The sequence below is a fragment of the Streptomyces roseus genome, assembly GCF_001044425.1.
GTDB classification, from domain to species: Bacteria; Actinomycetota; Actinomycetes; order Streptomycetales; family Streptomycetaceae; genus Streptomyces; species Streptomyces roseus.
Window position 1 is genome coordinate 73989 of sequence record NZ_LFML01000029.1, and the last position, 54629, is coordinate 128617.

57 protein-coding genes, 1 pseudogene and 1 riboswitch (1 of these 59 only partly in view) are annotated in these 54629 nt (G+C 73.6%); of the genes and pseudogenes, 25 read left to right on the forward strand and 33 right to left on the reverse strand.

Annotated features, from left to right (window positions below; translation table 11 throughout):
* The first annotated feature begins 40 nt into the window (after positions 1-40).
* Both ACS04_RS07545 and ACS04_RS07550 read left to right on the forward strand, forming a co-directional pair.
* Positions 41-934, forward strand: coding sequence for an aminoglycoside phosphotransferase family protein (locus ACS04_RS07545; RefSeq protein ID WP_048475749.1), 894 nt, complete (start codon positions 41-43; stop codon positions 932-934).
* A gap of 30 nt (positions 935-964) precedes the next feature.
* Entirely contained in the window at positions 965-1444 is a 480-nt protein-coding gene (locus ACS04_RS07550; RefSeq protein ID WP_048475750.1) for a GNAT family N-acetyltransferase, read from the forward strand.
* 125 nt (positions 1445-1569) lie between these two features.
* On the opposite strand, the gene ACS04_RS07555 is transcribed toward ACS04_RS07550, so the two are convergent.
* Together ACS04_RS07555 and ACS04_RS36110 are read right to left on the reverse strand one after the other, a co-directional pair.
* Positions 1570-2076: an FBP domain-containing protein gene (locus ACS04_RS07555; protein WP_048475751.1), complete on the reverse strand. Its 507-nt coding sequence runs from the start codon at positions 2074-2076 to the stop codon at positions 1570-1572.
* 160 nt (positions 2077-2236) lie between these two features.
* A pseudogene (locus ACS04_RS36110) lies at positions 2237-2708 on the reverse strand (alcohol dehydrogenase catalytic domain-containing protein); the annotation flags it as partial.
* 182 nt (positions 2709-2890) lie between these two features.
* On the opposite strand from ACS04_RS36110, the gene ACS04_RS07565 reads away from it, so the two are divergent.
* On the forward strand, positions 2891-3574 hold the full coding sequence (locus ACS04_RS07565) for a pentapeptide repeat-containing protein (protein ID WP_078864524.1): 684 nt from the start codon (positions 2891-2893) through the stop codon (positions 3572-3574).
* Between the two features lie 21 nt (positions 3575-3595).
* Here ACS04_RS07565 and ACS04_RS07570 read toward each other — a convergent pair whose 3' ends face one another.
* The 3 genes from ACS04_RS07570 to ACS04_RS07580 all read right to left on the reverse strand — a co-directional run bounded on the left by ACS04_RS07570 (position 3596) and on the right by ACS04_RS07580 (position 6030).
* Positions 3596-4099, reverse strand: a complete 504-nt coding sequence (locus ACS04_RS07570; RefSeq protein ID WP_048475814.1) for a hypothetical protein — start codon at positions 4097-4099, stop codon at positions 3596-3598.
* Between the two features lie 165 nt (positions 4100-4264).
* Positions 4265-4906, reverse strand: coding sequence for a response regulator (locus tag ACS04_RS07575; RefSeq protein WP_048475753.1), 642 nt, complete (start codon positions 4904-4906; stop codon positions 4265-4267).
* Positions 4903-6030, reverse strand: a complete 1128-nt coding sequence (locus ACS04_RS07580) for a sensor histidine kinase (protein WP_245236313.1) — start codon at positions 6028-6030, stop codon at positions 4903-4905. Before ACS04_RS07580 ends, ACS04_RS07575 begins: the two co-directional genes overlap by 4 nt.
* Positions 6031-6395: 365 nt before the next feature.
* On the opposite strand from ACS04_RS07580, the gene ACS04_RS07585 reads away from it, so the two are divergent.
* Together ACS04_RS07585 and ACS04_RS07590 are read left to right on the forward strand one after the other, a co-directional pair.
* Positions 6396-6962: a GlcG/HbpS family heme-binding protein gene (locus tag ACS04_RS07585; protein WP_048475755.1), complete on the forward strand. Its 567-nt coding sequence runs from the start codon at positions 6396-6398 to the stop codon at positions 6960-6962.
* Between the two features lie 42 nt (positions 6963-7004).
* A complete protein-coding gene (locus ACS04_RS07590) occupies positions 7005-8429 on the forward strand; it encodes a M1 family metallopeptidase (RefSeq protein ID WP_048475756.1) in 1425 nt (474 codons plus the stop codon).
* Positions 8430-8445: 16 nt separating this feature from the next.
* Here the strand turns inward: ACS04_RS07590 and ACS04_RS07595 are convergent, their stop codons facing one another.
* Both ACS04_RS07595 and ACS04_RS07600 read right to left on the reverse strand, forming a co-directional pair.
* Positions 8446-8967 carry a GNAT family N-acetyltransferase gene (locus tag ACS04_RS07595; protein WP_048475757.1) on the reverse strand — a complete coding sequence of 174 codons (522 nt, stop codon included), beginning with the start codon at positions 8965-8967 and terminating at the stop codon, positions 8446-8448.
* 75 nt (positions 8968-9042) lie between these two features.
* The gene (locus ACS04_RS07600) at positions 9043-9618 is read right to left on the reverse strand and encodes a TerD family protein (RefSeq protein ID WP_048475758.1); all 576 of its coding nucleotides are present in this window, start codon (positions 9616-9618) and stop codon (positions 9043-9045) included.
* Between the two features lie 190 nt (positions 9619-9808).
* Between ACS04_RS07600 and arfB the strand changes: the two genes are divergently transcribed.
* Positions 9809-10234 (forward strand): alternative ribosome rescue aminoacyl-tRNA hydrolase ArfB, encoded by a 426-nt coding sequence (gene arfB, locus ACS04_RS07605; RefSeq protein WP_048475759.1) that lies wholly within the window; start codon positions 9809-9811, stop codon positions 10232-10234.
* Positions 10235-10288: 54 nt separating this feature from the next.
* Here arfB and ACS04_RS07610 read toward each other — a convergent pair whose 3' ends face one another.
* Positions 10289-10858 carry a flavin reductase family protein gene (locus tag ACS04_RS07610; protein WP_078864527.1) on the reverse strand — a complete coding sequence of 190 codons (570 nt, stop codon included), beginning with the start codon at positions 10856-10858 and terminating at the stop codon, positions 10289-10291.
* A 303-nt stretch (positions 10859-11161) separates the two neighbouring features.
* Here ACS04_RS07610 and cdgB point away from each other — a divergent pair, with 303 nt between their 5' ends.
* Both cdgB and ACS04_RS07620 read left to right on the forward strand, forming a co-directional pair.
* Positions 11162-12931 (forward strand): diguanylate cyclase CdgB, encoded by a 1770-nt coding sequence (cdgB, locus tag ACS04_RS07615; RefSeq protein ID WP_048475761.1) that lies wholly within the window; start codon positions 11162-11164, stop codon positions 12929-12931.
* 68 nt (positions 12932-12999) lie between these two features.
* Complete coding sequence (locus tag ACS04_RS07620; protein WP_048475762.1) at positions 13000-14025, forward strand: CBM35 domain-containing protein; 1026 nt, start codon at positions 13000-13002, stop codon at positions 14023-14025.
* 24 nt (positions 14026-14049) lie between these two features.
* Here the strand turns inward: ACS04_RS07620 and ACS04_RS07625 are convergent, their stop codons facing one another.
* The 3 genes from ACS04_RS07625 to ACS04_RS07635 all read right to left on the reverse strand — a co-directional run bounded on the left by ACS04_RS07625 (position 14050) and on the right by ACS04_RS07635 (position 17168).
* Positions 14050-14967, reverse strand: coding sequence for a 1-phosphofructokinase family hexose kinase (locus tag ACS04_RS07625; RefSeq protein WP_048475763.1), 918 nt, complete (start codon positions 14965-14967; stop codon positions 14050-14052).
* A 117-nt stretch (positions 14968-15084) separates the two neighbouring features.
* On the reverse strand, positions 15085-16236 hold the full coding sequence (gene nagA, locus ACS04_RS07630; RefSeq protein ID WP_048475764.1) for an N-acetylglucosamine-6-phosphate deacetylase: 1152 nt from the start codon (positions 16234-16236) through the stop codon (positions 15085-15087).
* A complete protein-coding gene (locus tag ACS04_RS07635) occupies positions 16236-17168 on the reverse strand; it encodes an ROK family protein (protein ID WP_048475815.1) in 933 nt (310 codons plus the stop codon). Before ACS04_RS07635 ends, nagA begins: the two co-directional genes overlap by 1 nt.
* Before the next feature lie 211 nt (positions 17169-17379).
* Between ACS04_RS07635 and ACS04_RS07640 the strand changes: the two genes are divergently transcribed.
* The 3 genes from ACS04_RS07640 to otsB all read left to right on the forward strand — a co-directional run bounded on the left by ACS04_RS07640 (position 17380) and on the right by otsB (position 19977).
* The gene (locus ACS04_RS07640) at positions 17380-18681 is read left to right on the forward strand and encodes an extracellular solute-binding protein (protein ID WP_245236314.1); all 1302 of its coding nucleotides are present in this window, start codon (positions 17380-17382) and stop codon (positions 18679-18681) included.
* Positions 18682-18793: 112 nt separating this feature from the next.
* A complete protein-coding gene (locus ACS04_RS07645) occupies positions 18794-19030 on the forward strand; it encodes a DUF3263 domain-containing protein (RefSeq protein WP_048475765.1) in 237 nt (78 codons plus the stop codon).
* A gap of 98 nt (positions 19031-19128) precedes the next feature.
* A complete protein-coding gene (otsB, locus tag ACS04_RS07650; RefSeq protein ID WP_048475766.1) occupies positions 19129-19977 on the forward strand; it encodes a trehalose-phosphatase in 849 nt (282 codons plus the stop codon).
* Between the two features lie 100 nt (positions 19978-20077).
* Here the strand turns inward: otsB and ACS04_RS07655 are convergent, their stop codons facing one another.
* Positions 20078-21538: an alpha,alpha-trehalose-phosphate synthase (UDP-forming) gene (locus tag ACS04_RS07655; RefSeq protein ID WP_048475767.1), complete on the reverse strand. Its 1461-nt coding sequence runs from the start codon at positions 21536-21538 to the stop codon at positions 20078-20080.
* 45 nt (positions 21539-21583) lie between these two features.
* Positions 21584-22561 (reverse strand): glucosyl-3-phosphoglycerate synthase, encoded by a 978-nt coding sequence (locus ACS04_RS07660; RefSeq protein ID WP_048475817.1) that lies wholly within the window; start codon positions 22559-22561, stop codon positions 21584-21586.
* A 206-nt stretch (positions 22562-22767) separates the two neighbouring features.
* Positions 22768-22917: riboswitch (SAM riboswitch) on the forward strand.
* A gap of 17 nt (positions 22918-22934) precedes the next feature.
* Between ACS04_RS07660 and thrC the strand changes: the two genes are divergently transcribed.
* From thrC to ACS04_RS07690, 6 genes are all read left to right on the forward strand, one after another.
* Positions 22935-24209, forward strand: coding sequence for a threonine synthase (thrC, locus tag ACS04_RS07665; RefSeq protein WP_048475768.1), 1275 nt, complete (start codon positions 22935-22937; stop codon positions 24207-24209).
* 35 nt (positions 24210-24244) lie between these two features.
* A complete protein-coding gene (locus ACS04_RS07670) occupies positions 24245-24523 on the forward strand; it encodes a MoaD/ThiS family protein (protein WP_048475769.1) in 279 nt (92 codons plus the stop codon).
* 382 nt (positions 24524-24905) lie between these two features.
* Positions 24906-25109: a cold-shock protein gene (locus tag ACS04_RS07675; RefSeq protein WP_005315736.1), complete on the forward strand. Its 204-nt coding sequence runs from the start codon at positions 24906-24908 to the stop codon at positions 25107-25109.
* A gap of 395 nt (positions 25110-25504) precedes the next feature.
* On the forward strand, positions 25505-27127 hold the full coding sequence (groL, locus tag ACS04_RS07680; RefSeq protein ID WP_048475770.1) for a chaperonin GroEL: 1623 nt from the start codon (positions 25505-25507) through the stop codon (positions 27125-27127).
* 175 nt (positions 27128-27302) lie between these two features.
* Complete coding sequence (locus tag ACS04_RS07685; RefSeq protein ID WP_048475771.1) at positions 27303-27902, forward strand: phosphoribosylanthranilate isomerase; 600 nt, start codon at positions 27303-27305, stop codon at positions 27900-27902.
* Between the two features lie 73 nt (positions 27903-27975).
* Positions 27976-29379, forward strand: coding sequence for an outer membrane protein assembly factor BamB family protein (locus ACS04_RS07690; RefSeq protein ID WP_048475772.1), 1404 nt, complete (start codon positions 27976-27978; stop codon positions 29377-29379).
* A 38-nt stretch (positions 29380-29417) separates the two neighbouring features.
* Here the strand turns inward: ACS04_RS07690 and ACS04_RS07695 are convergent, their stop codons facing one another.
* The 6 genes from ACS04_RS07695 to ACS04_RS07720 all read right to left on the reverse strand — a co-directional run bounded on the left by ACS04_RS07695 (position 29418) and on the right by ACS04_RS07720 (position 34401).
* Complete coding sequence (locus ACS04_RS07695) at positions 29418-29831, reverse strand: PIN domain-containing protein (RefSeq protein ID WP_048475773.1); 414 nt, start codon at positions 29829-29831, stop codon at positions 29418-29420.
* Entirely contained in the window at positions 29828-30100 is a 273-nt protein-coding gene (locus ACS04_RS07700) for a hypothetical protein (RefSeq protein ID WP_048475774.1), read from the reverse strand. The genes ACS04_RS07695 and ACS04_RS07700 overlap by 4 nt, the downstream gene beginning before the upstream one ends.
* A 142-nt stretch (positions 30101-30242) precedes the next feature.
* Positions 30243-30878 (reverse strand): GNAT family N-acetyltransferase, encoded by a 636-nt coding sequence (locus ACS04_RS07705; RefSeq protein ID WP_048475775.1) that lies wholly within the window; start codon positions 30876-30878, stop codon positions 30243-30245.
* 22 nt (positions 30879-30900) lie between these two features.
* Positions 30901-32388, reverse strand: a complete 1488-nt coding sequence (locus ACS04_RS07710) for a PTS transporter subunit EIIC (protein ID WP_048475776.1) — start codon at positions 32386-32388, stop codon at positions 30901-30903.
* A 58-nt stretch (positions 32389-32446) separates the two neighbouring features.
* The gene (murQ, locus tag ACS04_RS07715) at positions 32447-33409 is read right to left on the reverse strand and encodes an N-acetylmuramic acid 6-phosphate etherase (protein WP_048475777.1); all 963 of its coding nucleotides are present in this window, start codon (positions 33407-33409) and stop codon (positions 32447-32449) included.
* Positions 33406-34401, reverse strand: a complete 996-nt coding sequence (locus tag ACS04_RS07720) for a MurR/RpiR family transcriptional regulator (RefSeq protein ID WP_048475778.1) — start codon at positions 34399-34401, stop codon at positions 33406-33408. The genes murQ and ACS04_RS07720 overlap by 4 nt, the downstream gene beginning before the upstream one ends.
* Positions 34402-34504: 103 nt before the next feature.
* Here ACS04_RS07720 and ACS04_RS07725 point away from each other — a divergent pair, with 103 nt between their 5' ends.
* Positions 34505-34882 (forward strand): hypothetical protein, encoded by a 378-nt coding sequence (locus ACS04_RS07725; RefSeq protein ID WP_048475779.1) that lies wholly within the window; start codon positions 34505-34507, stop codon positions 34880-34882.
* A gap of 7 nt (positions 34883-34889) precedes the next feature.
* Positions 34890-35159, forward strand: a complete 270-nt coding sequence (locus ACS04_RS07730; RefSeq protein WP_048475780.1) for a DUF4031 domain-containing protein — start codon at positions 34890-34892, stop codon at positions 35157-35159.
* A 16-nt stretch (positions 35160-35175) separates the two neighbouring features.
* On the opposite strand, the gene ACS04_RS07735 is transcribed toward ACS04_RS07730, so the two are convergent.
* Positions 35176-36399, reverse strand: coding sequence for a Cmx/CmrA family chloramphenicol efflux MFS transporter (locus ACS04_RS07735; RefSeq protein WP_048475818.1), 1224 nt, complete (start codon positions 36397-36399; stop codon positions 35176-35178).
* A gap of 68 nt (positions 36400-36467) precedes the next feature.
* Positions 36468-37184 carry an HD domain-containing protein gene (locus ACS04_RS07740; RefSeq protein WP_342449396.1) on the reverse strand — a complete coding sequence of 239 codons (717 nt, stop codon included), beginning with the start codon at positions 37182-37184 and terminating at the stop codon, positions 36468-36470.
* A 212-nt stretch (positions 37185-37396) separates the two neighbouring features.
* Between ACS04_RS07740 and ACS04_RS07745 the strand changes: the two genes are divergently transcribed.
* Positions 37397-38101, forward strand: coding sequence for a copper homeostasis protein CutC (locus ACS04_RS07745; RefSeq protein ID WP_048475782.1), 705 nt, complete (start codon positions 37397-37399; stop codon positions 38099-38101).
* An 88-nt stretch (positions 38102-38189) separates the two neighbouring features.
* On the opposite strand, the gene ACS04_RS07750 is transcribed toward ACS04_RS07745, so the two are convergent.
* On the reverse strand, positions 38190-40274 hold the full coding sequence (locus ACS04_RS07750) for a HelD family protein (protein WP_048475819.1): 2085 nt from the start codon (positions 40272-40274) through the stop codon (positions 38190-38192).
* A 337-nt stretch (positions 40275-40611) separates the two neighbouring features.
* Between ACS04_RS07750 and ACS04_RS07755 the strand changes: the two genes are divergently transcribed.
* Together ACS04_RS07755 and ACS04_RS07760 are read left to right on the forward strand one after the other, a co-directional pair.
* Positions 40612-40797: a hypothetical protein gene (locus ACS04_RS07755; RefSeq protein ID WP_030858490.1), complete on the forward strand. Its 186-nt coding sequence runs from the start codon at positions 40612-40614 to the stop codon at positions 40795-40797.
* 71 nt (positions 40798-40868) lie between these two features.
* Positions 40869-41795 (forward strand): glycosyltransferase family 87 protein, encoded by a 927-nt coding sequence (locus tag ACS04_RS07760; protein WP_053080721.1) that lies wholly within the window; start codon positions 40869-40871, stop codon positions 41793-41795.
* On the opposite strand, the gene ACS04_RS07765 is transcribed toward ACS04_RS07760, so the two are convergent.
* The 6 genes from ACS04_RS07765 to ACS04_RS07785 form a co-directional block, all read right to left on the reverse strand.
* Positions 41749-43404, reverse strand: coding sequence for a DNA repair helicase XPB (locus ACS04_RS07765; protein WP_048475783.1), 1656 nt, complete (start codon positions 43402-43404; stop codon positions 41749-41751). The two genes, ACS04_RS07760 and ACS04_RS07765, sit on opposite strands and share 47 nt — an antisense overlap.
* Before the next feature lie 92 nt (positions 43405-43496).
* Positions 43497-43973: an NUDIX hydrolase gene (locus tag ACS04_RS07770; protein ID WP_048475821.1), complete on the reverse strand. Its 477-nt coding sequence runs from the start codon at positions 43971-43973 to the stop codon at positions 43497-43499.
* A 423-nt stretch (positions 43974-44396) separates the two neighbouring features.
* A complete protein-coding gene (locus ACS04_RS07775) occupies positions 44397-45671 on the reverse strand; it encodes an LPXTG cell wall anchor domain-containing protein (protein ID WP_048475784.1) in 1275 nt (424 codons plus the stop codon).
* A gap of 310 nt (positions 45672-45981) precedes the next feature.
* Complete coding sequence (locus ACS04_RS07780) at positions 45982-46521, reverse strand: DUF4291 domain-containing protein (RefSeq protein ID WP_245236315.1); 540 nt, start codon at positions 46519-46521, stop codon at positions 45982-45984.
* Positions 46518-46640 carry a hypothetical protein gene (locus ACS04_RS39995; protein ID WP_280920978.1) on the reverse strand — a complete coding sequence of 41 codons (123 nt, stop codon included), beginning with the start codon at positions 46638-46640 and terminating at the stop codon, positions 46518-46520. The genes ACS04_RS07780 and ACS04_RS39995 overlap by 4 nt, the downstream gene beginning before the upstream one ends.
* A gap of 58 nt (positions 46641-46698) precedes the next feature.
* Positions 46699-49170: a helicase C-terminal domain-containing protein gene (locus ACS04_RS07785; protein ID WP_048475785.1), complete on the reverse strand. Its 2472-nt coding sequence runs from the start codon at positions 49168-49170 to the stop codon at positions 46699-46701.
* 107 nt (positions 49171-49277) lie between these two features.
* Between ACS04_RS07785 and ACS04_RS07790 the strand changes: the two genes are divergently transcribed.
* Positions 49278-50288, forward strand: coding sequence for a hypothetical protein (locus ACS04_RS07790; protein WP_048475786.1), 1011 nt, complete (start codon positions 49278-49280; stop codon positions 50286-50288).
* A gap of 96 nt (positions 50289-50384) precedes the next feature.
* Positions 50385-51047 carry an HAD family hydrolase gene (locus tag ACS04_RS07795; protein WP_048475787.1) on the forward strand — a complete coding sequence of 221 codons (663 nt, stop codon included), beginning with the start codon at positions 50385-50387 and terminating at the stop codon, positions 51045-51047.
* A gap of 60 nt (positions 51048-51107) precedes the next feature.
* On the opposite strand, the gene ACS04_RS07800 is transcribed toward ACS04_RS07795, so the two are convergent.
* Entirely contained in the window at positions 51108-51359 is a 252-nt protein-coding gene (locus tag ACS04_RS07800) for a hypothetical protein (protein ID WP_048475788.1), read from the reverse strand.
* A 200-nt stretch (positions 51360-51559) separates the two neighbouring features.
* Between ACS04_RS07800 and ACS04_RS40000 the strand changes: the two genes are divergently transcribed.
* Positions 51560-51943, forward strand: a complete 384-nt coding sequence (locus ACS04_RS40000) for a cold-shock protein (RefSeq protein ID WP_030012939.1) — start codon at positions 51560-51562, stop codon at positions 51941-51943.
* Positions 51944-52036: 93 nt separating this feature from the next.
* Here ACS04_RS40000 and ACS04_RS07810 read toward each other — a convergent pair whose 3' ends face one another.
* The 4 genes from ACS04_RS07810 to ACS04_RS07825 form a co-directional block, all read right to left on the reverse strand.
* Positions 52037-52948 carry a 1,4-dihydroxy-6-naphtoate synthase gene (locus ACS04_RS07810; protein WP_398022359.1) on the reverse strand — a complete coding sequence of 304 codons (912 nt, stop codon included), beginning with the start codon at positions 52946-52948 and terminating at the stop codon, positions 52037-52039.
* Positions 52935-53645: a futalosine hydrolase gene (locus ACS04_RS07815; RefSeq protein WP_398022360.1), complete on the reverse strand. Its 711-nt coding sequence runs from the start codon at positions 53643-53645 to the stop codon at positions 52935-52937. Before ACS04_RS07815 ends, ACS04_RS07810 begins: the two co-directional genes overlap by 14 nt.
* Before the next feature lie 37 nt (positions 53646-53682).
* Positions 53683-54168 carry a hypothetical protein gene (locus ACS04_RS07820; RefSeq protein ID WP_048475790.1) on the reverse strand — a complete coding sequence of 162 codons (486 nt, stop codon included), beginning with the start codon at positions 54166-54168 and terminating at the stop codon, positions 53683-53685.
* 112 nt (positions 54169-54280) lie between these two features.
* A protein-coding gene (locus ACS04_RS07825) for an MFS transporter (protein WP_209441658.1) crosses the window boundary here: on the reverse strand, positions 54281-54629 show its end. 1025 nt of this gene lie beyond the right edge of the window; 349 of the gene's 1374 nt are visible here — the last part of the coding sequence; its start codon lies off the right edge, out of view; the stop codon is at positions 54281-54283.

The window sequence follows — 54629 nt, forward strand, 5'->3', positions numbered from 1 at the left end:
TGGGAGGGCGTCGGCATCGGCGGTGCGGCAGCCTGGGGGCATGGTCGAGATTCCGGACGGGCTGGTACGGGCGCAGATCGGGTACGAGGGGCACGCGGGGCGGGAGTTCATCGCCGGGCTGCCCGCGCGGGTGGCGGAGTTCCTGGAGCGGTGGGACCTGCGGCGCACCGGGCCCGGGATGCACGGGGTGACGGCCCTGGTGCTGCCGGTGGAGCGGGCGGACGGGTCGGCGGCGGTGCTGAAGCTCGGGCTGGTGGACGAGGAGAGCGCGGGGGAGCCGCTCGCGCTGCGCGCGTGGGACGGGCGGGGCTGCGTACGGCTGCTGGCGCATGACGCGGCGACCGGCGCGTTGTTGCTGGAGCGGCTGGACGAGCGGCGGCCCCTCTCGGAGCTGGCGGAGCGTGATGCGCGGCGGGCGGTGCGGGTGGTGGGGGAGCTGCTGGCGCGGCTCACGCAGGTGCGGGCGCCGGCCGGGGTGCGGGGGCTCGGGGATGTGGCGGCGGGGATGCTGGAATCCGTGCCGGCGGCGCTGGAGCGGGTGGCGCCCGGGCGGGCGCGGGGGCTGGTGGCCGACTGCGCGGTGGCGCTGGCGGAGGTGGCGGGCGAGCCCGGGGACCGTCTGCTGCACTGGGACCTGCACTACGGCAACGTCCTGGCGGGCGGGCGGGAACCGTGGCTGGCGATCGATCCGAAGCCGTTGGCGGGGGATTCGGGTTTCGAGCTGTTGCCGGCGATCCGCAACGCGTTCGCGGCGGACGAGGTGCGGTGGCGGTTCGACGCGCTGACGGCGGCGCTGGGCCTGGACCGGGATCGGGCGCGGGCGTGGACGCTGGGGCGGGTGCTGCAGAACTGCTTGTGGGACGTGGAGGAGGGGGAGCGGGAGCTCGACGAGGAGCAGCTGGTGGTGGCGGAGGTGCTGCTGGGCCGGCGGTGACGGTCTTCGGGGGGTGTCTAGGCTGCCGGCATGATCCGTAGCGCTGTTGTCGAAGACGTTCCCGTCATCCACGCCATGATCCGCGAGCTCGCGGAGTACGAGAAGGTGCCGCACGAGGCGCGGGCCACGCCGGAGCAGTTGCGGGAGGCGCTGTTCGGGGAGCGGCCGGCGGCGTTCGCGCACATCGCGGAGACGCAGGACGGTGAGGCCGTCGGGTTCTCGGTGTGGTTCCTGAACTTCTCGACGTGGCGCGGGGTGCACGGGATCTATCTGGAGGACCTGTACGTGCGGCCGGGCGTGCGCGGCGGCGGGTACGGGAAGGCGCTGCTGGCGGAGCTGGCGCGGATCTGCGTGGAGCGCGGGTACGAGCGCCTGGAGTGGGCGGTGTTGAAGTGGAACGCGCCGACGATCGCTTTCTACGAGTCCCTGGGGGCGCGGCCGCAGGACGAGTGGTCCGTGTACCGGCTGACGGATGAGCCGTTGGAGCGGCTGGGTGCGGCGCGGGGCTGAGCGCGGGACCGGGTGCGAGGGCCGGCGCGGCCCCTGCGTGACCCCGTGCGAGCCGGCGCGGCCCGGCGCGGGGCCGTGGGCGCCGCGCCGGGCCGGTAGGGGCTCGGTGGTGGTTCGGTGGCCGGTCAGGCCGCCGTGATCTTCGCCGTGAAGGAGTCGAGGTTCGCGAGGGTGCGCTCGACCTTCTCGGGGAGGGTCAGGGTCTCCTCGTACCGGCCGGCGCGCAGCTTCGGCTGTCGCTTGCCCCTGACGTAGAGGGAGCAGGCGAGGTCGGCGCAGACGTAGATGCCGACGGTGTTGCCCTCGCGGCCGCGGGCTCCGGCGAGGGGCGCGACCAGGAGGGAGACACCGGAGGCGGCGTGGCCGGTGAGGCAGATCTGGCAGACGCTGGACTTGAGGGCGCTGGTGCGGCTCGTACCGGGGACGCGCAAGGTGATGCCGACGGGGGTGCCGTCCGCGTCCCGGCGTACGAGGTGGGCGCGCAGGGGGGCGCCGGGGTCCACCCAGCCGAGGAAGTCGAGGTCCTCCCAGGGGGTTTCGCCGAAGTCCAGTGGGAGTCTGAGGCGTGCGGCCTCGCCCTTCGTGCAGTTCACGAAGGAGGAACGGATCTGTTTTTCGGTGAGCGGGTCCACGTGGGTGGACGGTACGTGGGGGTACGGACCGCTGTCATCCGATATTGCAGGCGGGGGTCCGGGTGATTCGGGGGCTCAGGGTTCCAGGGGATGGCGCGGGCGGTGTGGCGGGCGCGGTCGGCGTCGGAGAGGGGGATGGGCCCGGCGGACCGGCCGAAGACGAGAGGGTGATGACGGTGGCGCCGGCGGTCGGGGCGTACTGGACGAGGAGGGTGCCGATGCCGCCGGGCGGTGCGGCCGGTGCCGATCATGGCGACGGCCTGGGCGGGGTCGAGGCCGGGCGGTACGGGGTGCAGGCGGTCGGCGTCGGCGACGGCGTACTCGGCGTAGCCCCCGGGCGCGAGGCCGAGGTGGACGACGACGTGGCGGCCGAGCCAGGCGGGGTCGGTGCCGGGGCCGAGGGCGTCCACGGTGCCGGCGACTTCGCGGCCGGGGATGGTGGGGAGCTCGGGGAGGGGATGGACGGGGCTGTGCACGCCCTGGCGCAGGGCGGTGTCGAGGAGGTGGACTCCGGCGGCGACGGCGATGCGGACCTGGCCGGGGCCGGGGCCGGGGCCGGGTACGGGGGTTTCGGTGCGCTCGTGGACGAGGTTCTGGGCGGGGCCGAAGGCGTGGAGGCGGATGGCGCGCATGGTCTGCGGGGTCTGCCGGGACTGCGGGGTCTGCCGGGTCTGCGGGGCCTGTGTGGTGTTCATGGCGGCAGGCTGTGGCCTCAAGCGTGGTTGAGGTCAAGGGGCGCGTGCCGTGTGCCGGTGGGAGTCGTGGGCGGGCGTCGTCGGCGGGCGTTGTCAGTGGGGCGGGGGACGATGGGGGGATGGCGCACAGGGATCAGCAGGGGCAGCGGGAGACGGTGAAGGCGGCGCGGCGGCCGGAGGTCCGGCTGCCGGAGCTGACCGCGTGGGAAGGCGGTGTGCTGGAGCCGGACGGGGACTACGACGGGGTGGAGTTCGCCGACCTGGATTTCGCGGGGCAGGAGGGCATCGGGGCCCGGTTCATGGACTGCGCGCTGCGGCGGTGCGCGCTGGACGGGGCGGGGCTGGCGAAGGCGCGGATCCTGGATTCGGTGCTGGAGGGGGTCCGGGGGGTGGGGACGGACCTGTCCGGGGCTTCACTGCGGGACGTGGAGCTGGTGGAGGCGCGGCTCGGCGGCGTGCAGTTGCACGGGGCCGTGCTGGAGCGGGTGGTCTTCCGCGGGGGCAAGATCGACTATCTGAACCTGCGGAAGGCACGGCTCAAGGACGTGGTCTTCGACGGGTGCGTGCTGGTGGAGGCGGACTTCGCGGGTGCGGCGCTGGAGCGGGTCGAGTTCCGCGGGTGTGCGCTGCGGGGGGCCGATCTCACGGGGGCGCGGATGGCGGACGTGGATCTGCGGGGGGCCGTGGAGCTGGACATCGCGCGCGGGGTGGGGGCGCTGGCCGGTGCGGTGATCAGCCCGTCCCAGCTGTTCGACCTGGCCCCGTCCCTGGCGGCCCAGCTGGGCTTGCGCGTCCTGTCCTGACCTCCGCGGCCGGGCCGGGGGCTACGCCGGGACGCGGGGGAAGCGGGACTGGAGGGTCCAGATGGTGGGGTTGTCGGCCAGGCTGTCGTGCATGTCGGTCAGGTCCGCGATCAGGTCGTGCAGGAAGTCGCGGGCCTCGCGGCGCAGCAGGCGGTGGCTGAAGGTCAGCGGTTCCTCCTCCGCCGGCATCCAGTCGGCCTCGATGTCCACCCAGCCGAAGCGCCGCTCGAAGAGCATGCGGTCGGTGGACTCGGTGAAGTCGAGTTCGGCGTACTGGCGGTTGGCGGAGCGGCTGCCGCGCGGGTCCTGGTCGAGCTGCTCGACGATGTCGCACAGCGCCCAGGCGAAGTCCAGTACGGGCACCCATCCCCAGGCTGTGGACACTTCCCGGTCCTTGACGGTGTCCGCGAGGTAGACGTCCCCGCAGAACAGGTCGTGGCGCAGGGAGTGGACGTCCGCCGAGCGGTAGTCGGTCTGCGGGGGGTCCGGGAAGCGCCGGGAGAGGGAGTAGCCGATGTCGAGCACGTACCCGATGGTGTCACGGGTACGGGCCCGTGGTGTCACGGGTGCGGCCCGGTGGTGTGACCGGTGTGCGGCCCTTCCCGTCCCGGCGGTGGCGTCGGCGGGCCGCGGCCGTGACGGGGGCCGTCACCGCCGTGGCCGTCGGGGCGGGGACGGCCACGGCGGGGGTCAGGGGAGCAGGCGCTGTTCCTTGGCCACCGCGACCGCCCCCGCCCGGGTGTCCACGCCGAGTTTGTCGTAGATGCGGCCCAGGTGGGTCTTGACCGTGGCCTCGCTGATGAACAGGGCCCGGGCGATGTCGCGGTTGCCCAGACCGCGCGCCAGCTGGCCCAGGATGTCCAGTTCGCGGTCGGTCAGCGTCGGGCGCGAGCCCCGCATGTGGGCCATCACCCGGCTCGCCACCGGCGGGGAGAGCGTGGTGCGGCCCGCCGCCGCCGAGTGGATCGCCGCGAACAGCTCCTCCGGGCGCTCCGCCTTCAGCAGGTACCCCGTGGCGCCCGCCGCGATGGCCCGGGTGACGTCCGCGTCGGTGTCGTACGTCGTCAGGACCAGGACGTGCGGCGGCTCGGGCACCGCGGTGATGCGGCGCGTCGCCTCGACCCCGTCGATGCCCTCGCCCAGCTGGAGGTCCATCAGCACCACGTCCGGGCGCAGCTTCGCCGCCAGCGCCACGGCCTCTTCCCCGCTGCCCGCCTCGCCGAGCACCTCGATGTCCGGCGCGCTGCCCAGCAGCGCCAGCAGGCCCGCGCGGACCACCGCGTGGTCGTCGCAGAGCAGGATCGTGGTCATCGGGCCGGTTCGGGTCGTCATGCGGGGGGCTCCAGGGGGATGGCCGCGGAGAGGACGGTGCCCTCGCCGGGGGTGGATTCGAGGGCGAGGGTGCCGCCGAGCTGGCGGACGCGGGCGCGCATCGCCGGGAGCCCGTGCCCGCGGTCCCCGGCCGCGGCGCGCGTGCCCGGCCGCGGCTCGGTGAAGCCGGCGCCGTCGTCGGCCACGTCCAGGACCACCTGGTCGCCCAGGAAGCTCAGGGTCAGGGCCGCGGTACGGGCGTGCGCGTGCTCCCGTACGTTGGCCAGCGCGCCCTGCGCGATCCGCAGCAGGGCCGACTGGACGCGGTCCGGCAGCGGGGCCGCGGCGCCCTCCAGGTGGAAGCGGACCTCGATGTCGGGGCCCGCGTCGAGCGCGCGCAGTGCGTCGGCGAGCCCGCCGCCCCCTTCGAGCTCGGGCGGGGCGAGGTCGTGGACGAGGCGGCGCGCCTCCGCCAGTCCGCGCGCCGCGATGCCGGTGGCGGTGCGCACGTGCGCGCGGGCGGTGGCCGGGTCGCTGTCCCAGGTGCGGTCCGCGGCCTGGAGCAGCATCTGCTGGCTGGACAGGTGCTGGGCGAGCGTGTCGTGGATCTCCATCGACAGCCGCTGCCGCTCGGCGAGGGTGCCCTCGCGCCGCTCGGTCGCGGCGAGCTCGCGCCGGGTGCGGATGAGGTCGTCGATCAGGGCGCGCTGGGAGGCGGCCTGGCGCTCCATGTGGACGAAGACGGCGGTGGCCAGGGCGGCGATGGCGGGCGGGGCCAGCAGCAGGTTGGGGTCGAACTCGCGCGAGAGCTTGAGCTGGGCCGCCACCACGAACACCGTCAGCAGGGCCACCAGTACGACGGCCGCGCGCGGCGGCAGCGTGCGCAGGGCGGTGAAGAAGAGGGGGACGGCGCACCAGGCGAAGCTGGGCGCGAGGACCACGAGCACCACCCAGACCGCCACCACCAGCCCGAGCCAGAGCAGCCGGCGCACGGTGGGCGCGGCCCCGAGCGCGGGACCGAGTACGTACAGCAGGGCCAGCGCGATGCTGAGGACGATGATCCACGGGGTGCTGGGGGAGCCCGGGTGGCGCAGCAGGAAGCGGGCCACCGAGGCGCCGAGGAGCAGGAAGAACGCCGTGTGCATGACGGCTCCCAGGGCCCGGGTGCCGGCCTTCCCGGAAACACCTGCCGCACCCGGCGCACCCGCCGCACCCCCCGTACCCGGAGCTTCCGGGGCCTGTGGCGGTACGCGGCTCACGTGACTCACTGCGGCTCCCGGGTCGGTGTCTGGCTCCTCCATCGTGCCTGGTCGTACGCGATGGCGCCGACCAGCCAATCCGCACCCGTACCCGCTCCGCATCCACCGATCGGTCGACCCCCGGGTCAGCCGGTGCGGCAGCCGCCGCGAGCCGGTACGGGGACGGCCGGGGCCGGGTGCGGCCCCAGGCTGGGAGCAGCGGAACGAGCCGATGTACTCGGTCCCAGCCGACGCACCCAGGAGCAGCAGACATGAACATCCGCACCCGCGTTCTCACCGGTACCGCCCTCGCCGTCGCGCTCGGCGCCGGGACCTTCGGCGCGGTCAGCGCCAGCGCCGCGCAGGCCGAGAGCGCCCCGGCCGCCGCTGCCGCCGCCACCGCGAAGAAGGACGGCGGGGCGGAGGAGAAGAACTTCACCACCACGACCCACCTCACCATCGACGCCGCCACCCGCGCCGCGCAGGCCGCGCTGGACGCCGCGGAGCAGGAGAACCAGAAGGTGACGGTCGCGGTCGTGGACCGTAACGGCAACACCCTCGTCACCCTGCGCGGCGACGGCGCGGGCCCGCAGTCCTACGAGTCGGCGCAGCGCAAGGCCTTCACGGCCGTGTCCTGGAACGCCCCGACCTCGGTGCTCGCGGGCCGTCTCGCCCAGACCCCGAACCTGAAGGACATCCCCGGCACCCTGTTCCTCGGCGGCGGCACCCCGGTGCAGGCCAAGGGCGCCCCGGTCGCAGGCATCGGCGTGGCCGGCGCCCCGAGCGGGGACCTGGACGAGAAGTTCGCGAAGGCCGGCGCCGACTCCCTGGCGAAGTAGGACCCCCGGGGCAAGCCGTCGGGCCCGCATAGGATCGGGCGCGTGGACCACCGCCGCGCGCTCTCCCGCCTCACCGCCGCCGCCCCCGCAGCCGCCGCTGCCGCCCTGCTCGCCCTCACCACGGCGTGTACGGCGGGCACGGTGCAGGGGCGGCCGGGTGCGTCGGGGCTGCGCGACCCTTACTTCCCCAAGGCGGGCAACGGCGGCTACCAGATCGAGCACTACGACCTGGACCTCGACTACGACCCCGCCGACAGGGAGTTGAACGCCACCGCCGTCATCACGGCGCGCGCCGGACAGGCCCTCAGCTCCTTCAACCTCGACCTCGCGGGCCTGAAGGTCGAGAGCGTCACGGTGCAGGGCGAGGAGGCCCGGTTCAACCGGACCGGCCGGGAGCTGACGGTGCGTCCCGCGAAGGACCTCAAGAAGGGCGAGGTCTTCCGCGCGGAGATCGACTACCGCGGTGAGCCCCGGCCCATCGTGGACGCGGACGGTTCCAAGGAGGGCTGGATCACCACCGCCGACGGGGCGGTCGGGGTCGGCGAGCCGATCGGTTCGATGGCCTGGTTCCCCGGGAACCACCACCCCAGCGACAAGGCCGCGTACGACATCACCCTGACCGTGCCCAAGGGGTACGAGGCGGTCTCGAACGGCGAGTTGGCCTCCCGGACCGACACCGGCGGCGGGCGCACGCAGTTCGTGTGGCACGACCGGGCGCCGATGGCGAGCTACCTGGCGGTCGCGGCGATCGGGAAGTTCAAGGTGACCACCGGCCGGACCCCCTCGGGGGTCGCCCTGTACGAGGCCGTCGCGCCCGCCGAGGCGGCGGCCAGTGCCCCGGCGCTCGCGAAGCTGCCGGAGATCGTGGAGTGGGGCAGCCGCCGGTTCGGCCCGTACCCCTTCGGGACGGCCGGGGCGATCGTGCTGCCGGCCGAGTCCCTCACGTACGCGCTGGAGACGCAGACCAAACCCGTCTTCTCCGGTGCGCCCGACGAGGACCTCCTGTTGCACGAGACGGCCCACCAGTGGTTCGGCGACTCCGTGTCGCCGAAGTCCTGGAAGGACATGTGGCTCAACGAGGGCTTCGCGACCTACGCCGAATGGCTGTGGTCCGAGGACCACGGCGGGACCACCGCCCAGCAGCACTTCGACGCCTACCTCAAGGGCGACACGAGCGTGGACGACGACGCGGGCGGGGACTGGGCCGCCTTCCCGCCCGCCGCCCCGCCCGGCGCCGAGGACATCTCCGGGATGCCGGTGTACGTGCGGGGCGCGATGGTCCTCCAGCGGATCCGGCAGGAGGTCGGCGACGAGAAGTTCTTCGCCCTGCTGCGCGGCTGGGCCACCGACCACGAGTACGGGAACGCGAGCACGGCCGACTTCACCGCGTACGCGGAGCGCTCGACCGGCCGCGACCTGAAGAAGGTCTGGGACGTGTGGCTGTACGGGGAAGGCCGGCCGAAGTAGCGCCGGGCGCCTCCGCTCAGGTCCGCAGGTCCTTGCGCATCACGGTGCAGTCGCGGCCGCGCTCCCGCTCCCGGGAGCGGCGCAGGGCGGTGTAGCCCTGCGCCCGCCAGAACGCCATGCCGGCCTGGTTGTCGTCCAGTACGGCGAGCCGCAGGCCGGTGCGGCCGGCGGCGCGGAAGCGCTCCTCGACGAGGCCGGCGACGGCGCTGCCGTACCCCTCGCGGTGCGCGGTGGCGTCGATGAGCAGCAGGCCGATCCAGGGGTCCGGATCGCCGGAGGACGGGTCCGGATGGTGCGCGAGGGTGGCGGCCAGGCCGACCAGCCGGCCGGCGGAGCGGGCCAGGAGCACCTCGGCGCCGTCGTGGGCGAGTTCGTCGGCGAGGGCCGCCGCAACCTGTTCGACGGTGATGCGGCCCGGGTCGGGGAAGTCTCCGCTGAGCTCGAAGAAGGCGCGGTTGGTCGCGTAGAGCACCGAGATCTCGGTGAGGACCGGGCCCGGCAGGGCGCCGTCCACGGCAGTGAGCGGTTGCAGGATCACCTGCCGAACCGTAGCGAAGCCCGCTGCCCGGACGGCCGGGGAGGGGGCTTCGCCGCGGCGGTGTCGCCGGGGTCCTCAGACGTTGACGCCGAAGTCCTGGGCGATGCCGGTCAGGCCGGAGGCGTAACCCTGGCCGACCGCGCGGAACTTCCACTCGGCGCCGTTGCGGTAGAGCTCGCCGAAGACCATGGCGGTCTCGGTGGCCGCGTCCTCGGAGAGGTCGTAGCGGGCGATCTCGGCGCCGCCGGCCTGGTTCACGACGCGGATGTACGCGTTGCGGACCTGGCCGAAGTTCTGGCTGCGGGCGTCGGCGTCGTAGATCGAGACCGGGAAGACGATCTTGTCCACGTCGGCCGCGAGGGCGGCGAGGTTGACGTTGATGGACTCGTCGTCGCCGGAGCCCTCGCCGGTGCGGTTGTCACCGGTGTGGACGATGCTCTGGTCCGGGGTGGACTTGTTGTTGAAGAAGACGAAGTGACCGTCGGAGACGACCTTGCCCGCGGCGTTGACCGCGATGGCGGAGGCGTCCAGGTCGAAGTCGACACCGGTCGTCGTACGGACGTCCCAGCCGAGGCCGACCGTGACGGCGCTGAGGCCGGGGGCCTCCTTCGTGAGCGAGACGTTGCCGCCCTTGGACAGGCTTACTGCCATTTTGACTGGTGTCCCTTCGTCTTCAGATGGCCGCGAGATCGTGGCCAAGGTACCGCTGACCTTCATAACGCGGGGAGGGGGCCGGGAGGTTCCACGCGGGCGGATCCGGGACGCGGTACGGGCGGATCCGGGACGCGATACGCCGTGAAATACGGGTGACGGGCGCCCGGCGGGGCGCGATCATAGGGGCATGCCTGGTCCCTATGTCATCCGCGGTTCGGTCGCGCTCCCCGAGGCGGAGCTCGCCTGGCGCTTCTCGCGGTCCTCCGGGCCGGGCGGGCAGCACGTGAACACCTCGGATTCGCGCGTGGAGCTGCTCTTCGACGTGGCGGCCACCAAGTCCCTGCCGGACGTGTGGAAGGAGCGGGCGCTGGAGCGGCTCGCCGGCCGGCTCGTGGACGGGGTGGTGACCGTACGGGCCTCGGAGCACCGGTCGCAGTTCCGCAACCGGGAGATGGCGCTGGTACGGATGGCGTCACTGCTCGCCGAGGCCACCGCCCCGCCGCCCAAGGCGCGCCGCGCGACGAAGATCCCCCGGGGGATCAACGAGCGGCGGCTGCGCGAGAAGAAGGCCCGCGCCGAGACGAAGCGCGGCCGCACCGGCCGCGACTGGTAGGGGCCGGTGCGCTCTCCCGGGAACCGGCAGGGGCCGCGGCGCCCGGAGGCGGCCTCAGGGCGCCAGGTGGCGGTAGCGGCCGCGGAAGTACGTCAGCGGCGGGGAGTCGGGGGAGGGCAGCGCCGCGGTCAGGACGCGGCCGATGACCAGGGTGTGGTCGCCCGCCTCGACGCGGTTCTCCGTACGGCATTCGAGGGTGGCCAGGGCGCCCGTCAGCAGCGGGGCCCCCGAGACCTCCCCGCGCCCGTAGGGCAGGTCCGCGAAGAGGAGCCGGTCGCTGATGCGGTTCTTCATGGAGAAGCGGCTCGCCACCTGCACCTGGTGGTCCGCGAGGACCGAGACCGCCCACAGCGGCTGTTCCGCCAGGAGGTCGTCCATCCGTGACCCCTCGCGGAGGCTGACCAGCACCAGCGGGGGGTCCAGGGACACGGACATGAAGGCGGTCGCCGTCATGCCGACGTCCTCGCCGTCCGGGCCGGCCGGCGTCAGGGGCGGCTCGTGCGCGGTGATCAGGCACACGCCCGCCGCCAGCCGGGACATCGCGGCACGGAACTCGTCGTTGCTCACGCCCTCAGGATGAGGGGTGGCGGGGATCGGCGTGGGTACGGGGGTCGTCTTCGGCACGTTCGAAACGCTAGTCCCGCCCACCCGCACCGCGCATCGGGCCCGAGTCCGAGCCGCGTCCCCGCCCCTTGGCCTAGGCCGAGGCGTATCGTTTGCTCCCGGGAAGGCGGGGGAGCGCTCCCAGGTGACAGGGACCCCATCTGCCACCTTTGTTCATCTCATGTGACTTGAGTCACAGAGGGCAAGATTTGTTGACCCTGTGTACCTGGCGCACAGCTCACTGTGATTCAGTGGACAGGACACCGCAACGAAACGCCGATGACAAACCTGGAGTTGCTGTCGAGGTCTCGGGGAGAGCGAGCAATGGAGACCGAGTCGGAGCCGTACGTCCGTCTTGCGACCCTGCGGCAGCTCCACCAGGTGGTGGCCGAGCTCAACACGGCCAGGAGCCTGGCGGACACCCTGCAGACCGTCGTGGACGGCATCGTCGTGGGCCTCGGCTACGAACTCGCCTGTGTCAACCTCGTACGCCCCGACGGGGATCTCGTCGTCGCCGCCTTCGCCGGTGACCCCGCCGCAGAGGCCCTCATCACGGGCCGCGTCGGCTCCCGCGCCTCCTGGGAGCGCCGCCTGACGATGGGTGAGAGCTGGGACGGGCTCCGCTTCATCCCGCACACCGAGGGCTGGGTCCTCCTGGAGGACGACGTGCCCCAGTGGCACACGGACGGCCCCGATCCGCGCTTCGCCGACGAGTGGCACCCCGAGGACCGTCTCTACGCCCCCATGTACGCGTCCGGCGGGGAACTTCTGGGTGTCATTTCGGTGGACAGACCGCGCAACGGGCGGCGCCCCGGCGCCTGGGGGCGCGAGGCGCTGCAGATGTACGCCTTCCAAGCGGCGATTGCGATCAGCAACGCACGGCTGCGCGCGAACATGCAGCGGGCCCTGGTCCGGCTGGAGCGCGAGCAGCAGGCACTGCGCGCCAGCGAGGAGTCGTTCCGCCAGGCCTTCGAGTACGCACCCAGCGGCATGGCGATCGCCGAGATGGGCGGGGACCAGCACGGGCGGCTGCTGCGCACCAACGACGCGCTGTGCCGGCTGCTGGGCCGGCCCGCGTCCGTGCTGCGCCGGTACTCCTTCTCCGACCTGGTCCACCCGGAGGACATCGGGACCCTGCTGCGGACCTCCGCCGAGGGCGGGCGGGCCGAGCTGAGGCTCGCGCGGCGCGACGGCACGTACGTATGGGTCTCGCTGCGCAACTCCGTCGTCGCGGACGCCGCCGACGGGCCGCGGTTCCTGCTCACGCACGTCGAGGACATCGAGGAGCGCAAGCGCCACGAGCTCCAGCTCGCCCACCGGGCCAGCCACGACTCGCTGACGGGCCTGCCCAACAGCGCCGAGCTGCGCTCGCGCCTCGGGGCGCGGCTGTGCCGCAGGCCGCAGTCGGTCCGCGCCACCGCCGTGGAAGCGCTCGACGCGGCGTACGAGGGGCACGGGGCGCACGCCGGTCACGGGGCCCACGCCGGGCACGGGGCGTACGCGGGCGGGGCGGTCGAGGCGGGTGGTGCCGTCGGGGAGCACGGCTTTCGGCCCGACGCCTACCCGGAGCCCTTCGAGTACCCCGGCGCCCCGGGGGTGCCCGCGCCGGGCGTGCCCGGCCCCGGCGGGCCCGGCGCGGGCCCGTACGACCACCACGTGCACGCGGTGGCGCCCGCGAGCGACGTCGACGACGGCACGAAGGGGCTGGCGGTCCTCTTCTGCGACCTCGACGGATTCAAGTCGATCAACGACCGGTTCGGGCACCACACGGGTGACGCGGTCCTGATCGAGGTGGCCCGGCGGCTGACGACCGGCGTCAGGGACGGTGACACCGTCGCCCGGCTGGGTGGTGACGAATTCGTCGTCCTCGCGGACGGGCTGGGCGCGGCCGACGCCGCGGACCTGGCCGTCCGGCTGCGCAACGCGATCATCCCGCCGATCCGGGTGGACGGCCGCGCGGTGCGCGTGGGCGCGAGTTTCGGCATCGGCTGGGCCAGCTGCGGCATGTCGGCCGACGAGGTGCTGCGCTCCGCCGACCAGCGGATGTACATCGAGAAGAGGTCCCGCTCCAAGGCGCACCGCCGGGCCGGCTGAGCCGATCGGCCGCCCGTGGGTGCACCTGTTCGGGGTAGGCTCCCGTGGGTCGAAAGGAGTGACCTGCGATGACGACGCCCGCGAACCACGGCCCGAACAGTGGGGCGAACAAGCCCGAGGACGACGATCCGTTCGGCTATCTCTACGCGGACGGCCAGGCCGCCGGAGCCACCCCGCCCGCGTCGGGCGGTGGATACGGCTACCCCGGCCCGACGGTCGGTGGGCAGCCCGGCGTGCAGCCCGGTGTCCCCCGTACCTCGTACAACCAGGTGCGCACGGTCGGTGAGCGGACGTACGGCGGCCAGCGCGGCGCCCAGGTTCCGCCCCAGCAGCAGCCGGCCTACCAGGCCCAGTACCAGGCCCCGGAAGCCCTCCAGGCGGGCGGCTACGGTGTTCCGCCGCAGCAGGGGCAGACCACCACCACGTCGGCGATGCCCGCGCCGGGCGGACACGGCGGCGGCAGCGGAGGCGGCGGTTCCAGCCGCAAGGGCATGCTCATAGCGGCCGTCGCGGTGGTCGCCGCGGTCGCGATCGGCATCGGTGCGGCCGTGGCCTTCGGCGACAAGGGCGACGACAAGAAGGACAAGGGCAACGCGGCGGGCGGGCAGCCGTCCGCGCAGCCGCAGAACTCCTCGTCGGCCGATCCGAGTCCCTCGCAGTCCCCGGAGGCCCCGCTGCCCAAGGCGGACGCCTCGGGCGCGGGCATGTCCCTGACGGGCGGCGCGCACCTGGAGGCCACGATCCCGGGCGCGAAGAGCGCGGGCGGCCAGTACGTGGGTGGGCTGAACGCTCCCGGTGCGGCGGCGACTTGGAACGTGGACGTGGCCAAGGCGGGCCAGTACAAGCTGAAGATGGTCTACGGGGTGCCGGGCAAGGACGCCAGCACCACCCTGACCGTCAACGGCGAGGCGCAGTCCCGGCCCGTCAACATGAAGAACTTCTCCGGGGCCAAGCCGGGCGAGTGGGACAAGGGCTGGACGAACACCTGGTCGCTCGTCACGCTCAAGCAGGGCACGAACACGATCAAGGTCTCGTGTGAGGCCGGCAACCAGTGCGATGTCGCCCTCGACCAGCTCTGGCTTGAGAAGGGCTGATCCCGGTCCCGGCTCCGGCCGCGCCTAGCGTGCCGTCAGCTTCACCGACCCCCGTACCTCCTCGTAGGTGCGGGGGTCGAAGTCTCCCGCCGTCGGGGCGTGGACCGTGGCCGCCGAGAGAGCTACCGCGCGGGTCAGGCGGGCCGGCCAGTCCAGGCCCTCCGTGAGGGCCGACAGGAGGCCCGCGACGGCGGAGTCACCGGCTCCGGTCGGGTTGCCCTTCAGGGCGCGCGGCGGGGCGGCCTGCCAGGTGCCCTGAGGGGTGGCGGCCAGGAGCCCGCCGGGGCCGAGCGAGGTCACCACGGCGTGCGCGCCGCGGCGGCGGGCGTCGCGGGTGGCCTGGAGCGGTTCGCGGGAGCCGGTCAGCTCGGCGAGCTCGGCGGCGTTCGGCTTGATCATCTCGGGCCGGGCGGCGACCCCGCGGCGCAGGGCCTCGCCGCTGGTGTCCAGGAGCACCGGGACCCCGGCCGCGCGGGCCGCCCGTACGAGCACCGCGTACGCGCCCACCGGCACGCCCGGCGGGAGGCTGCCGCACAGGGCCACCGCGGCCGCCCCGGCCAGCAGTTCCCCGTAGCGGTCGAGGAAGGCGGCCCATTCCGCGGAACCGATCGGCGGACCCGGCTCGTTGAACTGCGTGGTGTCGCCCGAGGCCTCGTCGACCACGGCCACGGTGCGCCGGGTGGTGCCCGCGCAGGGGATCAGTGCGTCCGTCAGCCGCGGGGTGCCGGCGAGCAGTTCGCGTACGGCGGCGCCGGTGCGCCCGCCCGCGAAGCCGGTCGCGGTGACCTCGTGTCCGAGCGCGGCCAGGACGCGGGCGACGTTGAGGCCCTTGCCGCCGGGCCGCTCGCTCACGGCGGTGACCCGGTGCGAGGTGTGCGGAATCAGCTTGGGTACGCGGTGGGTGACGTCGAGTGCGGTGTTGAGCGTCACGGTGAGGATCATGGCAGGCCCCGGTCTCGGTGTGTGCCGGGATCATGCCAAACGGCAGTGCGGGCGGCCCAGTCCCCCGGGCCGCCCGCCACCCTCCGTACCTGCACGGACCAGCGTCCCGGGCCGTCCTCAGAGCGTCGGGTCCACGATCCACTCGCCGCGCCGCATGACGCCCTTGACGTCGAACGCGGCGTCCAGGACGACCAGGTCGGCGTACTTGCCCGGCTCCAGCGAACCGACCTCGTCGTACAGGCCGATCAGCTTGGCCGGATTGGCCGAGATCGCCTGCACCACGGACTCGACGGGCAGCTTGTCCAGGGTCACCGACCGCTTGAAGGCGGTGTCCAGGGTCAGGGTGGAGCCGGCGATCGAACCGCCCTCGACGAGGCGGGCCACGCCCTCCCTCACCTGGACCTCCAGCGGCCCGAGGTGGTAGATCCCGTCGCCGAAGCCGGCCGCGTCCATCGCGTCGGTGATCAGCGCCACCCGGTGCGCGCCCGCGTGGTGGAAGGCCAGTTCCAGCATCGCCGGGTGCAGGTGGGTGCCGTCGTTGATCAGCTCGACGGTGACCCGCTCGTCCTCCAGCAGGGCGGCGATCGGGCCGGGGGCGCGGTGCTCCATGCCCGGCATCGCGTTGTACAGGTGGGTGGCCACGGTCGCGCCCGCGTCGATGGCCTGGCGCGTCTGGTCGTACGTGGAGTCGGTGTGGCCGATCGCGGCGATGACCCCGTGCTCGGCCAGCAGCCGTACGGAGTCCAGGCCGCCCGGGAGCTCGGTGGCGAGGGTGAACATGCGGGCGGCGCCGTGCGCGGCGTCGATCAGCTTGCGGACCTCGGCCGGGTCGGGGTCGCGGAGCAGGTCCTCCTTGTGGGCGCCCTTGCGGCAGGGGTTGATGAACGGCCCCTCGAAGTGGATGCCGGCGATCTCGCCCGCCTGCGTCAGCTCGGCCAGCAGCCCGGCTCGGCGGGCCAGTTCGTCCAGGTCGCCGGTGACGGTGGAGGCGACGAGCGTGGTGGTGCCGTGCTCGCGGTGGGTCCGTACGCCCTTGAGGACCTCCTCGGCGGTGCCGGAGGTGAAGGAGGCGCCGCCGCCCCCGTGGTTGTGCATGTCCACGAAGCCGGGGACGAGCCAGTGCCCGGACAGGTCGACGATCCGCGCGCCCTCGCCGGCGCTGCCGGCGATGCGCTCGCCCTCGACGATGACGCGGCCGCCCGCCACGGTCCCGGTGGGCAGGACCACCCTGGCGCCGGAGAGAACGGTGCTGTGTGCGCTTCCGGACATCAGGCAGGTACCTCCGTGGCGAGTAGGTCCCAGGCGAGCAGCCCTGCGCCCAGGCATCCGGCGGTGTCCCCGAGGGCCGCCGGAACGATGTCGGGCAGCCGCTGGAACGTCACGCGCTCCTCGACGGCCGCCCGCAGTGGTGTGAACAAGGTTTCCCCCGCCTCCGCGAGCCCGCCACCGATGATCAGCGTGCGCGGGTCCAGCAGGGTGATCGCCGTGACCAGGCCGTCGGCGAGGGCGCCGACCGCGGCCAGCCACACCTCGCGGGCGCGTGCGTCGCCGGACTCCACGGCCTTGGCGCAGTCGGCGGCGTCGGCGGCCGGGTCGCCGGAGGCGGCGGCCCAGGCACGGCTGACGGCGGACGCGGAGGCGAGGGTCTCCAGGCAGCCGTACTGGCCGCAGCCGCAGGCGGGTCCGCCGGGGCGGACCACGATGTGGCCGATCTCGCCCGCGTAGCCGTGGGCGCCGGCCTCGATGCGGCCGGCGATGCCGATGGCGCCGGCGATGCCGGTGCCGAGGGGGACGAACAGGAAGCGGTCGGCGCCGCGGCCGGCGCCGATGCGGCCTTCGGCGAGTCCGCCCGTGCGGACGTCGTGGCCCAGGGCCACCGGGATGCCGCCGAGCCGTCCGCTGAGCAGCTCGCGCATGGGTACGTCGCGCCAGCCCAGGTTCGCCGCGTAGACGGCGATCCCGTTCCCGGCGTCGACGATGCCGGGGACGGCGACGCCGGCCGCGGCGGCGGGCGCGCCGAAGCGCTCGCGGCCGAGGGCGGAGAGTTCGGCGGCGAACTCCAGGATCGTCTCGACGACGGCGTCGGGGCCCCGGTCGCGGCCGGTGGCGCGGCGCGCTTCGTGGAGCAGCGCCCCGTCGTCGGCGATGAGGGCGGCCTTCATCCCGGTGCCGCCCACATCGAGGGCGATGACGTGTTTCACGGGTTTCACAGGTGACAGTCTCGCGTGCTCAGCGGGGAAAGGTCTAGTCCATTGGAGGGGATTGTTGAGCGGCCATACAAAATCGAACGTCCGGGTCGGGCGGCGGACCCCACGCCGTGCGCACCGGATGTGGACGAGGATGTGGACGAGCCGCCAAAGTGGTGTAGACCTTACGTGGATCGTACGTACAACAAGGGGTGGATCGAGAACTGTGAAGGGCCGTTACCTGCGCCTGGCCGCGACCGGCGCCGCGCTGAGCCTGACCGCCGCGGCACTGACCGGCTGCGGAACCGTGGCGAGTCTCACCGGGGACAACGAGGTGACCCTGCGGGTCGTGGCGGCCGACTACGGGGACAATCCGCAGAACTCCTCGGCGGGCTACTGGAAGGACCTCGCCGCGGGCTTCCGGAAGGACCACCCCGGGGTCAAGGTCGAGGTCAGCATCTACTCCTGGTCCGAGGTCGACGCCAAGGTCGCGGAGATGGTCAAGGCCGGCAAGGCCCCCGACATCGCGCAGATCGGCGCGTACGCCGACTACGCGGCCGCCGGCAAGCTGTACACGGCGGAGGAGCTGCTCTCCGTCAGCACCGAGGCCGACTTCCTCGCGCCGCTCGCGGACGCCGGCAAGATCCGGCGGGTCCAGTACGGGATGCCCTTCGTGGCCAGCACCCGCCTGCTCTTCTACAACGAGAAGCTGCTGACGGACGCCGGGGTGCTGCCGAAGGACGCCAAGGGCGGCTGGCAGCCCAAGAGCTGGGCCGACCTGGAGGCCGCGGCGAAGAAGCTCAAGGCCGCGGGCGTGGCCACGCCGTTCGCGCTGCCGCTGGGCCGCGAGGAGGCGCAGGCCGAGACGATGATGTGGATGCTCGCGGGCGGTGGCGGCTACACCGACAACGAAGAGGCGTACGCGATCGACTCCCCCGACAACGTCAAGACGTTCGAGTTCCTGCGCGACAAGATGGTCGGCCAGGGGCTGACCGGAGCGCTGGAACCGGCGAAGACGGACCGGCAGACCGCCTTCGACGCCTTCACGCGGGGCGAGGTCGGCATGCTCAACGGCCACCCGACGCTGCTGAAGCAGGCGGCCGAGAAGGGTGTGAAGTTCGGCATGGTGGCCATGCCGACCGAGGACGGCACCGAGCACCCGACGATGGGCGTCGCGGACTGGGTGATGGCCTTCAAGAACGGCCACCGCAAGGAGTCCGGGAAGTTCCTGGACTACCTGTACGAGGCCAAGAACGTGACGGCTTTCACCAACAAGTACGACCTGCTGCCGGTCACGACCACCGGCTACCGGGCGATGGACGCCAGCACGGGCGGCCCGGCCACGCAGCTCAAGACGTTCCTCCAGGCGCTGCCGAACGCACGGCTCTACCCGGTCGGCAAGAAGTCCTGGGCCGGGGTCAGCGAGGACGTCAAGCAGAACATCGGCAAGACCGTGCAGCCGGGCGGGCAGCCCGCGAAGGTCCTGGACGACATCGCGGAGAAGGCGCGCAAGGCGGACGCGCAGTAGCGGCGGGCGCCGGGGCGCCGGGGTGGACGCCGGGCGCCCCGGCCGGCGCGGGCGGGCGGCGGGCGGGCGGCGCGGCCCGGCCGCTGTCACCGGGCGGCGTTAATCTGGCCGTATGACGGACGACGTGGGGCTGACGGCCACCGAGGCCGCGGTGCTCGCGTACGAAGGACGCACCTGGCCCGGACCCGGAGCCAAGGAGCGGGCGATACGGGAAGGGCTGGGGATGACCCCGGTCCGCTACTACCAGCTGCTCAACGCGCTGATGGACGACCCGCGGGCGCTGGCCCACGCCCCCGGCACGGTCAACCGGCTCCGCCGCATCCGCGAGGCGCAGCGGGCCCGGCGCTGACGGCGGGACGCCGGGCGGGGGCCGTCGGCGGGGGCCCGGGAGACCGGGGGCGCCTCGCGCCGTAGCCGTGGCCCGGCGGGCCCGTTAGGGTCGTCCTCATGGGGAGCCGTCCGCACAGCCTGCCGATGCCCGTTACCGCCGCCGGACGGGAGGGACTCGAAGCCCTCCTCCGGGTGCCCCGCCGCAGCGTGGTCGCGCTCGACTTCGACGGCACCCTCGCCGAGATCGTCCCGGACCCGGACCAGGCGCGGGCCCACCCGGGGGCCGTCCCGGCGCTGTCCGCCCTGGCCCCGGAAGTCGCCTCGGTGGCCGTGATCACCGGCCGCCCGGCCGCGGTCGCGGTCCGCTACGGGGGCTTCGCGGGGGTCGAGGGCCTGGAGCACCTGGTGGTCCTCGGCCACTACGGCGCCGAACGCTGGGACGCCGTGACCGGCATCGTCCACGCCCCGGCCGAGCACCCGGGGGTGGCCGCCGTACGGGCGGAGCTGCCCGGGTTCCTGGACTCCATCGGCGCCTGGCGCGGTACCTGGATCGAGGAGAAGGGCCGAGCCCTGGCCGTGCACACCCGGCGGGCCGCGGATCCGGACGCGGCCTTCGCCGCGCTGCGCGAGCCGCTGGCCGAGCTGGCCGCGCGGCACGGGCTGATGGTGGAGCCGGGACGGGCGGTGCTGGAGCTGCGGCCGCCGGGGATGGACAAGGGCGTGGCGCTGACCGAGTACCTCGCGGAGACGGGCGCCGAGGCCGTCCTGTACGCGGGGGACGACCTGGGCGACCTCGCGGCGTACGCCGCCGTCGAGAAGCTGCGCACCGACGGCATGCCGGGGCTGCTGGTGGCCAGCGGCTCGGCGGAGGTACCCGAACTCGCGTCCCGCGCCGACCTGGTCCTGAACGGCCCGGCGGACGTGGTGGCCTTCCTGGCCGCTCTGGCCGAGGCCATCCGCGGCTGACGGCGCGGCCCCCCGGGCGGACGCAGCGGCCCCGGCCGAGCGGGCGACTCCTACCCGACGGGGGCTCCCCCCGCCCCCCGGCCCCGCGCGGCGGCAGCCGCTACGCGTCGCGCAGCGCGTCCAGCTGGGCCGTGAACCAGGCCGCCGGCGGGAGCGCGGTGGCCGCGGCGGCCAGGCGCTTGGTGCGCTCCAGCCGCTCGTCCGCCGGCATGGACAGCGCCGCGTGCAGGGCCTCGGCCGTCGCCGTCACGTCGTACGGGTTCACCGTCAGCGCGTCCTCGCGCAGCTCCTCGTACGCCCCCGCCCCGGTGGACAGCACCAGCGCGCACCCCGCCTCCGACACCACCGGGATCTCCTTCGCGACCAGGTTCATCCCGTCCCGCACCGGGTTGACCAGCGCCACGTCGGCCATCCGGTACGCCGCGAGCGAGCGCGCGAAGTCGTCCTCGACGGAGACCAGCACCGGCTGCCACTCGGGCGTGCCGAACTCCGCGTTGATCTCCGCCGCCAGGTCCCGCACCGACTGGGTGTAGGCCCGGTAGACCTCCAGGTCCTGGCGCGAGGGATAGGCCGAGGCCAGGTGGACCACCCGCTCCCGCCACTCGGGGTGGGAGATCAGCAGTTCCCGGTACGCCAGCAGCCCGCGCAGGACGTTCTTCGACAGCTCCGTGCGGTCCACGCGGACGATCGCCGCCCGGTCGCCCACCTCCGCCCGCAGCGCGGCGAGCTTGTCGTCGACGACCGGCCGGTGGGCGAGCGCGCGCAGGTCGTCCCCGTCCACGCCCAGCGGATACGCCCCCACGTCGGTGGTGCGCCGCTCCCCGAGCCGGCCGTCCGGGCCCATCGGGCGGTGGTGCACCCCGGGCGAGGAGTCCGAGGGCCAGAACGGGTCGGCGCACCCCCGTGCGTCGTCGCGGTCCGCGCCGCGCACGAACTCGCCCGCCCACGCGCGGGTGTGGAAGCCCAGCCGGTCGGCCCCGAGCATCCCCCACACCAGCTGCGAGCGGATGTCGTCGGGGAGCATCCCCAGGAAGTCCGGCGAGGCCCACGGGGTGTGCGTGAAGTGGCCGATCTTCAGGTCCGGGCGCAGTGCGCGCAGCTCACCGGGGACCAGCGCCAGGTGGTAGTCCTGTACGAGCACGACCGCGCCCTCGCCCGCCTCCTCGGCCAGCGCCACCGCGAAGGCGTGGTTGTAGGCGGCGTACGCCTCCCACTGCCGGCGGAACCGGGCGTCGAAGACCGGCTCGCGCGGGACGTCGTACAGGTGGTGGTGGGTGAACCAGAGCACCGAGTTCGCGATGCCGTTGTACGCGTCGTCGTACGTGGTGGGATCGATGTCCAGCATCCGGACGCCGGGCTCGGAAACGCCCCGGCGGACCGCCTCCCGGTCCGCGTCCGAGAGGGCCGCGCAGATCCACAGCGCCTCCGGCTGGCGGGCGAGGGCGGCGGAGAGGCCGGAGACGAGTCCGCCCCCGCCGCGCCGGGCCGTGAGGGCGCCGTCGTCGTCGAGTACGTAGGAGAGTGGGCCGCGGTTCGCTGCGACGAGTACCTGGGAAGCCATGCGGCGAACCTAGCCCGGGGTCCGCCCGCTCAAACGTCAGTTCCCTCACGCCACCCGTCGGCCGGAGTACTCCTTGACCCCGGCCATCGGCGGCCGCTCCTCGGTGTCCACCGGGTACGTCCGGGGCACGAACCCCTCCGGGGCGCGCTCGAACTGCGTCAGCTCCGGCCGTACGAGGTGGGCGCGCGAGAGCCGCAGCTGCGCCGTCCGGTAGATCGCCGCGGCCATGCGGCCCAGCGCCAGGCCGTCCTGGTGGCGGTGGAGCCGTACGCCCACGTCCACCTGGGCCAGCGCGTCCAGTCCGACGGTGTGCAGGGCGTCCACCAGCAGGCCGAGCTCGACCCCGTACCCGACGGGGAAGGGCAGGCGCTCCAGCAGGGACCGGCGCACCGCGTACTCGCCGCCCAGCGGCTGGACGAACCCGGCCAGCTGCGGCCAGTGGAGGTTGAGAAGGGGGCGGGCGACGAGCTCGGTGACCCGGCCGCCCTGGCCCGGCGCCTTGCCAAAGGCGCCTTCGCCGGATTCCGCGCCCAGCGGGCGGTCGTACATCGCCTTGACGAACTGCACGTCCGGCTCGGTCAGCAGCGGGCCCACGATCCCGGAGACGAAGGCGGACGAGAAGTCCCGCAGGTCCGCGTCGACGAAGCAGACGACGTCCCCGGTGGTCGCCAGCAGCGAGCGCCACAGCACCTCGCCCTTGCCGTGCACGGCCGGGATCCGCGGCAGGATCTCGTCGCGGTGCACCACCCGGGCGCCGGCCTTCGCGGCCACCTCGGCGGTCCGGTCGGTGGAGCCCGAGTCGATCACGAGCAGTTCGTCGACCAGCGGCAGCGGCAGTCCGTCGATCAGATCGCGTCGGATCACCTCGACGATCGCCCCGACCGTCTCCTCCTCGTCGAGCGCGGGCAGGACCACGCTGACCGTGGTGCCCGCCGCCCGTTTGGCGGCCAGCAGCTGGTCGAGCGGTCGGTCGGCCGCGGACCAGGAGCGGTCCGCGAACCAGCGCTCCACCTCTTCCAGCACCTTCAGCACTCCCTGGTCGTCCGTAAGCAGTCCGACACCCCTCGGCGGTTTCGGCCGAAAAGTGATCCATCTCGCGGTTCGGACGGCTGTCTCAACCGCCCGGACCTTCGGTTACAGTCTTGAACAACGCGAAGGACCACCGCATGCCGGGGGTCCCCGCGCACAAACGCCCGGACGCGCATCCCGCGCGCAACCCGGTGCCATACCGCTCATCCAGAGGGGCAGAGGGACACGGCCCGTTGAAGCCCCGGCAACCCTCCAGTCGGTTCTCGCGATCGCTTGCGGCAGCGAGGTCCCCGGCTAGGGAAGGTGCCAATTCCGTCTCATGGCGAAGTGCGCCATGGGGAAGATGAGGAGAAAGGGCCTCGCCATCATGGCTGCACAGACTGTTGCCACCTCTGTCGATCTCGGACCTGCCACCGGCCTCTCGTGTCGTGAGTGCGGTACCCGTTTCGAACTCGGACCCATCTTCGCCTGCGTCGAGTGCTTCGGTCCGCTGGAAGTCGCCTACGACCTCCCGACCGGCGACCCCGAAGCGCTGCGCGCGGCGATCGAGGCCGGCCCGAACAACATCTGGCGCTACGCCCCGCTGCTGCCCGTCCCCGCGGACGTGGCCTCCAAGCCCAGCCTGAACCCCGGCTTCACCAAGCTCGTGGACGCGGCCAACCTGGCCAAGGAGCTCGGCTTCACCGGCAAGCTGTACGTCAAGGACGACTCCGGCAACCCGACGCACTCCTTCAAGGACCGCGTCGTCGCCATCGCCGTCGAGGCCGCCCGCGCCTTCGGCTTCACCACCCTGTCCTGCTCCTCCACCGGCAACCTGGCCGGCGCCGTCGGCGCCGCGGCCGCCCGGGCCGGCTTCCGCTCCTGCGTGTTCATCCCGCACGACCTGGAGCAGGGCAAGGTCGTCATGGCCGGCGTGTACGGCGGCGACCTCGTCGGCATCGAGGGCAACTACGACGACGTCAACCGCTTCTGCTCCGAGCTCATCGGCGACCCGCTGGGCGAGGGCTGGGGCTTCGTCAACGTCAACCTGCGGCCGTACTACGGCGAGGGCTCCAAGACCCTCGCCTACGAGATCTGCGAACAGCTCGGCTGGCAGCTGCCCGACCAGATCGTGATCCCGATCGCGTCCGGCTCGCAGCTGACGAAGATCGACAAGGGCCTGCAGGAGCTGATCAGGCTCGGGCTCGTCGAGGACAAGCCGTACAAGATCTTCGGCGCGCAGGCCGAGGGCTGCTCCCCGGTCTCCACCGCCTTCAAGGCCGGCCACGACGTGGTCCGCCCGCAGAAGCCGAACACCATCGCCAAGTCGCTCGCCATCGGCAACCCGGCCGACGGCCCGTACGTCCTGGACATCGCCCGCCGGACGGGCGGCTACGTCGAGGACGTCACCGACGAGCAGGTCGTCGAGGCCATCAAGATCCTCGCGCAGACCGAGGGCATCTTCGCCGAGACCGCGGGCGGCGTGACCGTCGGCGTGACCAGGAAGCTCATCGAGAACGGGCAGCTCGACCCGGCGCTGACCACGGTGGTCCTCAACACCGGTGACGGCCTCAAGACCCTGGAGGCGGTGGCCGCGGACAGCGGGCAGACCGCCACCATCCGCCCGAGCCTGGACGCGTTCCGCGCCGCCGGCCTGGCCTGACCCCCACACCTCGCTTCCGGAAAGGCAGTAGCGCCATGAGCGTCAACGTCCGCATCCCCACCATCCTGCGCACCTACACCGGCGGCCAGGCCGAGGTCTCGGCCGAGGGCGCGACCCTCTCCGAGGTCATCGCCTCCCTGGAGGCGAACCACCCGGGCATCGCCGCCCGCGTCCTGGACGACCAGGGCAAGCTGCGCCGCTTCGTGAACGTCTACGTCAACGACGACGACGTGCGCTTCGAGGGCGGTCTGGACGCGGTGACGCCGGACGGCGCGGGCGTTTCGATCATCCCCGCCGTCGCGGGCGGCTGCTGACACGCGAAAGCCAGAATTACCCCCTCCGGTAAAAGCGGAGGGGGTAATTCTGCTTGATTGGGCGCGGTAGAGTTGGGGAAGTCCCCTCCGCTGTTCTTGCCCGCCGCATATGAGCGGGTCGCGTGATGGTTGACATTGAGTCAATGTCCGAGTGCGGTATGCGGCTTTGGCGAGATATGCCGGGTCCGAGTTGCCCGAGAATATGCCAAATTTTCACTCTATTTCAATGTATCCCCGTGTCCAGATTTCTCGTCGGATTGACCTGTTGCAGACAGCAGCGGTGCAGATACATTCAGCCCCGGTCGAGGCGTTCCGGCGCAAGTTCTGACCCGGGACCGCGAAGTGCGGTCCTGCGCAAGGGCCAGTAATAGGGGAGTTAGGCATGGCTCAGGGCACCGTCAAGTGGTTCAACGCGGAGAAGGGCTACGGCTTCATCGCGGTCGACGGTGGTGCGGATGTGTTCGTCCACTACAGCGCCATCCAGATGGACGGGTACCGCACCCTTGAAGAGGGTCAGCGGGTCGAGTTCGAGATCTCGCAGGGCCAGAAGGGTCCGCAGGCGGACATGGTCAAGCTCGCCGTCTAGTCCCGGCGCGATCGACCACCGACGCATACACACGAAGGGCCCGCACCTCAGAGGAGGGGTACGGGCCCTTCGTGCTGCCCGGCCGCGGGGCGGGCGTTCGCCCGGGGCGCCCCGCGCCCGCGTGCGCCCGACCGCCGCCCGACCGCCGCCCCGGCGGGGCTTCGTCCAAGCCGCTTGCACTCGGAGGGGTCGAGTGCTAATCATTGGCGTTAGCACTCTCCGGTTGAGAGTGCTACTACACGGGACCGGGTCGGTGAGGCCCGCAGGGTCCGGCGGGAAGGAACCGCCGGGCACGCAGGCCGTCCGTCGCGGGCGCGGGCGCGGTCCGGAGCAATCCAACCCTCCCCTCGTACCGACGGTGCAGGGGGAACCCCAGTCCTGGAGGACCACTTCAGATGGCCAAGATCATTGCGTTCGACGAGGAGGCCCGGCGCGGTCTCGAGCGCGGGATGAACCAGCTCGCCGACGCCGTCAAGGTCACCCTTGGCCCCAAGGGTCGCAACGTCGTCCTTGAGAAGAAGTGGGGCGCCCCCACGATCACCAACGATGGCGTCTCCATCGCCAAGGAGATCGAGCTCGAGGACCCGTACGAGAAGATCGGCGCCGAGCTGGTCAAGGAAGTCGCCAAGAAGACGGACGACGTCGCGGGCGACGGTACGACCACCGCCACCGTGCTCGCCCAGGCGCTCGTCCGCGAGGGCCTGCGCAACGTGGCCGCCGGCGCCAACCCGATGGCCCTCAAGCGCGGTATCGAGAAGGCCGTCGAGGCCGTCTCCGGCGCCCTGCTCGAGCAGGCGAAGGATGTCGAGACCAAGGAGCAGATCGCTTCCACGGCCTCCATCTCCGCCGCCGACACCCAGATCGGCGAGCTCATCGCCGAGGCCATGGACAAGGTCGGCAAGGAAGGCGTCATCACCGTCGAGGAGTCCCAGACCTTCGGTCTGGAGCTCGAGCTCACCGAGGGCATGCGCTTCGACAAGGGCTACATCTCGGCGTACTTCGCCACCGACATGGAGCGTATGGAGGCGTCGCTCGACGACCCGTACATCCTGATCGTCAACTCGAAGATCGGCTCGGTCAAGGACCTGCTGCCGCTCCTCGAGAAGGTCATGCAGTCCGGCAAGCCGCTGCTGATCATCGCCGAGGACGTCGAGGGCGAGGCCCTGTCGACCCTGGTCGTCAACAAGATCCGCGGCACCTTCAAGTCCGTCGCCGTCAAGGCCCCGGGCTTCGGCGACCGCCGCAAGGCCATGCTCGGTGACATCGCCATCCTCACGGGCGGCACGGTCATCTCCGAGGAGGTCGGCCTCAAGCTGGAGAACGCGGGCCTGGACCTGCTCGGCCGCGCCCGCAAGGTCGTCATCACCAAGGACGAGACCACGATCGTCGACGGTGCGGGTGACAGCGACCAGGTTCAGGGTCGCGTCAACCAGATCCGCGCCGAGATCGAGAACTCCGACTCGGACTACGACCGCGAGAAGCTCCAGGAGCGCCTCGCGAAGCTGGCCGGCGGCGTGGCCGTCATCAAGGCCGGCGCCGCGACCGAGGTGGAGCTCAAGGAGCGCAAGCACCGCATCGAGGACGCCGTTCGCAACGCGAAGGCGGCCGTCGAGGAGGGCATCGTCGCCGGTGGTGGCGTGGCCCTGCTCCAGGCCTCCGCGGTCTTCGAGAAGCTCGAGCTCTCGGGTGACGAGGCGACCGGCGCCAACGCCGTGAAGCTCGCCCTGGAGGCCCCGCTCAAGCAGATCGCCGTCAACGGTGGTCTTGAGGGTGGCGTCGTCGTGGAGAAGGTCCGCAACCTGACCGTCGGCTGGGGCCTCAACGCCGCCACCGGCGAGTACGTGGACATGATCGCCGAGGGCATCATCGACCCGGCGAAGGTCACCCGTTCCGCGCTGCAGAACGCGGCGTCGATCGCGGCCCTCTTCCTCACCACCGAGGCCGTCATCGCCGACAAGCCCGAGAAGGCCGGCGCCCCGGCCGGCGGCGGCATGCCGGGCGGTGACATGGACTTCTGATCGACCGCGGCTCCGGCCGCAGCCGATCGGCTGTTCTCACGACCGAGGGCGGCACTCCCGTACAGGGGGTGCCGCCCTCGGGCGTTACGCGGCACCGTACCCGGGGGTGAGGGCGGCCGCGCCCGGGGGGCGAGACGGATCACCATCGGGCGGGGCGGTTTGGTTGACTGGGGGCATGAGCGAGCTGTTCGTGAAGATCTGCGGCCTGAAGACCGGCCACGACGTCGGTGCGGCCGTGGACGCCGGCGCCGATGCCGTCGGGTTCGTCTTCGCGCCGGGAAGTCCCCGTACCGTCGACGCCGCCACCGCGCGGGCGCTCGCCGCGGGGGTGCCGGACTCGGTGCTCACCGTCGGGGTGTTCCGGGGGCAGCCGGTCGAGGAGGTGCGGCGCTTCGCCGAGGAGAGCGGCGTACGGGGCGTGCAGCTCCACGGGGACGAGGGCCCGGAGTTCTACGAGGCGCTGCGCGCCGGGGGCCGGACCCTGCTGCGGGCCACCGCGGAGCACGTGAAGCGCTGCGGGGAGTACGGTGAGGACCTGCTGCTGCTCGACGCGCCCGACCCCGGCTCCGGCAAGCCGTGGAACTGGGGCTCGGCGGAGTTCGCCGCGCCGGAGGGCCGCTGGCTGCTGGCCGGGGGGCTGACGCCCGGGAACGTGCGCGAAGCCGTCGCGACCACCGGCGCCTGGGGCGTGGACGTGTCGAGCGGGGTGGAGCGCGAGCGCGGCGTGAAGGACCCCGCCCTGATCCGCTCCTTCATCGAGGCCGCCCGCGGCTGACCCTTCCGGTCGGAGGCTCGCGCCCCGGGCCCGCGGCCCGTCGCGGATAGGCTGCGGGCCGGGGAAGGGGATCATGGACACGCCACCGCCGCTCGTGGAGCGGCTCCGGGACCACGTACGCCTCGCCGCGGCCTGCGCGTTCGGCGCGGTCGCGGCGCTGTACGCCGTCCTGTCCGTGAAGTTGACCGTCGTGGACATGACCGACGGCGTGTGCGATTTCGGCGGCTGCCCGCGCGGACTGGGGCCGCTGGTGGGGTGGACGCTGCTCGCCGGGTCGGCCGCGGGCGGACTGTGGTGGTCGGTGGTGAAGGGCCGGGCGTACGGGTCCGGCGTCGGCCGGAGCGCGGCGGTCGCCGTCGCGCTGGTCGCCCTGTGGCCCGCCTGGCTCGGCTTCTCGTGGCTGCGCGGCCCGCACATGGACCTCTTCTCGTACCAGGCCCCGCTGGGCCGGGCCGCCGGGAAGCCGCTCGGCTCCTGGGCGGGGGACCCGGCCGCGGGCTCCGTGGTCCGGGTTCGCGCGGACGGCGTGACCGGCTACGACGGCGAGGGCCGCCACGGCTGGAGCCTGCCCGCCCCGGCCGGAGGCGAGGTCTGCGTGATGAGTGCGCAGGCCCCCTCCGGCACCGGCCTGCTCACCATGGCCACGGCGGGGAGCGGCTGCGGAAACCGCCTCGTCGCCGTGGACGTCGCCTCGGGCAAACAGCGCTGGACCAGGGAGCTCCCGAAGCTCGTCGGCAAGCCGTCCGCGGGCGGCTCGCTGGCGGTGGCCGCGACGGCGGACTCCGTACTCGCTCACGACCTGGCCACCGGCGCCGAGCTGTGGCGGTCCCCGCTGCCGCCCGGCGCGACGGCCGTGGAGGTCACCGTCGGCCCCGAGCGGGTCCTGCTCCTGGCCCGGACCGACCGGGGGGTCGAGTTGTTCGCGCTCGGCGCCCGCACCGGCGCCCTCGCCTGGCGGTTCCCGATGCCGGTCGGGTACGAGTACCCGCGCATCGTGTCGGCCTCCCCGGCCGCGGCGGTCGGGGACGGGCGGCTGCTGGTGTTCGACGAGCAGGGGCGGGTGCGCGCCGAGTCGCGGGAGCCGTACGTCCCGACCACGGGCGGGACGGAGTGGCTGGTCGCGGACGACGTGCTGTTCGCGTCGGTTCCGGAACGGGAGGAGGCGGAGGTCCTGGCGGCCTTCTCCCTGAAGGACGGCCGCCACCTGTGGACCCGTGCGTTCGAGCACGACTGGCGGGTCCGCGCCCTGGCCGCCGACGGCCGCGCCGGCGGCCGGATCGCCGTGGTCACGGAGGGCGCGTACACCCACCTCTGGCACCTCGACCCGCGCACCGGGAACCCGGACGGAGAGTCGACGGTCCTGCGGGGGCTGCGGCTGGGCGAGTCGTTCGCCCTCCACGGCAGGACGTTCGTCAACCTCGACGACGACGGCCGCCTCCCGCCCCTCTTCGACGTGGCCCCGACGACCGGCTGGTGAGTCCGGGGCCGTGATGAGCACCGCCCCGGGGGTGGTGGTCAGACCTTGACCGCGGCGAGGCGTTTGCCGCAGAGGGCCGTCAGGTCCTCCGGGTCGGAGGTCAGGACGGTGACCGGCCCGGGCGCCGCGAGCGCGGTGGCGGCGAGCATGGCGTCGATGGCGTGCTTGTGCCCGTGCAGGCCTGCTTCGCGCAGCAGATCGGTGGCGTGGTGGGCGATCTCCTCCGTGACGGGTTCGACCACCACGCGGGACAGCGCCCACTTCAGTGCCGGCACGTTGATCTGGGGGTGGATCACTTCGACGAGGGTGGCCGTGCTGGTGATGACGCGCACGTCGTCGGCAAGGGCGAGGGCGAGCCACCGCGTGATCACGCGGTCCCGCAGTACGGCCTTGGCGAGTCCCTCGCTGTCGAGCACGAGCGTGCCGCCCGGTGTCGCCGCCTGACGGGTCATGAGGCTTTCCTCTCGGGCTCGCTGTCGGCGCTCTGCGCGGCGCGGGCTCGCCGCTGGATCTCGCGCGTCGCCTCGATCTCTTCCTCGGTGATGGGCCCGTGCTCCGCCTCGGCGACGGCGATGAGCTCGGCGAGGTTGTCGCGCTCGATCTGGCGGGCCACGGCGGCGGTGACGTAGGCGGACAGGCCCGAGGGGCCGCTGCGGGCGCGAGCGGCCTCGGCGACGTCGCGGGGCATCGAGATCGAGTACTTCTGGGTGGGCTCGCTCATGCCACCCATGCTACTTCCGATGCCACCGCCGTATCCGGCGTGTGGGGTGGGGGAATACATGTGCATAGGTTGATGGCATATGCGGGCCCGAGGGGCATCCAGCGGCGTGCGTTAGCTCGATGGTGTGATCATGCGGTGAGCTTCAAGCGGGGACCGGGCCGTCCGTGCTCAGGCGGGCGTGGAGGTGTTCGTCGTGCCATCCGTCCGCGTGGAGCAGGGCGCCGCGCATGGTGCCCTCCAGGGGGAAGCCGGCCTTCTCCGCCACACGGCAGGAAGCCGGGTTGGCCACGGAGTGGGTGATCCGCAGGCGGTGCAGGCCGAGGCCGTCGAAGGCCCAGCTGCTGACCCGGGCCGTGGCCCCGGCCATGACACCGGTGCCGCGGCCCGCGGGCAGCAGCCAGTACAGGATCTCCCCGCTGCCGCCCGGGAGATCGAGGTCGGCCACGCCGATCAGCCCGACGGGCAGGCCCCCGCCGCTCGGGGCCACCGCCCAGACCGCGGCCGCCTCGGCGTGCCAGCGCTCCTGCCAGCGCGCGATCCGTTCCTCCGCCCCGGCCGGGGTCGGCACCGGTGTGCGGTTCCAGTGGCGGATCTCCGGGTCGTGGCAGGACTCGACCAGCGCGGGGGCGTCGTACGGGGTCCACGGCCGCAGGTGGAACGGGCCCGGGAGGTCCAGGACCGGCTGGGGGCGGCCCGCCATCCGGCCCGGCGGGACCACCGGGGGGAGGGCGGGGGCGGGAACGGTTCCGGCGGGCGCGGTGGCGGCGGGCGTCTGCATCCGGGAAGTCTTCCCGGTCGTTCTAGATCTCCGCCAGGGAGGGCTCCGTGGCCGCCGGTGGGGCGGCGGCCGGGGTCGGGGCCTGGTCGGTGTCGAGGTCGGTCAGCATCTGGCGCGTGAAGCCGAAGAAGTACGTGGCGACGAAGCCGGCCAGGTAGCCGGTCAGCAGCCCGCCCGCGTAGATCGCCAGGTTCGGGCCGAGTCCCGACGGGCCGTCCAGCAGCGGGAACAGGGCCCAGCCGGACGGGCCGATGGCGGTGGCGCCGAAGGGGGCGCCGAGCTGGTTGAAGAGCCCGATGAACGCCCCGCCCGCCGCGCCGCCCACGCAGGCGGTGACGAAGGGGCGCCCGAGCGGGAGGGAGACCCCGTAGATCAGCGGCTCGCCGACGCCCAGGAAGCCTGCCGGGAGCGCGGATTTGATGGTGGTGCGCAGGGAGCGGTTGTGCGGCACCCGGCAGTAGACCGCGAGCGCCGCGCCGACCTGGCCCGCGCCCGCCATGGCGAGGATCGGCAGGAGGGCGGTGTGGCCGGTCTGCTCGATGAGGGTGGTGTGGATCGGGATCAGCGCCTGGTGCAGGCCCAGCATCACCAGCGGCAGGAACAGGCCGCCGAGGACCAGCCCGGCGAAGGCCCCGCCGGCGGAGAGCAGCCAGGTGGCGGCGGAGCCGATGGCGGTGGCGACCTCCCCGGCGAGGAACATCAGGCCGAAGATCGTCACCAGCCCGGAGACCAGCACGGTGAGGGTGGGGGTGACCAGCGCGTCCACCGACTCCGGTACCCACCGGCGGCACAGCCGCTCCACGTGGACGGCGAGGAAGGCGGCGGCCAGGGCCCCGAGGACCCCGCCCTGCCCAGGGGAGAGGTGCTGGCCGAAGGCGTCGATCTTGGTGACGCCCGGGAAGACGATGATCGCGGCGACGGCCCCGCCCAGGATCGGCGTACCGCCGAACTCCTTGGCCGTGTTGTAGCCGACGAAGACCGCGATCAGCGACATGAACCCGGAGGCGATCGCGGCGAGCGCCGGGACGACGGTGGGCAGCCAGCCGGTGTTGAGCAGCACGCCGTTCAGGCCCGCGATGATGCCGCAGCCGATGAGCGCGGGGATCAGCGGGACGAAGATGTTCGCGATCCGGCGCAGGAACAGCTTCACCGGCGTGCTGTTGCGGGCCCGCTGCGCCTCCTTCAACGCGGCGCCCTGGGCGGCGAGTTCCCCGGCGGTGACCGGCGTGCGCGGGAGATGACCGGCAGCGCGGCCCTCCTCGACGAGCGCCTCGAACTCCGGGGTCACCCGGGCGACCGTCCCCGGGCCCAGCACGATCTGGTACGTCTCGTCCTCGACGACGCCCAGGACCGCGGGCAGCGCCCGCAGGGCCTCGTCGTCGACGAGCGAGCGGTCGTGGAGCGCGATGCGCAGGCGGGTCATGCAGTGCGCGATCGAGCTGATGTTGTCCGGGCCGCCGACCAGGGGGAGGATCGCGGCGGCTGTGGCGCGGTTCTTGTCAGTGGACATGTGGTGATCGCCTTGCGTCGGGGAAACGGGGCAGTCAGCAGGTCAGCAGGTCAGCAGGTCAAGGAGTCCGATTCGAGGCCGGCGCCGGAGCCGGCGCCGGGGTCATCGCCAGGGCCTCGCGGAGGTGGCCGTGCGCGGCCGTGAGCAGTTCGGCCGCCGCCGAGCCGTCCACGCCGCCGAGCAGTACGAGCACGGCCTGCTTGACCTCGCCGCCCGCGGCGTCGAGCGCGGCCTCGATCTCCTCGTCCGGCGCCCCGGTGGCCAGCGCGACGATCCGGCGGGAGCGGGCGCGCAGCTTCTCGTTGGAGGCGCGCAGGTCGACCATCAGGTTCCCGTACGTCTTGCCGAGCCGGATCATGGTGATCGTCGAGATCAGGTTCAGTACGAGCTTTTGCGCGGTACCGGCCTTCAGCCGGGTGGACCCGGTCAGCAGCTCGGGCCCGGTGACCACCTCGATGCCGTGTTCGGCGGCGGCGGCCAGCGCCGAGCCGGCGTTGCAGGACAGGCCGACCGTGAGCGCGCCGCGCGTACGGGCGTACTCGACGGCGCCGATCGCGTACGGGGTGCGGCCGGAGGCGGAGACGCCGACGACGGTGTCCTGCGGTCCGATCCCCAGGGCGGTGAGGTCCTCGGCGGCCAGCTCCTTCGAGTCCTCGGCGCCCTCGACGGACCGGACCACGGCCCCGGGCCCGCCCGCGATCAGGCCTACGACCTGCGCCGGGTCGGTGTTGAAGGTGGGTGGGCACTCGCTGGCGTCCAGTACGCCCATCCGGCCGGCCGTGCCGGCGCCCGCGTACACGAGCCGCCCGCCGCGGGCCATCCGCGGCGCGATGGCGTCGATCGCGGCGGCGATGCGCGGCAGCTGCGCGGCGACGGCGGCCGGGACGGTGGCGTCCTCGGCGTTCATGGTCCGGGCGATGTCGAGGGTGGACTGCCGGTCGATCTCGGCGAGTTCGGGCCGGAAGGCTTCGGTGGTCAGGGTGTCGAGCTGGGCGCGGAGCGCGGTGTACGAGCCGGTCATGGGCGGGGGCTCCTGGCGGATCGGCGGGGGGCGAGGGCCTCGTGGGAGGCGGCGAGCGCGGGTGCGGCGGTCTCGTACGTCTGCTGCGCGACGGCGACGAACAGGCAGTCGACGACGAGGAGTTGGCTGGTCCGGCTGGACATGGCGGCCGGGCGCAGCCGGGTCTCGCGGGCGGCGGAGGTGGCCAGTACGAGGTCGGCGCAGTGGGTGACGGGGGCGTGCGGGCGGCCGGTGAGCGCGATGGTGGTGGCGCCGCGTTCGAAGGCCGTGCGGAGGGGGTCGATCACGTCGCCGGTGGCGCCGGAGTGGGTGATCGCGACGGCGGCGTCGCCGGGGCGCAGCTGGACGGCGCCGGTGACGGCCAGGTGGGGGTCGCCGTGCGCGTGGGCGACGAGGCCGATGCGCAGCAGCTTCTGGGCGAGGTCCTGGGCGACGAGGGCGGAGGCACCGACGCCGTAGATGTCGATCCGGCGGGCGGTCGCGAGCGCGGTGGCGGCGGCGGCGAGCGCGGTGAGGTCGAGTCCGGCGGCGGTGTCGGCGAGGGTCTGGGCCTCCTCGTGGGCCAGCTTCGCGACGACGTCGGCGATCGGGTCGTCGACGGCTATGTCGGCGGTGACGACGGGGGCCGAGCCGGTCTCCTGCCGCGCGGCGAGCGCGGCGAGGGCCAGGCGCAGGTCGCGGTAGCCGGGGTAGCCGAGGAGGCGGGCGGTGCGGACGACGGTGGCCTCGCTGGTGCCGGTGCGGGCGGCGAGTGCGCTGACGGTGAGGCGGGAGCAGCCGGCCGGGTCGGCGGCGACGGTTTCGGCGACGGCCTGGACGGAGCGGGTCATGGAGGGGCCGAGGCTGCGGACGCGGGCGCGCAGCGGGACGGCGTCCGGGACCGCCCCGGAGGGGGTGCCGGGGGTGGGGCCCGGGGCGGTGCCGGGGGCGGCTGCCGGGTCGGCGCCCGCGCCACCTCCCTCGCTGAAAGTTACTTTCGGGTCCTTGCTCATCTCTGAAATCTATTTTCGGCCGGGGTGGGGGTCAAGGCACCATTCGGGCACCGGTACGGGAACGACCTTCACCACTTGGGCCGTACGGGTTCACAATGGGCGCATGGACCACGCGACCCCCCTGGAACAGGCGCTGCACGCCGCCCGCGCCCTCGTCCTCGCCGATCTCGTCGCGGGCGAGGTCGCGGAGGCCGATGTCGTCTCCCTCGTCGAGGACTCGGTCACGCACCGCCGGTGGTGGGTGGAGCAGTGGCCGGAAGGGGTCGGCTACCTCGCCGGACTCGTCGCCCAGGACGTACAGGACGCGCTGCTGGAGAAGTACGGGCGCTGGCCGCTGTGCCCGGTCTGCTCGCACGGCGATCCGCACGCGCTGGACGTGGAGCCGGAGTTGGGGCCCGATCCGCACTGGGTGTGCGCGAAGGCCGGAGTGAAGGTCGCCGCGGTAGGCGGCCTCGCGCCCGTGTTCGGCGCCGGCCGGTGAGCGGCCGGTGACGCTCTACATCGACCCGCCGACCTGGCCGGGCCACGGCCGCATGTGGTCCCACCTGGTCAGCGACGTCTCGTACGAGGAACTGCACGCCTTCGCCGCGTCGATCGGCTGCCCGGCGAAGGCGTTCGAGCGGGACCACTACGACGTGCCCTCGCACCGCTACGCGGACGCGGTCGCCGCGGGCGCGGTGGAGGTCGGCAGCAAGGAACTGGTCCGCCGCCTGACGGCCGCGGGCCTGCGCCGCCCGAAGGGGCGCCCGGCGGCGTAAGGGCAGGGGGCCCGGGTCAGTGCGCGGCCGAGTCCGCGGTGGCCGGGGCGGCCTGCGGGGCGGAGGACGCGATCACCCGGGTCGGCGGCTGCGGGGTGCGGGTGTGCAGGCGCAGGGCGATCGCGCCCAGGGCGATGGCCGTCACCGTCATCGCGGCGCCCGCCCACGCGGTGGCGGCGAAGCCGCGGCCCGCGTCGATGACCGCGCCGCCGAGCCAGGGTCCGCCCGTGTTGCCCAGGTTGAACGCGGCCGTCGTGGTGGCTCCGGCCAGGGTCGGGGCAGCGCCCGCCACGTTGAACATGCGGGCGTTGAGCGCCGGCGCCGTGGCGAAGGCCGAGACTCCGATCAGGAACGACAGGCCGACGGCCGCCACCGCCGAGGAGGCGAACAGGGCCAGCGCGAGGAGGAAGACCGTGGACGCGGTGATGCCCCACAGCATCACGCCGAACAAGTGCGCGTCGGCGATCCGCCCGCCGATCGTCGCGCCGACGAGCGCGCCGACGCCGAACAGCGCGAGCACCCACGGCACCCAGCCGGCGTCGAGTCCGGCGACCTCCGTCAGCAGCGGCGACAGGTAGCTGAAGGCGCAGAAGACGCCGCCCGCGGCCAGCGCCGTCACGCCGATCGACAGCCACACCTGGCGGTCGCGGTAGATGCGCAGCTCGCGCGCGAGGGTCGGCCGTACGGCGGGCCGCGGGATGTCCGGGATCAGCGCGAGGATGCCGACGAGGGCGACCGCCGAGGCCGCGCCGACCGACCAGAACGCGGACCGCCAGCCCAGGTTCTCGCCGAGGAAGGCTCCGGCGGGGACGCCGAGGACGTTGGCGACGGAGAGGCCGCCGATCATGACGGCCATGGCCCGGGCCCGCTGGTCCTTGTCCACCATCGCGATGGCGACGGCCGCGCCGACCGCCCAGAATCCGGCGCAGGCGAGGGCGGAGACGACGCGGGAGGCGAAGAGGAGCTCGTACGAGGGGGCCAGCGCGCCCGCCACCTGCCCGAGGCCGAAGAGGCTGATGAGGGCGATGAGGGTGGTGCGGCGAGGGAGCCGCAGGGTGGCCACCGCCAGCAGCGGCGCCCCGACGACCATGCCGATCGCGAAGGCCGATATGAGCAGGCCGGCCTGCGGGATGGTGACGTCCATGTCCTGCGCGATGGGTGGCAGCAGCCCCGAAAGCATGAACTCGCTGGTCCCGAGCGCGAAGACGGACAGTCCGAGGACGTAGACGGCGACGGGCATGCGCGAGCGGCCTGCGGCCGGAGGTGTGGCGGAGGGCATGCTCTGCACAAACCGCCGCGAACGGGATCTCATTCCCGGGCGGCGGGATCGCTGCCCGGTCCGGCGCCCGTGTCGGTGGTCGGGCCGGTGCCCGGGCCGGTGGTCGGGCCGGTGCTCAGGTCGGCGAGTTCGGCGGCCAGGTTGCGGCGGGCCGGGGCCTCCCAGTGCGCGGCGCCGTACGGGGTGCGGAAGAGGCGGGGGAGGCCTAGCAGCTGGCGCAGTACGGCGGCCCGGCCGCTGCGGAAGGCCTCCTCGGGGACGAACCCGTACTCGGCGCGGACGGCGCCGACGTACGCCGCGTACGCGTCGGGCCCGCCCGCGAGCACCGCCAGGTCGGCGTCGCAGAGCGCCTCGCCGTTGGTGTCTCCGGGGGCGGGGTCGTGGGTGACGGTGAGCCGGACCAGCCGGGCGACCTCGGCGGTGCGGGCCGCGTCGATGCCGAGCTCGGGCAGGGCGCGCTCGGCGAGGGCGGCGCTGCGCTCCTCGTTCTCGGAGCGGTCGGGGCGGTAGACGGCGTCGTGGAACCAGGCGGCGAGCTCGACGGCGGCGGGGTCGGCGGCGTACGCGGCCAGTACGTCGATCCGCGCGAGTACGTCGGCCAGGTGCGCGGTGGTGTGGTAGCGGCGCTGGGGCTCCGCCCAGGCGGCGAGGAGGCGGTCGGCGTACGGGTCGGGGTCGCGGTCGGCGGCGGCGCCGGCCGCGGCGGTGGTCGCGTGCCAGCGGGCGCGGAGCGTGGCGGTGTCCATCCGGTCATCCATTCGGGTCGTCCATCCGGTCGGCCGGACGGTCGTCCATCCGGTCGTCCCTCCGGGCGTCCGTACGGTCGCCCGTAGGGGTCCATGCGCACATTGTGCGGGTGGCGTGATTGTGCTGGTGGAGGGTGGGCGGCGGCCCGTACTCTGGATATTGGACTAGACCTATTTTGCATACCAGCAGCTTTCCGGAGGAGTGGGGCCCAATGAGCAACCGTGCAGTCCTGGAGGTGATCGCCCTCGACGCGCAGGACGCGGTCGCGGCCCGGGCGGGTGGGGCGGACCGCCTCGAACTGGTCACCGACATGGCCGCCGACGGGCTCACCCCGCCGCGCGAGACCTTCGCGGCGATCAGGGCGGCGGTCGACATCCCGCTGCGCGTGATGCTCCGTACGGCCGACGGCTTCTCGGCGGGCTCGGCCGCGGACCAGGAAATGCTGGCCGCGCGGGCCCGGGCGCTGCGGGCGGAGGGGGCGGACGAGTTCGTCCTCGGGTTCCTGGACGCGGACGGCTCCCCGGACCTGGCCGCGATCGAGGCGGTCGTGGCCGAGCTGGGCGGCTGCAAATGGACCTTCCACCGGGCCATCGACCGGGCCGCGGACCGGGACCAGCTGCGCAAGGCGCTCGCGGAGCTGCCGGAGTCCGCGGCGCCGGACACGTACCTGACGGCGGGGTCGGCGGCCGGCGTGGACGCCGGGCTGCCGGTGCTGCTCGCGGAGGCGGCGCGCCGCGGTGAGCCGGGGTACACCGCGCAGATCCTGGTGGGCGGCGGGCTGGCGCTGTCGCACCTGCCGGAGCTGCTGGCGGCGGGGATCGACGCGTTCCACATCGGCGGCGCGGCCCGCCCCGACGGCTGGACGGCGCCGGTCTCGGCAGCGGCCGTGGCCGACTGGCGCGCGGCCCTGTCCTGACGCCGGGCCGGAGGACGCAGCCGTCCTCCGGCCCGATCCGCGAGACGACTCGGATCCGTCACACGGGCCTCAGGATCCGCGACACGCCTCAGACCAGTTCGGCCGGCAGCGGGTCCGCGTGCAGCAGCGTCAGGCCCGACACCGCTCGGGTGAGGCACACGTACAGGCGGCGCAGGCCCGTCCGCTCGTCGGGCTCGCCCGACACGATCGCCGCGGGCTCGTCCAGGACCACGTAGTCGTACTCCAGGCCCTTCGCCAGCGAGGCCGGCACGAGGGTCAGGCGCGAGAACGCCGTCGTCTCCTCGCCGGGGGAGAGGTACGCCATCCCCGCCTCCTCCAGCGCCCGCGCCAGCTCCGGGACCCGGGCGTCCGCCGCGATCAGGCCGATCGAGCCCTCGTGGCGGAGCGAGTCGCGGCAGGCACCGACCACGGCGGCGGTCAGCTCCGACGGCTCCACCGCCGGCGCCACGACCAGCGATCCCGGCGTCTCGCGCACCGAGGAGACCGGAGCCAGCCCCGGCGAGATCGACGGCAGCAGCCGCGAGGCGTACGCGATCACCTCGCGCGGTACGCGGAAGCCCGCCGTCAGCTCCTCCAGCACCGCCTCCGCCTTGCCGAGGTGGGAGAGGGCCTCGTCCCAGCTGCGCGTGGCCCACGGGGTGGTGCCCTGCGCGAGGTCGCCGAGCACCGTCGCCGAGCCGGTCGTACAGCGCCGCCCCACCGCCCGGTACTGCATCGGCGACAGGTCCTGGGCCTCGTCGAGGACGACGTGGCCCAGCGAGTGCGTGCGCTCCACCAGGTCGGCCGCCTCGTCGATCAGCACCAGGTCGGCGGCCGACCACTTCGCCGACTTCACGCTGCGGAACGGCTTCGCCCACAGCAGCAGCGCCTGCTCCTCCTCCGAGAGCACCCCCGCCGCGTGCTCCGCCAGGAACCGCGCGTCCGACAGCAGGCGCAGCACCAGCTTGGCCGGTTCCACGGCCGGCCACATCGCCTTGACCGCCGCCTTCACGGCGGCGCTCCGGGCCACCGCGTCCTGGACGCGGTCGTCGGGGGCCTCGCCCGCCTGCTCCATCCGTACGAGCACGGTGTGCGCGATCCGCTGCGGCAGTGCGTCGCGGGCGGCGCCGTAGCGGATGTCGCGGTCCTGGAGCTCGGCGACGATCTCCTCCAGCTCGTACGCCGGCACCCGCCACCGGCGCGAACCGCGCACCACCATCAGCGGCTCGGCGGGCGGGGTGACGTGCGAGCGGACGGCGCGGCGCAGCACTTCCGCCATGCGGGCGTCGCCCTTGACGACGGCGGTGGCGGCGGTGTCGGCGCCGCGGATCTCCAGGCCGTCGCGGGCGACGAGGTCCTCGACGGTGGCCTGCTTGACCTCCAGCTCGCCCAGGGCCGGCAGGACCTGCTCGATGTAGTGGAGGAAGGAACGGTTCGGCCCGATGACGAGCGTGCCGGTGCGGGCGAGCCGCTCGCGGTGCGCGTACAGCAGGTAGGCGACGCGGTGCAGGCCGACGGCCGTCTTTCCGGTGCCCGGGCCGCCCTGCACGCAGACGGAACCGGACAGGCCGGAGCGGACGATCTCGTCCTGCTCCGGCTGGATCGTCGCGACGATGTCGCGCATGGGGCCCACGCGCGGCCGCTCGATCTCCTGCTGGAGCAGCTTGCTGACGGCGGCCGCCTCGGAGGGATCGGAGAGGTGCTCGTCCTCGTACGCGGTGAGCTCGCCGCCGGTGTAGCCGAAGCGGCGGCGCAGGGCGATGTCCTGCGGGTCGTTCTTGGAGGCCCGGTAGAAGGGCTGGGAGACGGGCGCGCGCCAGTCGATGACCATGGGGTCGCCGTCGGCGTCGTGGACGTGGCGGCGGCCGATGTAGAACTGCTCGCCCTCCGCGCCCTCGGCGAGTTCGGCGCCGGGTGCGTGCAGGTAGTTGAGGCGGCCGAAGAAGAGCGGGGTGTGCGCGAGGTCGGCGAGGGCCTTGATCCGGTCGTCGATCTGGGCCTGGAGGACGATCGCGTTGACCCAGTTCGCGGTGACGTCGCGGATGTCCAGGGCCTCGACGTCCTCGCGCATGGCGCGGAGCGCGGCGCGGGAGGCGGTGAGGTGGGCCTGCTCGCGGGCGAGGGGGTGGGCGGCGGCGCCGGAGTCGCCGTCGTTGGCGCCGTCGTCGTCGATGCCGGTCTCGGGGGCGTGCGCGGACACGGAAATGCCTCCAGCTGCTGATCGGTACGGAACGGAGCCCGCCGGTTTCCGGCCGGAGGGCGGCTCTCCCCGAAACGGCGGCGGGAGGCGGCAAGAGCGGAGATTGTAGTCAGCGGGCGGACGCGGCGCGAATGGATTTAGCGGCGGGAAGTCCGGCGGAGGGGTGGGACCGTCCGGGGTAGTACCTGGGAGTGTCAGACCTCAGGCAGGCCACTAGGGGGCGGCATGAGCCGGCAGGAGTAGGCGCGAGGGCCTGGGGTTCCACCCGCAGACCGATGTGCGATCCGGGAAAGGAACGCACCATGGATACATGAGCACCGCAACCTTCACCCCGATCCGGGGCGGCCGCCCTAGCGGCGCCACCGCCACCTCCGACTCCCGCCCCCGCCACCTGGTGGGCAACGCCCTGCGCGCCGCGAAGGTCTTCGCCTCCGCCGCCGTGAGCGTGGTCGTCCTGGGCGAGTACGCCGAGGACGCCGGCGTCATACGCCGCTGACCACCGCGGCCCCTGCTCCGCCTGGCCGGATAGCGGCGGGGCGGCCGTGGTGATCCACTAGGGTCACGCGCGTGACCCGGAGTCTCCCTTCCAGCCCGCCGACGTCGCCCCTGGTCGGCGTACTGGTCACGGGCCCGCTCCTCGCGCTCGGCGTGCTGTGCGTCGTGGTGCGGATCCCGATCGCCGACGGCCTCGCCTCCGGTTTCAGCGCCGGTTTCAGCGCCGCCGAATGGCGGCCTCCCGCCGCGTACCCGCCGTTCGCGGCGATCATGTTCACCCCGGCCGCCTGGCTGCCCTCCGGGGTGCTCAAGGCCGTCTTCGTGCTCGGCAACGCGGTCCTGCTCGCGCTGCTGATCCGGATGTCCTGCCGCCTCGCGGGACTGCCGGTCCGGCCCGGGCCCGTCCTGGCCGCCACCATCGCCGGGCTCTGGGTGGAGCCGCTGTTCCAGAGCCTGCTCGCCGGGCAGATCAACCTGGCGCTGGCCTGCCTGGTCCTGTGGGACCTGCGCCGGCCCCGCGCGGCCCTCGGCAAGGGCTTCGCGCTGGGCACCGCCGCCGGGATCTCCCTGACCCCGGCGCTGCTGATCCCGTACCTGCTGCTGACCGGGCGGGTGCGGGCCGCCCTGACCGCGCTGGGAGCCTTCGCCGGTACTGCCCTGCTCGGCCTGCTGGTCCTCCCGCAGGCCTCCGCCGAGTTCTGGGACCGGCACCTGCCCGCCCCGGGCCGGGCCCTGCTGCCGCACTGGCCGCACCTGTGGGTCTGGGCGGTTCCGCTGCTCGCGCTCCTGGCCCGGGCTGCGGCCCGCCGCCGCCCGAAGCCCCCGCCGGACCTGGTCCCGGTCCCCATCCCCGTCCGAAGGGCGCCCCTCGGACAGCAGGACGTCCGCGTCGTCGAAGATCCCCGGTCAGGCGGCCACGGCGGGTGGCCGGTCGGTCCGTCCGGGCGGCCGGTCAGTCCGCCGGTCCGTCGGACGTCCGGAGTTCGTCGGCGTCCATGATGCGGTAGGCGTAGCCCTGTTCGGCCAGGAAGCGCTGGCGGTGCGCCGCGAAGTCCTGGTCGATCGTGTCGCGGGCGACGACCGAGTAGAACCGCGCCTCATGGCCGTCCGCCTTCGGGCGCAGGACGCGGCCGAGGCGCTGGGCCTCCTCCTGGCGGGAGCCGAACGTACCGGAGACCTGGATCGCGACCGTGGCCTCCGGCAGGTCGATCGAGAAGTTCGCGACCTTCGACACCACCAGCACGCTGATCTCGCCCTCACGGAACGCGCCGAAGAGCTTCTCGCGCTGCGCGTTGGACGTCTCGCCCTTGATGACGGGCGCGTCCAGGTGCTCGCCGAGTTCGTCGAGCTGGTCGATGTACTGCCCGATGACCAGCGTCTGCTCGCCCTTGTGCTTGGCGACGAGCGCCTCCGTCACCTTCCGCTTCGTCGCCGTGGTCGCGCAGAAGCGGTACTTCTCCTCCGTCTCGGCGGTCGCGTACGCCAGCCGCTCGCTCTCGGTCAGGTTCACCCGGACCTCGACGCAGTCGGCCGGCGCGATGTAGCCCTGCGCCTCGATCTCCTTCCACGGCGCGTCGAAGCGCTTGGGGCCGATCAGCGAGAACACGTCCGACTCGCGGCCGTCCTCGCGCACCAGCGTCGCGGTCAGGCCCAGGCGCCGCCGCGCCTGGAGGTCGGCGGTGAACTTGAACACCGGCGCGGGCAGCAGGTGCACCTCGTCGTAGAGGATCAGGCCCCAGTCCCGGGAGTCGAACAGCTCCAGGTGCGGGTAGACGCCCTTCCGCTTCGTCGTCAGGACCTGGTACGTGGCGATGGTGACCGGCCGGATCTCCTTGCGGGTGCCGGAGTACTCGCCGATCTCCTCCTCCGTGAGCGAGGTCCGCTTGACCAGCTCGTGCTTCCACTGGCGGGCCGAGACGGTGTTCGTGACCAGGATCAGGGTCGTCGCCTTGGCCTTCGCCATGGCCCCGGCCCCGACCAGCGTCTTTCCGGCGCCGCAGGGCAGGACGACCACGCCCGAGCCGCCGTGCCAGAAGCCCTCGACGGCCTGCTGCTGGTACGGGCGCAGCGCCCAGCCGTTCTCCTCCAGCTCGATCGGGTGCGCCTCGCCGTCGACGTACCCGGCGAGGTCCTCGGCCGGCCAGCCCAGCTTCAGCAGGGTCTGCTTGATCTGCCCGCGCTCGGAGGGGTGCACGGCGACGGTGTCGGGGTCGAGCCTGGCCCCGACGAGCGGGGCGACCTTCTTCGAACGCAGGATCTCCTCCAGCACGGGCCGGTCGGTGCTGGTCAGGACCAGCCCGTGCACGGGGTGCTTGGAGAGGGTGAGGCGGCCGTAGCGCGCCATGGTCTCGGCGACGTCGACGAGCAGCGCGTGCGGGACGGGGTAGCGGGAGAACTCGACGAGCGCGTCGACGACCTGCTCGGCGTCGTGCCCGGCGGCCCGCGCGTTCCACAGGCCGAGCGGGGTGATCCGGTACGTGTGGATGTGCTCGGGGGCCCGCTCCAGCTCGGCGAAGGGCGCGATGGCCCGCCGCGCCGCGCCGGCGAGCTCGTGGTCGACCTCGAGAAGCAGTGTTTTGTCGCTCTGGACGATGAGAGGCCCGTTCACAAACGTCCCTTTCCTGCGTGGGGTGGCCGCCCGAACGCGGACGGCCAAACCTCCAGTCTGCCGTATCCGGGCCCGTGCGGGGGGCCCGCGCGCTACCGCACGACGGGCCCGGCCCCCGCCCGCCAGTCGTCGAGCCGCTTGCGGACGGCGGGGACCATGGGCAGCCCCGCCACCTCCTCGGGCCGGAACCAGGCGACCTCGAAGGACTCGTCCGAGACGCGGAGGGTGCCGCCGGTGGGCCGGGCAAGGAGGCAGATGGAGAACTCCTGCCGGACCTCGCCGTCGTCGTAGGCGAAGACGTGGCCGGGGTCGGTGTACGTGCCGACGATGCCGACGATGCCGACGATCTCCACGCTCACGCCGGTCTCTTCGAGCGTCTCCCGGATCGCGCACTGCCCGATGGACTCGCCGAGCTCCATTCTCCCGCCGGGCAGGGCCCACATGCCGTTGTCGGTGCGCCGTTGCAGGAGGACGCGTCCGTCCCCGTCCACGACGACCGCCGAAGCGGCCGGGACGAGGCTGTTCGCCGCCGGGGCGTCGGGATCGTCCTCGTAGTCACGCCTGGCCATGTGCTCCACCTATCGTGCCGGTTCCGCGCGTGTGGCGTGAGTGCCGGCCGCCAGTTGCCCGGGGGCACTTTCGCTTCCGCCATAGCGTCCCGCAAGGTCGTGTTCGGAGCTCCCCCGGCGACGTTGGGCGTTCCTGCACCGTACTGCCGGAAAGGCGGCGCCCGTTGCGGCCTGCGGTGTGTGCCAGGTGCTGGTGCGGGACCGGGAGTCGGCGTGGAAGGTCGGCACTCTAAAGGCGGTGGCCGTGCAGAACGCGGCTCTGCGCCGGCACCCGCACGCGCGGGCCCGGGCCGTAGATCCCGGCGACGGGAGCCGGGACGGCTCGGGCCCTTGAGCGCGTCCGCGGAGCGGACGGGTAACGGGACCGGGGAACGGCCGAAGGGGCCCGGCACGGGTGTGCCGGGCCCCTTCCGGGTGTCGTGGTCAGGCGCGCGTCGCGCGGCGGCGGCGGGCCCCGAGCCAGGCCGCGGCGCCGCCGAGGGCGACGAGGGCGGCGGCCAGACCGGCGTACAGGCCCGTGTTGGAGTCGGCGCCGGTGTGGGCCAGGGAGCCGGTGGTGCCCGTGGCCTTGGTGTTGGTGTTCGCCGCGACGACCGCCGTGGTGGAGGACGAGGGCGAGGGGGACGCGGACGCGGAGGGCTGCGCCGTGGCGGACTTACTCGGGGTCGGCGAAGGCGACGTCGTCGCGGTGGCCGGGGCGAGCTGGAACTTCGTCTCGGCGCCCGAGAACTCGTAGGTGTTGCCCTCGGCCAGGCCCACGCTCGCCTGCAGGGTGACCTCGGTGGCCTTCTTGTAGTCCGTGTTCGGGCCGAACGAGGTCCGCAGGTGCAGGACGCGCTCGCCGGAGGCGGCGCTGAAGCCCGCCGGGATCGTCGGCAGCATGAAGCTGTACGGGTCGGCGGTGCTGACGCCCTGCCACTTGCCGTCGACGAGCATCTCCAGCTGGAGGTTGGGCACCTTGACGTTGCTGCCGAAGTTCACGCCCAGCGAGGTGTACAGCGCCGTCTTGAACGCACCGTCGCCGGTGAGGCGGTAGGTCAGGTCCATCTCGCGGCACTGGAGCGCGGGCACGCCCTTGCAGTCGCCGACGTTCTTGAACGCGGTCTCCAGCTTGCCCGTCTTCACCGACGGGTCCGTCTTGAAGGTCAGGGAGGCGGCGTTGCCCTCCGCCACCTCGCCCGAGTAGCTCGTGGCCTTCAGCTCGAAGTCGCCGTTGGTGGTCGGGTAGCTCTTGCCGAGGCCGATCGTGACCTTCCAGGTCATCTTGGCGCCCGCCGGGATCTCGAAGCCCTCGCCGCCCGGCTTGCCCGCCGGCCGGAACAGGCCCTGCCACTCGCCGTCCTGCTGCCCGATGGAGGACTCGGTCGCCGGCGCGGTCACGCCCTCGACCTTGAAGACGACGTCGCTCTGCCCCAGCGGGCTCGCGCCGGCGCCGTGGAGGAGCAGCCAGGGGTGGAAGGAGCTGGCCTTGTCCGTGGTGTTGGTGGCGGTCAGCTCGAAGGTCTCCGTCGCACCGCCGCGGGTCAGCGGGCCGCTCGGCACCGGGGCGCTCATGGCCAGCTTCAGCGCGGCGTGGTTGTCGTCGGCCGGTGCGGCGTGCGCCGACAGCGGCAGCAGGACGGTACCGGCGACGGTGGCGACGACGGCGGTGGCGGCCGCGGTGCGGAAGGAACGGCGGGTGGCGGTGCGAGCGGACATGGTGGACTCCCCCCAAGGAATCACGAAGGCAGGCGAGCAGCGCAGAGCGGTGGCGGCCGGCGGAACAGACGGAAGAGGACGTGCGAGGTGCCGCGGCGCGGTGCCGGCGGCGGGTGGTGCGGGGTTCTCGCTCCGGCGCCGGTTCGACTTCCTCGGCCGCTTGCTGCGATGAACTGATCTTCACACACCGCGGATCACCGATCCATCGCCCGTCTGTCACCGCTCTGCAACAGGGACCGCAGGGGCCCCTCCACCCGTTCTGAGCTGCGCAAACGATACCCCGCATTCCGCTTTCCGCGTCGGGTGCCGGCTACGCGCCCAGGTGCGTCAGCGGCCCCGCCCCGTACGGGGTCTCCGCGGGCAGCAGGGCCCGCGCCGCGGCCTCCTCGCCCGCCCGGACCAGCCCGTGGATCTCCCGGGCCAGTGGGGTGACGTCACGGATGGAGACCGTCCACTCGTCGGCGTACGCGCGCGAGGCCGGACCGGACAGGCCCAGCTGGAGGGAGCGGTGGGGCAGCGGGTTCAGGTGCAGGTCGCGTTCCGGGTCCCACTGCACCCGGGTGCTGCTGCGGCGCAGGTCGCGCCGCCAGGACTGCGCGTCGTCGTGCGTGCGGGGTTCGTAGTGGGACAGGCAGGCGTGGCGCAGCGCGTGGTCGAAGCCCTCGCGGGTGATCTCGACGGCCAGCACCGTCTCCTGGCCCTCCTTGGTCGCCCAGCCGCAGCGGTACATCATCCACAGGAACGAGGGCTTGATCCACGTCATGCGCTCGCGTTTCCAGGCGGGCGGGAAGCGGCCGTCGCGGGCCGCGGGCAGGCCGAGCGAGGGCGAGTACGCCTGGTAGACGGTCACCGTGGTGGCGGTGTGGACGGCCCGGATCCGCCGATCGCCTCGTACGCCTCGGACGTGTCCTGCACCTCGGACGTGTCCTGCACCTCGGACGTGTCCTGCACCTCGGACCTGTCCTGCACCTCGTGCTTCTTGCATGGGGCAAGGGTGCTCGCCGCCGTCCCCGGGCCGCCAGCCGTTTTACAGGTGCTCCTCCGCCAGTTCGGCGACCCCCGTGATCCGGTGCAGCGCGTACGTCCGCACCTCGTCCGCCGTGTGGTCGTACCCGGTGACGAAGCCGCCCTCCACCCGCACCGGGGCGATGACCCGCTGGCTCGCCGCGCCGTCCGCGTTCACGTACCCGATCCACACCGCCGATCCGGTCAGCGCGGCCGCCTGCACCGTGGCCAGGGTCTCCGCCGCGCTCGTGCGCGGGAGTTCGCCCGCCGCCACGGGCGCCGACGCCGGCTCCTTGCGGACCGCCGTCGCCGCCAGGTCGCCCGCGCGGATCGCCCGTACCGCCGCTGCCAGCAGCGTCGTGTCCGGCACCGGCGGGCCGTCCGGCACCGGGACCGGCGCCGATCGCGGCGGCGTCCGGTGGGCGTCGGCCCGCGCCACGACCACGTCCCCGGTCTGCGACTCCGCCGCCGGCGCGTACCCCATCGCCCGCAACCCGTCGAGCAGCGCGCCCGGTTCGGCCTGCGCCGCCAGTACCGTCGGGGCCAGCCGCCGCAGTCCGAGCCCGGCGGAGCGCCGGTCGGCCATGATCTCGTTCAGCATGCCGTCGTCGTCGCAGCGCACGTACGAGGAGGCCGCGCCCACCCGCAGGTGCCCGTGGCGGCGCGCCACGTCGTCGATCAGGTAGGCCAGCGGCTGCGGAACGGGCGTGATGCTGTGCTCGGCGAGGAAGGCGTGCAGGTCGGAGGCGGTCCGTCCGGAATCCAGCGCCCGCCGTACGGAACCGGGTGTGAAGCGGTACACCGTCGCCCCGCCCTTGGACTCCACGTCCGCGAGGACGGCCAGCACCTCGCCGACCGCCCGGCGCAGCGGCCCCGGGGCCACCGCCGTCAGGTCGGCCTGCAGCAGTACGTGGTCCACCGGCTCGGGAAACAGCGGCGCGAGCTGCGGCGCCGGATCGCGGTGCTCCAGCAGGGCCCGGCCGTGCGCCGCGAGCGCGCCGCGGCCGGTCACGCCGAGCACCTCGGCCTCGGTCAGCGTCCAGCGCGCGAGGCGGGCGCGCAGCGCGCTCGTCCCCCGTACGGGGCGCTCCCAGTCCAGCCGCGCCAGCAGGGCCTCGGGGGCGGCGGAGGCGCCTTCGGGCAGGACGGCGAGGAGTTCGAGCACGCGCCGGCGCACCTCGGGGGCGGCGGAACGGTCGAGGTCGGGGCCCAGCGCGGACAGGGTGCGGCCCTTGGCGTCCTGATCGCCGACCAGGCCCGCGGTCCGGGTGGCCGCCAGCCAGGCCTCGGCGAGGGCCGACCACCGTTCGGCGGGCGGGAGTTCCAGCCAGTCGTCGAAGGCGGGCGTGGGCGCGTACCGCTCGTCCGCCTCCCCGTCGCCGGCCAGCAGCCCGGCCGCGTAGGCGAGTTCCACCCAGAACGCGGCCGTCGGCTCGGTGGCGTCCAGCGTGGCCGCCGTCCGCTTCAGGTCCCGTACGGACAGCCCGCCGGCCCGCAGCACTGGCGGCCCGGCGTGCTCCCAGGACTTCACGAGCTCCTCGACGGTGGACAGCGCGGCCAGCGCCTGACCCGCCGCGTTCGCGTCCACAAGCTGTGGACGGTGCTCGCGGTCGGCGCCCACCTCCGGAGCCACCGGCTCCGTCTGCCGGTGGGCGAGCCCGCCGCGCAGGTGCAGCGCCACCTCGCGGGGCAGTACGACGGTCCGCGCCGAGGCCGGCAGCAGCAGCCCGCGGTCGCGCAGCCAGCGCACGGGCGGGGTCGGGTTCGGCGTGACCTCGCCGTACGGCGGCCCCCACACGAGCCGGCCCAGCACCTGGTGGGCTTCGGCGGGGGCCTCGTCCAGCAGCGCCGACATCCGCCCGGGGTCGGTGAACAGGCCGGTCAGCGCCGACACCGCGGACACCGGGTCGTGCGTCGCGGGCAGCCCGGCCGCCGCCACGATCTCCTGGATCCGGGTCGGTGACATCCCGGCCGTGGCCTCGGCGACGGTCGGCCCGAGGCCGGTGGGGGAGGGCCGGCCGGCGGACGGCGCCAGCAGCTCCCGGGCGGTGCGGACCAGCCGCAGCCGCTCGTCGTCGCCCCACACCAGCGCCTGGTCGCGCAGGGTGGCCAGGGCGCGCGGGAGTTCGGCGCGGGCGCCGTTGTCCTGGCGGGCGCCGCCGCCGCTGCCGTGCTCGCCGGCCAGCAGCGATTCCAGCACCGGGTACGGGCACGGGTCCGGCGCCACCGCGAGGGCCTCCGCCGTCTGGAGCGCGAAACGGTCGAGCCGGTCCAGCGCGCGGACCACCGAGGCCCGGGTCCCGGCCCGGGTGGCCAGCTGCGTCATGTCACCCGGCACCGGGCCGAGCAGGTCCGGGCGCGCATGCAGCAGGGCGGCGAGCGACGCGTCGTCACGGGCGCGCAGCGCCTCGGCGAGGGAGCGCGGGGCGCTGCTCGCTGTGGCGCTTCCCGCAGCACTGCTGGGCTCGGGCAGCTCAGGCACGGTCGCCTCCATGGTCGCGTCGGCCGGTCCCCATCCGGCCAACGGTATCCGCTGAGCCCTCGGCAGCTCCACGGGCGCACGCGCTACCTTTCCGGTGGGCGGTACGGGAGGAGCCGGGCATGGGGATCGAGAGCGACCATCTGGTCTACGAATATCTGAGCCGGGTCGGGGACTTGGCGCAGCGGCGGCAGCTGTCCTCGGGGGACCGGATGCGGCTGGTGGCGCGGTTGCGGGACGAGATCGACGTGCGGCGCGCCAAGTACGAGCCGGAGACCCCGGCGGCCGTACGGCGCATCCTGGAACGGATCGGCACGCCCGAGGAGGTCCTCGACTCCATGGGCGCGTCGCCCGCCCCGCAGACGCGGGCGGCCACCCCCGATCCGGCCCCGGCGGTGCCGACCCAGCGCGGGCCCGGCCGGCTGCTGCGCAAGCCGGTGCCCCCGCCGCGCCCGGCGGACACCGCGCCCGCGCCGCCGCACCTGGCGGGGCTCGACGAACTCGGCGCCGACGGCGGGGCGGAGCCCGACTGGTGGCGCGTCGCGCCGGGACCGTACGGGGCCGGGCCGCAGGTGGAGGGGTTCGCGGGCGGCATCGAGATCCCCGAGCTGTTCAAGCACCCGGAGGCGGAGGGGAAGCCGGAGCCCGCGGCGGGCCCGGCCGCCGCCGAGGACGGATCGGCCGTACGGGGCCTCGTACGGTTCCTCAAGCAGCGCCGGCGGGCGAAGGCGGAGGCCAAGGTGGCCGCCAAGGCGGGGGTCGCACCCGATGCGGGGGCCGTGCCCGGCGCCGCCGCGCGCCCGAAGCCGCACGCCTTCCTGCTGCTGGCCGCGGCCGTGCTCGTGGCGGGCGCCGTCACCGGCTCCTGGCTGCTGCTGATCGGCGGCTGGCTGCTCGCGTACGCCTCGCGGGTGCTGGGGCCGGCCGAGCGCAAGGCGGTCGTGTTCGGGCTGCCGGGTGCCGTCTTCGCGGGCGCGGTGGTGTGGCTGTGGGGCCGCCTGGAGGGCCGTTGGGGCGCGCCGCTGACGGACGACGGGCTGGGCGGGGTCTTCCAGGGCATGTGGCCCTGGCTGGCCCGCGGCGCGGCGGTGGCCTCGGCCCTCTACCTGGCCTGGCGCTCCCGCCGCCGCTGAGGCCGCCGGATCGGGCCGTCCCGGATTTCACCGTCCGGTCACGCGGGCCCCCGTGCGCGTTCCCGTGCGCGGGGCCGGGCTCGGCACAATGGGCGCATGAGCCCCGAGACCCCCGCCGTGCCCGCCCAGCTGACCGTCGGCTTCGACCTCGACATGACCCTCATCGATTCCCGCCCGGGCATCAAGGCCGCCTACCAGGCGCTTTCCGCCGAGACGGGTACGTTCATCGATGCCGACGAGGCGGTCACGCGGCTCGGTCCGCCGCTGGACGAGGAGCTCGCGTACTGGTTCCCGGAGGCGGAGATCCCGGCCATGGCCGACCGCTACCGGGAGATCTACCCCACACACGCCATCGAGCCGACCCCGGCGATGCCCGGCGCCCGCGAGGCGATCGAGGCCGTCCGCGCGCTCGGCGGCCGTGCGATCGTCGTCACGGCCAAGCACGAGCCCAACGCCCGGCTGCACCTCGCCCACCTCGGCATCGAGCCGGACGCGGTGATCGGCTGGCTGTGGGCGGAGGCCAAGGCGGCCGCGCTGCGCGAGTACGGCGCGCAGGTCTACGTCGGCGACCACGTCGGCGACGTGCGCGGGGCCCGTACGGCCGGCGCGCTCTCGGTGGCGGTGCCGACCGGGCCGTGCCCCGAGCCGGAACTGCGCGCGGCGGGAGCCGACGTGGTGCTGGCGGACCTCACCGCGCTGCCGCAGTGGCTCGCCGGGTACGTCCGCGCGCAGGCGGCCTCACCCGCAGTACGCGCCTGACCCGCAATAAGCGCCTGATCCGAGCGGCGGCCCCGGCCGGACCGCGGACCTGCCGTCAGGTCAGGCCTGCGAGGCGCGGGCGGCCCGGCGCTGGGCCGCCGCCGAGCGCAGCACGCCCGCCGCCGAGATCAGGAAGCCGACGCCCATCAGCATGCACACCGCCCACGCGTAGGACGGGAACGGGTCGGTGTCGAGGAACAGCGGGGCCATCGTCGCGAGGGTCGCCACGGCGCCCACGATGAACACGATGCCACCGGCGCGCACCAGGCCGTCGCCCGGGCGCGCTTCGTCGGGATGAGGAGTAACGGTCACCCCACCAGGGTAGTTCCCTGGCCGAAGCGGCCGACAGCGCGGCCGGACGCGAAGAGCCGGCGAAGGACCGGGGAACGTCTTGTCTCCCGTCCATCGCCCACTAGCCTGGACACGGCGGGTCACCATGACCCGCTGCGCTGTTGTCCGGACCCGCCGAGCGGCGTCCCGGACCCCGACGAGCACAAGGACAGAGGACGGACGTGCCTACCGGCAAGGTCAAGTGGTTCAACAGTGAGAAGGGCTTCGGCTTTCTCTCCCGTGACGACGGCGGAGACGTCTTCGTCCACTCGTCGGTGCTCCCGGCCGGGGTCGACGCCCTCAAGCCCGGCCAGCGCGTCGAGTTCGGCGTCGTCGCCGGACAACGCGGTGACCAGGCGCTTTCCGTGACGGTGCTGGACCCGGCGCCCTCGGTCGCGGCCGCTCAGCGCCGCAAGCCGGACGAACTGGCCTCGATCGTGCAGGACCTCACGACGCTGCTGGAGAACATCACCCCGATGCTGGAGCGCGGCCGCTACCCCGACAAGGTGCACGGCACGAAGATCGCCGGCCTGCTGCGCGCGGTGGCCGACCAGCTCGACGTCTGAGCCCGCAGCCGACCCGTACGCACGACGGTGCCCCGGCCCTCGAAAGAGGCCCGGGGCACCGTCGTACGCACCTCGTCCGCAGCCGGAGAACGGCTACGGGAAGGCCAGCGCGTCCCCCGCGATGGCCGGTACCAGACCCTCCGCCGCGGCCCGCGTCAACAGCCCGCGCACCGCGGCGTACCCGGCGTCGCCGAGGTCGGCGGTGAACTCGTTGACGTACAGCCCGATGTGCTGGTCGGCGACGGCCGGGTCCAGCTCCTGCGCGTGGGCGCGCACGTACGGGCGGGAGGCCTCCGGATCGTCCCAGGCCATCCGGACCGACGTGCGGGCCGACTCGGCCAGGGCGCGCAGGGTCTCGGCACCCAGCGAGCGCTTCGCGATGATCGCGCCGAGCGGGATCGGCAGACCGGTCGTGGACTCCCAGTGCTCGCCCATGTCGGCGAGGCGGTGCAGCCCGTAGTCCTGGTACGTGAACCGGGCCTCGTGGATGACCAGTCCGGCGTCGACCCGGCCGTCGCGGACCGCCGGCATGATCTCGTGGAACGGCAGGACGACGACCTCGCCGACCCCCTCCGCCAGCACGTCCGCGGCCCACAGCCGGAACAGCAGGTAGGCGGTGGAGCGTTCGCTGGGCACGGCGACGGTCTTGCCGTTCAGGTCCAGTCCCGGCTCCCGCGTCAGCACGAGCGGCCCGCAGCCGCGCCCGAGCGCGCCGCCGCACGGCAGCAGCGCGTACTCCTCCAGCACCCACGGCAGCACGGCGTACGACACCTTCAGCACGTCCAGCTCGCCGCGCTCGGCCATGCCGTTGGTGATGTCGATGTCCGCGAAGGTGACGTCGAGGGCGGGCGCCCCCGGGATCCGGCCGTGCGCCCAGGCGTCGAAGACGAACGTGTCGTTCGGGCACGGCGAATAGGCGATGGCGAGCGGTTCGGCGGGCGGTTCGGTGCGCGGTTCGGCGGGTGCCGCGGCGGGCGCTCCGGCGAGCGGGTCAGCGGTGCTCATGGCGTTCTCCCCAGGTGACGAGTACGGGCCCCAGGGCGCGGAATCCGGCGGTGAGCGCGGCCAGCGCGTCCCCGATCCGCCAGGCGTCGCGGTCGCGGGGGCCGACGGCGTTGGACACGGCGCGGACCTCCAGTACGGGCAGCCCGTGCGCGGCGGCCGCCTCCGCGACCCCGAACCCCTCCATGGCCTCGGCCCCGGCCAGCGGATGCCGGGCGGCGAGCCGGGCCGCGCCCTCGGCGGTGCCGGTGACGGTGGAGACGGTCAGCACGGGCGCGAGCAGCGCCCCGGTGGCCTCGGCGGCACGGGCGGCGAGCTCGGCGGGCGGGAGGTGCACGCTGCGCCCGAAGCCCAGCTCCTGTACGTCGAGGAAGCCGTCGGGGGTCTCGGCCCCCAGATCGGCGGCGACGAGGGCGTCGGCGACCACGAGGGAGCCGACCGGGGCGGCGGGAGCGAACCCGCCGCCGATGCCGGCGGAGACGACGAGGGAGTACTCGGCCAGCGCCAGCGCGGTGGCCGTGGCGGCCGCGGCGGCGGCCGGCCCGACCCCGCCGACGAGCACGTCGGCGGCGAGGCCGGGCAGATCCCGCCGAGAGAGGAGGTACCCGCCGGGAAGGGTGCGCGGCTCGGGCGTCACCGGGTCCGGATGAGGGGTGGGCCCGGTCAGGCCACTGGCGACGGAGTCTGCCTCCGCCGCCACTGCGGTCACGATGAGCGCGCGCACCGTCGGTACGTGCCTACTTGAGCTTGACGTTGTAGGCCCAGACGGCGAGCGGCTTGCCGTCCTCGCCGACCTGGACGATGTTCAGCTTCTTGGCGGAGGGGGCCTCGCCCTGGCCGCCGGTGGCGAAGATGTCGGCGCCGGGGAAGCTGCGGTAGGTGTTGGCGGAGGGCTCGGTGATCGGCTGGCCGTCCAGGACCGCCTGCCACCGCTTGCCGTCCTCGACGACTTCCGGCTCGACGCCCAGACGCAGGGTGTCCCCGCGGCGGTAGGCGATGGTCTTGGCGTCCTTCATGTCGGTGAGGCACTCCTGGACCTTGTCCATGGAGAGCTCCTTGGCGTCGGAGCAGACGGCCTCGGTGGACACCGACGACGAGCCGACCGTCACGGTCGCCAGCGGCGTCGGCTTGTCGCAGGCGGAGAGGAGGAGGAGGCCGGCGGACACGGCTCCGAGGGCCGCGACGCTGCGGCGGCCCCTACCCGAGAAAAGCGGTGCGGTCATGAGCCGAAGGCTATCGGGCCACCCCGCTCTGCCGCCGCACGGGGGTGTCCGTGGCCTGCCGCGCCGCGCGCGGCCGGCCCGGGAGGGCCGATTTGCCCCGCTCTGAACGGCCTCAGGCCACCCGGGGGCGCGAGGAGCCCGGATGGTGGTGGCTCGGGGCGCGGAGGCGCCCGCGTACGGCCATCGTGGTGCCCGCCGCGACGATCGCCGCGGCGACGGCCATCCCCAGCACCCCGTTCAGCGGCAGCACGATCCCGATCGCGCCGCCCAGCACCCACGCCATCTGGAGCAGCGTCTCCGAACGGGCGAACGCGGAGTTCCGCACGGCCTCCGGCACGTCCCGCTGGATCATCGCGTCCAGGGACAGCTTCGCCAGCGCCTGGCAGAAGCCGGCCGTGGCCGCCAGCACGGCCATGAACAGCCCGCTGAAGAACACCGCCGCCAGGATCGCGACCCCCAGG

Bases quoted from the DNA above. Each gene is read 5' to 3' on its own strand.
- ACS04_RS07545 (WP_048475749.1), top strand. From the start codon at position 41: ATGGTCGAGATTCCGGACGGGCTGGTACGGGCGCAGATCGGGTACGAG.
- ACS04_RS07550 (WP_048475750.1), top strand. From the start codon at position 965: ATGATCCGTAGCGCTGTTGTCGAAGACGTTCCCGTCATCCACGCCATG.
- ACS04_RS07565 (WP_078864524.1), top strand. From the start codon at position 2,891: ATGGCGCACAGGGATCAGCAGGGGCAGCGGGAGACGGTGAAGGCGGCG.
- ACS04_RS07575 (WP_048475753.1), bottom strand. From the start codon at position 4,906: ATGACGACCCGAACCGGCCCGATGACCACGATCCTGCTCTGCGACGAC.
- ACS04_RS07580 (WP_245236313.1), bottom strand. From the start codon at position 6,030: ATGCACACGGCGTTCTTCCTGCTCCTCGGCGCCTCGGTGGCCCGCTTC.
- ACS04_RS07585 (WP_048475755.1), top strand. From the start codon at position 6,396: ATGAACATCCGCACCCGCGTTCTCACCGGTACCGCCCTCGCCGTCGCG.
- ACS04_RS07600 (WP_048475758.1), bottom strand. From the start codon at position 9,618: ATGGCAGTAAGCCTGTCCAAGGGCGGCAACGTCTCGCTCACGAAGGAG.
- arfB (WP_048475759.1), top strand. From the start codon at position 9,809: ATGCCTGGTCCCTATGTCATCCGCGGTTCGGTCGCGCTCCCCGAGGCG.
- cdgB (WP_048475761.1), top strand. From the start codon at position 11,162: ATGGAGACCGAGTCGGAGCCGTACGTCCGTCTTGCGACCCTGCGGCAG.
- ACS04_RS07620 (WP_048475762.1), top strand. From the start codon at position 13,000: ATGACGACGCCCGCGAACCACGGCCCGAACAGTGGGGCGAACAAGCCC.
- ACS04_RS07625 (WP_048475763.1), bottom strand. From the start codon at position 14,967: ATGATCCTCACCGTGACGCTCAACACCGCACTCGACGTCACCCACCGC.
- nagA (WP_048475764.1), bottom strand. From the start codon at position 16,236: ATGTCCGGAAGCGCACACAGCACCGTTCTCTCCGGCGCCAGGGTGGTC.
- ACS04_RS07645 (WP_048475765.1), top strand. From the start codon at position 18,794: ATGACGGACGACGTGGGGCTGACGGCCACCGAGGCCGCGGTGCTCGCG.
- otsB (WP_048475766.1), top strand. From the start codon at position 19,129: ATGGGGAGCCGTCCGCACAGCCTGCCGATGCCCGTTACCGCCGCCGGA.
- ACS04_RS07655 (WP_048475767.1), bottom strand. From the start codon at position 21,538: ATGGCTTCCCAGGTACTCGTCGCAGCGAACCGCGGCCCACTCTCCTAC.
- thrC (WP_048475768.1), top strand. From the start codon at position 22,935: ATGGCTGCACAGACTGTTGCCACCTCTGTCGATCTCGGACCTGCCACC.
- ACS04_RS07670 (WP_048475769.1), top strand. From the start codon at position 24,245: ATGAGCGTCAACGTCCGCATCCCCACCATCCTGCGCACCTACACCGGC.
- ACS04_RS07675 (WP_005315736.1), top strand. From the start codon at position 24,906: ATGGCTCAGGGCACCGTCAAGTGGTTCAACGCGGAGAAGGGCTACGGC.
- groL (WP_048475770.1), top strand. From the start codon at position 25,505: ATGGCCAAGATCATTGCGTTCGACGAGGAGGCCCGGCGCGGTCTCGAG.
- ACS04_RS07685 (WP_048475771.1), top strand. From the start codon at position 27,303: ATGAGCGAGCTGTTCGTGAAGATCTGCGGCCTGAAGACCGGCCACGAC.
- ACS04_RS07690 (WP_048475772.1), top strand. From the start codon at position 27,976: ATGGACACGCCACCGCCGCTCGTGGAGCGGCTCCGGGACCACGTACGC.
- ACS04_RS07695 (WP_048475773.1), bottom strand. From the start codon at position 29,831: ATGACCCGTCAGGCGGCGACACCGGGCGGCACGCTCGTGCTCGACAGC.
- ACS04_RS07700 (WP_048475774.1), bottom strand. From the start codon at position 30,100: ATGAGCGAGCCCACCCAGAAGTACTCGATCTCGATGCCCCGCGACGTC.
- ACS04_RS07705 (WP_048475775.1), bottom strand. From the start codon at position 30,878: ATGCAGACGCCCGCCGCCACCGCGCCCGCCGGAACCGTTCCCGCCCCC.
- ACS04_RS07710 (WP_048475776.1), bottom strand. From the start codon at position 32,388: ATGTCCACTGACAAGAACCGCGCCACAGCCGCCGCGATCCTCCCCCTG.
- murQ (WP_048475777.1), bottom strand. From the start codon at position 33,409: ATGACCGGCTCGTACACCGCGCTCCGCGCCCAGCTCGACACCCTGACC.
- ACS04_RS07720 (WP_048475778.1), bottom strand. From the start codon at position 34,401: ATGAGCAAGGACCCGAAAGTAACTTTCAGCGAGGGAGGTGGCGCGGGC.
- ACS04_RS07725 (WP_048475779.1), top strand. From the start codon at position 34,505: ATGGACCACGCGACCCCCCTGGAACAGGCGCTGCACGCCGCCCGCGCC.
- ACS04_RS07735 (WP_048475818.1), bottom strand. From the start codon at position 36,399: ATGCCCGTCGCCGTCTACGTCCTCGGACTGTCCGTCTTCGCGCTCGGG.
- ACS04_RS07740 (WP_342449396.1), bottom strand. From the start codon at position 37,184: ATGGACACCGCCACGCTCCGCGCCCGCTGGCACGCGACCACCGCCGCG.
- ACS04_RS07745 (WP_048475782.1), top strand. From the start codon at position 37,397: ATGAGCAACCGTGCAGTCCTGGAGGTGATCGCCCTCGACGCGCAGGAC.
- ACS04_RS07755 (WP_030858490.1), top strand. From the start codon at position 40,612: ATGAGCACCGCAACCTTCACCCCGATCCGGGGCGGCCGCCCTAGCGGC.
- ACS04_RS07770 (WP_048475821.1), bottom strand. From the start codon at position 43,973: ATGGCCAGGCGTGACTACGAGGACGATCCCGACGCCCCGGCGGCGAAC.
- ACS04_RS07775 (WP_048475784.1), bottom strand. From the start codon at position 45,671: ATGTCCGCTCGCACCGCCACCCGCCGTTCCTTCCGCACCGCGGCCGCC.
- ACS04_RS07785 (WP_048475785.1), bottom strand. From the start codon at position 49,170: ATGGAGGCGACCGTGCCTGAGCTGCCCGAGCCCAGCAGTGCTGCGGGA.
- ACS04_RS07790 (WP_048475786.1), top strand. From the start codon at position 49,278: ATGGGGATCGAGAGCGACCATCTGGTCTACGAATATCTGAGCCGGGTC.
- ACS04_RS07795 (WP_048475787.1), top strand. From the start codon at position 50,385: ATGAGCCCCGAGACCCCCGCCGTGCCCGCCCAGCTGACCGTCGGCTTC.
- ACS04_RS07810 (WP_398022359.1), bottom strand. From the start codon at position 52,948: ATGAGCACCGCTGACCCGCTCGCCGGAGCGCCCGCCGCGGCACCCGCC.
- ACS04_RS07820 (WP_048475790.1), bottom strand. From the start codon at position 54,168: ATGACCGCACCGCTTTTCTCGGGTAGGGGCCGCCGCAGCGTCGCGGCC.